Origin of the sequence: Actinoplanes sandaracinus (assembly GCF_030009775.1) — a bacterium.
Classification (GTDB): Bacteria; Actinomycetota; Actinomycetes; order Mycobacteriales; family Micromonosporaceae; genus Actinoplanes; species Actinoplanes sandaracinus.
Genome location: NZ_JASCTH010000002.1, coordinates 285,471 through 339,548, shown reverse-complemented (window position 1 = coordinate 339,548; position 54,078 = coordinate 285,471). Strand labels below are relative to the sequence as shown.

44 protein-coding genes and 1 pseudogene (1 of these 45 cut by a window edge) are annotated in these 54,078 nt (G+C 71.9%); 23 read left to right on the top strand and 22 right to left on the bottom strand.

Annotated features, from left to right (window positions below; translation table 11 throughout):
- The first annotated feature begins 254 nt into the window (after window positions 1-254).
- From QLQ12_RS04150 to QLQ12_RS04135, 4 genes are all read left to right on the top strand, one after another.
- Window positions 255-1,310: an LCP family protein gene (locus tag QLQ12_RS04150; RefSeq protein ID WP_282757349.1), complete on the top strand. Its 1,056-nt coding sequence runs from the start codon at window positions 255-257 to the stop codon at window positions 1,308-1,310.
- Window positions 1,311-1,389: 79 nt separating this feature from the next.
- Window positions 1,390-1,671 carry a F0F1 ATP synthase subunit epsilon gene (locus tag QLQ12_RS04145; RefSeq protein WP_282757171.1) on the top strand — a complete coding sequence of 94 codons (282 nt, stop codon included), beginning with the start codon at window positions 1,390-1,392 and terminating at the stop codon, window positions 1,669-1,671.
- Between the two features lie 8 nt (window positions 1,672-1,679).
- Window positions 1,680-2,147, top strand: a complete 468-nt coding sequence (locus QLQ12_RS04140) for a DUF2550 domain-containing protein (protein ID WP_282757170.1) — start codon at window positions 1,680-1,682, stop codon at window positions 2,145-2,147.
- Window positions 2,148-2,252: 105 nt separating this feature from the next.
- Complete coding sequence (locus tag QLQ12_RS04135; protein ID WP_282757169.1) at window positions 2,253-3,068, top strand: PhzF family phenazine biosynthesis protein; 816 nt, start codon at window positions 2,253-2,255, stop codon at window positions 3,066-3,068.
- Between the two features lie 38 nt (window positions 3,069-3,106).
- On the opposite strand, the gene QLQ12_RS04130 is transcribed toward QLQ12_RS04135, so the two are convergent.
- Together QLQ12_RS04130 and QLQ12_RS04125 are read right to left on the bottom strand one after the other, a co-directional pair.
- On the bottom strand, window positions 3,107-3,511 hold the full coding sequence (locus QLQ12_RS04130; RefSeq protein WP_282757168.1) for a VOC family protein: 405 nt from the start codon (window positions 3,509-3,511) through the stop codon (window positions 3,107-3,109).
- On the bottom strand, window positions 3,508-4,086 hold the full coding sequence (locus tag QLQ12_RS04125) for a cob(I)yrinic acid a,c-diamide adenosyltransferase (protein WP_282757167.1): 579 nt from the start codon (window positions 4,084-4,086) through the stop codon (window positions 3,508-3,510). The genes QLQ12_RS04130 and QLQ12_RS04125 overlap by 4 nt, the downstream gene beginning before the upstream one ends.
- A 41-nt stretch (window positions 4,087-4,127) precedes the next feature.
- Between QLQ12_RS04125 and murA the strand changes: the two genes are divergently transcribed.
- Window positions 4,128-5,417 (top strand): UDP-N-acetylglucosamine 1-carboxyvinyltransferase, encoded by a 1,290-nt coding sequence (murA, locus tag QLQ12_RS04120; protein ID WP_282757166.1) that lies wholly within the window; start codon window positions 4,128-4,130, stop codon window positions 5,415-5,417.
- 15 nt (window positions 5,418-5,432) lie between these two features.
- On the opposite strand, the gene QLQ12_RS04115 is transcribed toward murA, so the two are convergent.
- Entirely contained in the window at window positions 5,433-5,768 is a 336-nt protein-coding gene (locus QLQ12_RS04115; protein ID WP_282757165.1) for a hypothetical protein, read from the bottom strand.
- Between the two features lie 120 nt (window positions 5,769-5,888).
- Here QLQ12_RS04115 and QLQ12_RS04110 point away from each other — a divergent pair, with 120 nt between their 5' ends.
- Window positions 5,889-6,737: a 3-hydroxyacyl-CoA dehydrogenase family protein gene (locus QLQ12_RS04110; RefSeq protein WP_282757164.1), complete on the top strand. Its 849-nt coding sequence runs from the start codon at window positions 5,889-5,891 to the stop codon at window positions 6,735-6,737.
- Window positions 6,738-7,940: 1,203 nt separating this feature from the next.
- On the opposite strand, the gene QLQ12_RS04105 is transcribed toward QLQ12_RS04110, so the two are convergent.
- Genes QLQ12_RS04105 through QLQ12_RS04090 form a run of 4 tightly spaced genes read right to left on the bottom strand, consistent with a single transcriptional unit; the run spans window position 7,941 to window position 13,152 of the window.
- Window positions 7,941-8,696 (bottom strand): hypothetical protein, encoded by a 756-nt coding sequence (locus QLQ12_RS04105; RefSeq protein ID WP_282757163.1) that lies wholly within the window; start codon window positions 8,694-8,696, stop codon window positions 7,941-7,943.
- The gene (locus QLQ12_RS04100) at window positions 8,683-11,139 is read right to left on the bottom strand and encodes an FtsK/SpoIIIE domain-containing protein (RefSeq protein WP_282757162.1); all 2,457 of its coding nucleotides are present in this window, start codon (window positions 11,137-11,139) and stop codon (window positions 8,683-8,685) included. The genes QLQ12_RS04105 and QLQ12_RS04100 overlap by 14 nt, the downstream gene beginning before the upstream one ends.
- Before the next feature lie 49 nt (window positions 11,140-11,188).
- Entirely contained in the window at window positions 11,189-12,535 is a 1,347-nt protein-coding gene (locus QLQ12_RS04095) for a hypothetical protein (RefSeq protein ID WP_282757161.1), read from the bottom strand.
- Window positions 12,532-13,152 (bottom strand): DUF4126 domain-containing protein, encoded by a 621-nt coding sequence (locus QLQ12_RS04090; RefSeq protein WP_282757160.1) that lies wholly within the window; start codon window positions 13,150-13,152, stop codon window positions 12,532-12,534. Before QLQ12_RS04090 ends, QLQ12_RS04095 begins: the two co-directional genes overlap by 4 nt.
- A 71-nt stretch (window positions 13,153-13,223) precedes the next feature.
- Here QLQ12_RS04090 and nucS point away from each other — a divergent pair, with 71 nt between their 5' ends.
- Window positions 13,224-13,883, top strand: a complete 660-nt coding sequence (gene nucS, locus QLQ12_RS04085; protein ID WP_282757159.1) for an endonuclease NucS — start codon at window positions 13,224-13,226, stop codon at window positions 13,881-13,883.
- 150 nt (window positions 13,884-14,033) lie between these two features.
- On the opposite strand, the gene QLQ12_RS04080 is transcribed toward nucS, so the two are convergent.
- Genes QLQ12_RS04080 through QLQ12_RS04070 form a run of 3 tightly spaced genes read right to left on the bottom strand, consistent with a single transcriptional unit; the run spans window position 14,034 to window position 17,718 of the window.
- On the bottom strand, window positions 14,034-15,521 hold the full coding sequence (locus QLQ12_RS04080; protein WP_282757158.1) for a DUF6297 family protein: 1,488 nt from the start codon (window positions 15,519-15,521) through the stop codon (window positions 14,034-14,036).
- On the bottom strand, window positions 15,518-16,207 hold the full coding sequence (locus QLQ12_RS04075) for an ABC transporter ATP-binding protein (protein WP_282757157.1): 690 nt from the start codon (window positions 16,205-16,207) through the stop codon (window positions 15,518-15,520). Before QLQ12_RS04075 ends, QLQ12_RS04080 begins: the two co-directional genes overlap by 4 nt.
- Window positions 16,208-16,224: 17 nt before the next feature.
- The gene (locus tag QLQ12_RS04070; protein ID WP_282757156.1) at window positions 16,225-17,718 is read right to left on the bottom strand and encodes an aldehyde dehydrogenase family protein; all 1,494 of its coding nucleotides are present in this window, start codon (window positions 17,716-17,718) and stop codon (window positions 16,225-16,227) included.
- A gap of 53 nt (window positions 17,719-17,771) precedes the next feature.
- Here QLQ12_RS04070 and QLQ12_RS04065 point away from each other — a divergent pair, with 53 nt between their 5' ends.
- The gene (locus QLQ12_RS04065) at window positions 17,772-18,098 is read left to right on the top strand and encodes a hypothetical protein (RefSeq protein WP_282757155.1); all 327 of its coding nucleotides are present in this window, start codon (window positions 17,772-17,774) and stop codon (window positions 18,096-18,098) included.
- Window positions 18,099-18,152: 54 nt separating this feature from the next.
- The gene (locus QLQ12_RS04060) at window positions 18,153-18,929 is read left to right on the top strand and encodes an alpha/beta hydrolase (RefSeq protein ID WP_282757154.1); all 777 of its coding nucleotides are present in this window, start codon (window positions 18,153-18,155) and stop codon (window positions 18,927-18,929) included.
- Here the strand turns inward: QLQ12_RS04060 and QLQ12_RS04055 are convergent.
- The 4 genes from QLQ12_RS04055 to mce all read right to left on the bottom strand — a co-directional run bounded on the left by QLQ12_RS04055 (window position 18,926) and on the right by mce (window position 23,908).
- Window positions 18,926-20,089: an AI-2E family transporter gene (locus QLQ12_RS04055; protein ID WP_282757153.1), complete on the bottom strand. Its 1,164-nt coding sequence runs from the start codon at window positions 20,087-20,089 to the stop codon at window positions 18,926-18,928. The two genes, QLQ12_RS04060 and QLQ12_RS04055, sit on opposite strands and share 4 nt — an antisense overlap.
- 41 nt (window positions 20,090-20,130) lie before the next feature.
- Complete coding sequence (locus tag QLQ12_RS04050; protein WP_282757152.1) at window positions 20,131-21,567, bottom strand: Laminin subunit beta-1; 1,437 nt, start codon at window positions 21,565-21,567, stop codon at window positions 20,131-20,133.
- A 239-nt stretch (window positions 21,568-21,806) separates the two neighbouring features.
- Entirely contained in the window at window positions 21,807-23,159 is a 1,353-nt protein-coding gene (locus QLQ12_RS04045; RefSeq protein WP_282757151.1) for a coiled-coil domain-containing protein, read from the bottom strand.
- 260 nt (window positions 23,160-23,419) lie between these two features.
- On the bottom strand, window positions 23,420-23,908 hold the full coding sequence (mce, locus tag QLQ12_RS04040) for a methylmalonyl-CoA epimerase (protein ID WP_282757150.1): 489 nt from the start codon (window positions 23,906-23,908) through the stop codon (window positions 23,420-23,422).
- Window positions 23,909-23,989: 81 nt separating this feature from the next.
- On the opposite strand from mce, the gene QLQ12_RS04035 reads away from it, so the two are divergent.
- Window positions 23,990-25,174, top strand: a complete 1,185-nt coding sequence (locus tag QLQ12_RS04035) for an acetyl-CoA C-acetyltransferase (RefSeq protein ID WP_282757149.1) — start codon at window positions 23,990-23,992, stop codon at window positions 25,172-25,174.
- Window positions 25,175-25,211: 37 nt separating this feature from the next.
- A complete protein-coding gene (gene meaB / locus QLQ12_RS04030) occupies window positions 25,212-26,180 on the top strand; it encodes a methylmalonyl Co-A mutase-associated GTPase MeaB (protein WP_282757148.1) in 969 nt (322 codons plus the stop codon).
- Here meaB and QLQ12_RS04025 read toward each other — a convergent pair.
- Entirely contained in the window at window positions 26,177-26,761 is a 585-nt protein-coding gene (locus QLQ12_RS04025) for a PadR family transcriptional regulator (RefSeq protein WP_282757147.1), read from the bottom strand. The two genes, meaB and QLQ12_RS04025, sit on opposite strands and share 4 nt — an antisense overlap.
- A gap of 53 nt (window positions 26,762-26,814) precedes the next feature.
- Between QLQ12_RS04025 and QLQ12_RS04020 the strand changes: the two genes are divergently transcribed.
- The 4 genes and pseudogenes from QLQ12_RS04020 to QLQ12_RS04005 form a co-directional block, all read left to right on the top strand.
- Window positions 26,815-28,026 carry an FAD-dependent oxidoreductase gene (locus QLQ12_RS04020; protein ID WP_282757146.1) on the top strand — a complete coding sequence of 404 codons (1,212 nt, stop codon included), beginning with the start codon at window positions 26,815-26,817 and terminating at the stop codon, window positions 28,024-28,026.
- 185 nt (window positions 28,027-28,211) lie between these two features.
- Complete coding sequence (locus tag QLQ12_RS04015) at window positions 28,212-29,885, top strand: acyl-CoA mutase large subunit family protein (protein ID WP_282757145.1); 1,674 nt, start codon at window positions 28,212-28,214, stop codon at window positions 29,883-29,885.
- Window positions 29,886-30,041: 156 nt separating this feature from the next.
- Window positions 30,042-30,995, top strand: a complete 954-nt coding sequence (locus QLQ12_RS04010) for a tetratricopeptide repeat protein (protein ID WP_282757144.1) — start codon at window positions 30,042-30,044, stop codon at window positions 30,993-30,995.
- Window positions 30,996-31,028: 33 nt separating this feature from the next.
- A pseudogene (locus QLQ12_RS04005) lies at window positions 31,029-31,965 on the top strand (arginase family protein); the annotation flags it as partial.
- 2,021 nt (window positions 31,966-33,986) lie between these two features.
- Here the strand turns inward: QLQ12_RS04005 and QLQ12_RS04000 are convergent.
- Window positions 33,987-35,903 (bottom strand): penicillin-binding transpeptidase domain-containing protein, encoded by a 1,917-nt coding sequence (locus QLQ12_RS04000; RefSeq protein WP_282757143.1) that lies wholly within the window; start codon window positions 35,901-35,903, stop codon window positions 33,987-33,989.
- A gap of 211 nt (window positions 35,904-36,114) precedes the next feature.
- Here QLQ12_RS04000 and QLQ12_RS03995 point away from each other — a divergent pair, with 211 nt between their 5' ends.
- On the top strand, window positions 36,115-41,058 hold the full coding sequence (locus QLQ12_RS03995) for an NAD-glutamate dehydrogenase (protein ID WP_282757142.1): 4,944 nt from the start codon (window positions 36,115-36,117) through the stop codon (window positions 41,056-41,058).
- A 313-nt stretch (window positions 41,059-41,371) separates the two neighbouring features.
- Here the strand turns inward: QLQ12_RS03995 and QLQ12_RS03990 are convergent, their stop codons facing one another.
- Window positions 41,372-42,832, bottom strand: coding sequence for a glycoside hydrolase family 3 N-terminal domain-containing protein (locus QLQ12_RS03990; RefSeq protein WP_282757141.1), 1,461 nt, complete (start codon window positions 42,830-42,832; stop codon window positions 41,372-41,374).
- A 171-nt stretch (window positions 42,833-43,003) separates the two neighbouring features.
- Between QLQ12_RS03990 and QLQ12_RS03985 the strand changes: the two genes are divergently transcribed.
- The 3 genes from QLQ12_RS03985 (at window position 43,004) to QLQ12_RS03975 (ending at window position 45,976) form a co-directional block, all read left to right on the top strand.
- Window positions 43,004-44,182, top strand: a complete 1,179-nt coding sequence (locus QLQ12_RS03985; protein ID WP_282757140.1) for an ROK family transcriptional regulator — start codon at window positions 43,004-43,006, stop codon at window positions 44,180-44,182.
- Window positions 44,183-44,264: 82 nt separating this feature from the next.
- Complete coding sequence (locus QLQ12_RS03980; RefSeq protein ID WP_282757139.1) at window positions 44,265-45,080, top strand: ABC transporter ATP-binding protein; 816 nt, start codon at window positions 44,265-44,267, stop codon at window positions 45,078-45,080.
- On the top strand, window positions 45,080-45,976 hold the full coding sequence (locus QLQ12_RS03975) for a ribokinase (protein ID WP_407651402.1): 897 nt from the start codon (window positions 45,080-45,082) through the stop codon (window positions 45,974-45,976). The genes QLQ12_RS03980 and QLQ12_RS03975 overlap by 1 nt, the downstream gene beginning before the upstream one ends.
- Before the next feature lie 102 nt (window positions 45,977-46,078).
- On the opposite strand, the gene QLQ12_RS03970 is transcribed toward QLQ12_RS03975, so the two are convergent.
- Window positions 46,079-46,432 carry a DoxX family protein gene (locus QLQ12_RS03970; protein ID WP_282757138.1) on the bottom strand — a complete coding sequence of 118 codons (354 nt, stop codon included), beginning with the start codon at window positions 46,430-46,432 and terminating at the stop codon, window positions 46,079-46,081.
- Window positions 46,429-46,890 carry a DUF6232 family protein gene (locus QLQ12_RS03965; protein ID WP_282757137.1) on the bottom strand — a complete coding sequence of 154 codons (462 nt, stop codon included), beginning with the start codon at window positions 46,888-46,890 and terminating at the stop codon, window positions 46,429-46,431. Before QLQ12_RS03965 ends, QLQ12_RS03970 begins: the two co-directional genes overlap by 4 nt.
- A gap of 293 nt (window positions 46,891-47,183) precedes the next feature.
- Here QLQ12_RS03965 and QLQ12_RS03955 point away from each other — a divergent pair, with 293 nt between their 5' ends.
- Both QLQ12_RS03955 and QLQ12_RS03950 read left to right on the top strand, forming a co-directional pair.
- Window positions 47,184-49,418 carry an Hsp70 family protein gene (locus QLQ12_RS03955; RefSeq protein WP_282757136.1) on the top strand — a complete coding sequence of 745 codons (2,235 nt, stop codon included), beginning with the start codon at window positions 47,184-47,186 and terminating at the stop codon, window positions 49,416-49,418.
- 15 nt (window positions 49,419-49,433) lie between these two features.
- Entirely contained in the window at window positions 49,434-51,056 is a 1,623-nt protein-coding gene (locus tag QLQ12_RS03950) for an acetolactate synthase (protein ID WP_282757135.1), read from the top strand.
- On the opposite strand, the gene QLQ12_RS03945 is transcribed toward QLQ12_RS03950, so the two are convergent.
- Genes QLQ12_RS03945 through QLQ12_RS03935 form a run of 3 tightly spaced genes read right to left on the bottom strand, consistent with a single transcriptional unit; the run spans window position 51,053 to window position 52,204 of the window.
- Window positions 51,053-51,409, bottom strand: coding sequence for a PLD nuclease N-terminal domain-containing protein (locus QLQ12_RS03945; protein ID WP_282757134.1), 357 nt, complete (start codon window positions 51,407-51,409; stop codon window positions 51,053-51,055). The genes QLQ12_RS03950 and QLQ12_RS03945 overlap by 4 nt on opposite strands.
- 38 nt (window positions 51,410-51,447) lie before the next feature.
- Window positions 51,448-51,816 (bottom strand): DUF202 domain-containing protein, encoded by a 369-nt coding sequence (locus QLQ12_RS03940; protein ID WP_328518255.1) that lies wholly within the window; start codon window positions 51,814-51,816, stop codon window positions 51,448-51,450.
- A gap of 13 nt (window positions 51,817-51,829) precedes the next feature.
- On the bottom strand, window positions 51,830-52,204 hold the full coding sequence (locus tag QLQ12_RS03935; RefSeq protein ID WP_282757133.1) for a YidH family protein: 375 nt from the start codon (window positions 52,202-52,204) through the stop codon (window positions 51,830-51,832).
- A 409-nt stretch (window positions 52,205-52,613) separates the two neighbouring features.
- On the opposite strand from QLQ12_RS03935, the gene QLQ12_RS03930 reads away from it, so the two are divergent.
- Together QLQ12_RS03930 and QLQ12_RS03925 are read left to right on the top strand one after the other, a co-directional pair.
- On the top strand, window positions 52,614-53,393 hold the full coding sequence (locus tag QLQ12_RS03930; protein WP_282757132.1) for an electron transfer flavoprotein subunit beta/FixA family protein: 780 nt from the start codon (window positions 52,614-52,616) through the stop codon (window positions 53,391-53,393).
- 14 nt (window positions 53,394-53,407) lie between these two features.
- Window positions 53,408-54,078: the 5' portion of an electron transfer flavoprotein subunit alpha/FixB family protein gene (locus QLQ12_RS03925; protein ID WP_282757131.1), read on the top strand. It continues 280 nt past the right edge of the window; the window shows 671 of its 951 coding nt (coding positions 1-671); it begins with the start codon at window positions 53,408-53,410; its stop codon lies off the right edge, out of view.

The window sequence follows — 54,078 nt, the reverse complement described above, 5'->3', positions numbered from 1 at the left end:
TTCCGTGTTAAACTTGTCCCGGCTGAAACGCCCTCCCCGCCCGGGCACCCCCCGGCCGCGGCTCTCGCTTTTCATTATGCGGGTTGATACCGGACATTCCGGGTATGCTGGGCGGCGCATTCGCCTGACCCTGTGACCGCCCCGGGGTCCGGGAACGATCCGGCATAGTGGGGATTCGAGTGGTCAAGTCGTCGAGACGCCGTCGGCACGCGCCGTTGTGGGCCAGGCTCAGTGCCACGGTCGGCTGCGTGCTCATGGTGGCGAGCGGTGGCGTCCTGGTCACCGGCCAGACCCTGATCGCCAGGTACGCCGGTGCGGTGGAGGCCGACAGTGGCAGTCTCATCGGCGACCCGGCGTCCGGCTCCTCCAGAGCCGACGAGATCAAAGGCCCGCTCAACATCCTGCTGGCCGGCATCGACCCGCGCAGCAGCGAACAGGCGCCACTCTCCGACTCGATCATCGTGGCGCACGTGCCCGCCGGCATGGACCAGGCGTTCCTCTTCTCGATCCCGCGCGACCTCTACGTGGAGATCCCACCCTTCCCGCAGACCGGCTTCGCCGGCGGAACATCCAAGATCAATTCCGCGATGTCGTACGGCAGCGCGGCCGGCGACGGCACGCACGACGTCGAACAAGGCTTCCAGCTGCTCACCAGGACGGTCTCCCGGCTGACCGGCATCGAGGAGTTCGACGCCGGCGCGCTGATCGATTTCGGCGGCTTCAAGAAGATCGTCGAGGCCATGGACGGCGTCACCATGACGATCGACCAGAACGTCAGATCCGAACACCTCCAGCCGAACGGCAAGCCCCGTCCCCAACGTCCCGAGTGCGTCGGCGAGGGCTGCGACCACCCGTACACCGGACCGCAGAAGACCTACGAGAAGGGCACCTACCGCCTGGAAGCGTGGGAGGCGCTCGACTACGTCCGTCAGCGGTACGGCCTGCCCGGCGGCGACTACGACCGGCAGCGGCACCAGCAGCAGTTCGTCAAGGCCATGGCCGAGCAGGCGCTGAGCAAGGACGTGGTGACCGACTCGGCCAAGCTGCTCGGCGTCCTCGACGCGGCCGGTGACTCTCTCACCTTCGACGGCGGTGGCGGCAGCATCATCGACTGGGGCGTGGCGCTCAAGGGCATCGACACCGATGACATGACCCTGATCAAGCTGCCGGGGACCGGCCGCTTCGAGAACGGCAGGTACCTCGGGGAGCAGCTCGACCCGTCAGGTGAGGAGTTCTTCCAGGCCCTCCGGGAGGACAGGATCGCCGCGTTTCTCCTGGACCATCCGGAATTCGTCAGCGCTGACGGCTGACCTGCCACCCCGTACCACGTCGGCGTCCGCCGCCGATTAGACTTCACTCGTTCGGTTTGGAACAGCAGAGGGAGACAGCGTGGCCAACCAGCTGCACGTCGAGGTCGTCGCCGTCGAGGAGAAGGTCTGGGTGGGAGAGGCCGAGATGCTCGTCGCGCGCACCACCGAGGGTGAGATCGGTGTGCTGCCCGGCCACTCGCCGCTGCTCGGTCTGCTGAAGGAGCCGTCCCAGGTCCGGGTCAAGCTCGCCGGTGGCGAGCAGATGACCTATGACGTGGCCGGTGGCTTCCTCTCGATCGACGCCAACGGCGTCACGGTGCTCGCCGAGAGCGCCACGCCCGCCAGCCCCGAGTCTCACTGACCCCGACGATGCGGATTCTGGAAATCGCCGGAATCTGCGTCGTCGCGCTGCTCGCGCTCCTCTTCGCGATCTTCTTCCGCCGCCGGCTGCTCAGGCTCGGCGGCGGAACCATTCGCCTCCAGGTTCGCATCAACACGATCGTGCCGGGCCGCGGGTGGTCAACCGGGGTCGGGCAGTTCGTCGGCGACGAGCTCCGGTTCCACCGCATGTTCAGCCTCGCCATCCGCCCCAAGCGCATCCTCGACCGGCGTTCGCTCCGGGTCGAGGAGCGTCGCCTGCCCGCCGGGCCGGAGCGCCTGACCATGCCGGGGCACTGGGTCGTCCTGCGCTGCCGCACCGCCGGCGTGGATGTCGAGATCGCCATGGCCGACACCACCGCGACCGGGTTCCTCTCCTGGCTGGAAGCGGGACCACCCCGCGATCCGGGCAGCCTACGCGGCAACCCGGTCTTCGGTCCCCGGCCGATCGAGGGCTGACACCCTTCCGGCCGGCGCCGTCAGCGGCTGCTCCCCGGGATCCGACGGCCGCCTCTTGCGGATTGGCCGTCGTGCCGACGGCCGCGAGTTCGTAACGTCAGTGGTATGCGGATCAGAATCGTCGACGCCTTCACCGACCGCCCCTTCGCCGGGAATCCCGCCGGTGTGCTGATCCTCGACGGCGACAGCTTCCCGTCCGACGAGTGGATGTCCAACGTCGCCGCCGAGGTCAACCACGCCGAGACGGCCTTCGCTCACCGCCTGCCGGAGGGATCGGGCGCTGACTGGGCGCTGCGCTGGTTCACCCCCACGGTCGAGGTGGCACTGTGCGGCCACGCCACGCTCGCCACCGCGCACGTGCTGCATGCTTCCGGGAAACTGGACGGCCGGGTCGGTTTCCAGACGCTGAGCGGCGTCCTGACCGCCACCGCCGGGCAGAGCGGGGCGATCACGCTCGACTTCCCGACAGCGCCACTCAGCGCGCTGCCGGCCGATCCGGGTCTGGCCGCGGCACTCGGGGTCGAGATCAGAACCGCCCTCCACACCGGCCCCAACACCGACGACGTGCTGGTCGAGGTGGCCGACGAGAAGACGGTCCGAGGCCTCACTCCCGACCTCCGCGCGGTGGCGGGCCTGACCGCCCGGGGCGTCATCGTCACCGCGGCCGCCGAAGACCCCACATCGGGGTACGACTTCGTGTCCCGCTTCTTCGGCCCCGCTGTCGGCGTCGACGAGGACCCGGTGACCGGTAGCGCCCACACTGCCCTGGCGCCGTTCTGGTCGTCCCGCCTGGGCCGGGACCAGCTCACCGGCTACCAGGCCTCCCGGCGTGGCGGCCTGGTCCGGGTCACCCTGCACGGCGACCGTACCCACCTGACCGGCCACGCCGTCACCACCATCGACGGCGCCCTCCTGAGCTGACCACACTGGAGGCGGCACGATCGTGATCGGGAGCGGGCTCAGGGAGACGCGACGAGCTCCACCTCGTAGCCCCAGGCGTCCTCCAGGTAAGCGGCGTAGGAGCCGGGCCCGCCCGCATGCGGGTAGCGGTCGGCGAACAGCGGCGCCCAGCCGTACGTGGGCGCCGCCGCCACGAGCCGGTCCACCTCGGCGGGCGTGCCCGCGGTGAAGGCCAGGTGGTTGAGGCCGGGCGCGAGCCGGTCGTGCGTGGTCCCGGACAACGCGGGGGACTGCTCCAGCACCAGATAGACGCTGCCGTGCCGCCAGGAGCGGCCGGCCGGCCACTCCTGGAACGGAGCCCACCCCAGCTCGCCGAGCAGCCATCCCCAGGACCGGATCGCGCCGGCCAGATCGCGCACCCAGACCTCGACGTGGTGCAACCCGCCGGTAGCGGGGCCGGTCACCGCTCGATACCGCCGCCGGGGACCCACTTCACGTCACCGGACGGGTTCGCCGCCCGGGAGAGGATGAAGAGCAGGTCGGAGAGACGGTTCAGATATTTCAGGGGCAGCACGCTCGTCCGGTCGGGCTCCTGCTCGTAGAGGGCCCAGGCGGTCCGCTCGGCGCGCCGGGCGACCGTGCGGGCGACGTGCAGGAGCGCCGCCCCGGGGGTGCCACCCGGGAGGATGAAGCTGTCCAGCGGGGCCAGACGGTCGTTGAACTCGTCGCACCAGCCTTCGAGCCGGGTCACATAGGCCTCGGTGATACGCAGGGGCGGGTACGGCGGGTCGTCGGTCACCGGGTTTCCCAGGTCCGCGCCCAGGTCGAACAGGTCGTTCTGGATCGCGGCGAGCACCGGGCGGACGTCGTCGGGCAGGTCACCCAGCGCCAGGGCCACCCCCAGCGCCGCGTTGCACTCGTCGGCGTCCGCGTAGGCGGCGATCCGTGGCGCGGTCTTCGCCGCGACCTCGTTGTTGACCAGCCTGGTCTGGCCGGCGTCGCCGGCACGGGTGTAGATACGGGTCAGATGCACAGCCATGCGTCCACCCTATGAGGCGCGGGTGGGTCCTGGCCCATACGATGGCCCGCGTGGATGTGATCAGGGTGAAGGGCGGGGCCCGCCTCGCCGGCGACGTCACGGTGGGCGGCGCGAAGAACTCGGCCCTCAAGCTGATGGCGGTCGCGCTGCTCGCCGAGGGCCGCAGCGTGGTGGCGAACGTTCCCCGGATCACCGACATAGCGATCATGGCCGAGGTGCTGCGGCGGCTCGGCTGCGACGTCACGCTGGACGGCACCGAGGCGGTCATCGACGTGCCCTCCGAGCCGGGCAGCGAGGCCGACTACGACCTGGTCCGGCGGCTGCGTGCCTCGATCTGCGTGCTCGGGCCGCTGCTGGCCCGCCGCGGTTATGTGCGGGTCGCGCTGCCGGGTGGCGACATGATCGGCTCGCGGGGTCTGGATATGCACGTCGCCGGCCTGGCCCGGATGGGTGCGGAGATCTCCGGCGAGCACGGTTTCGTGATCGCCTCGGCGCCCGGTGGGCTGCACGGCGCGAAGATCTGGCTGGACTTCCCGAGCGTCGGCGCGACCGAGAACATCCTGATGGCCGCGGTGCTGGCCAAGGGCGTCACCGAGATCGACAACGCGGCCCGTGAGCCGGAGATCGTCGACATCTGCGAGATGCTCAACGCGATGGGCGCGAAGATCGAGGGCGCCGGCTCGTCCACCCTGGTCATCGAGGGCGTCGACGGCCCGTTGAAGCCGGTGCGCCACACCACGGTCGGCGACCGGATCGTCGGCGGCACATGGGCGTTCGCCTCGGTGATGACCCGTGGTGACGTGACCGTGCACGGGGTGCGGCCGGAGTTCCTGGACATCGCCCTGGACAAGCTGGTCAACGCGGGCGCGACCGTCGAGCCGGGCGACAACAAGTTCCGGGTGCGGATGGACGCGCGACCGCGCGGCGTCGACATCGTGACGCTGCCCTATCCGGGGTTCGCCACCGACCTGCTGCCGATGGCGCTGGGCCTGGCCGCGGTCGCCGAGGGGTCGTCGCTGATCACCGAGAACATCTTCGACGGACGGTTCATGTTCGTGAACGAGATGGTGCGGCTGGGGGCGGACATCCGTACCGACGGGCACCACGCCGTGGTGAACGGCCGCGACCGGCTCTCCGGGGCTCCGGTGCGGGCCACCGACATCCGGGCCGGCGCGGGCCTGGTCATCGCCGGGCTCTGCGCCGACGGCGTGACGGAGGTCGGAGAGGTCCACCACATCGACCGCGGCTATCCGGACTTCGTCTCCGACCTGGCCCGCCTCGGCGTCGAGGTGGAGCGCACCGACGTGCCGGAGCCGACGTTCGACTTCTGACCGGACCGATTCAGATCAGAAGGACGCGACCAGTCGTCGCGCTTCCTCCACCTCTTCGGAGAAGACCAGCACGATCACCCGGCCGTCGCGCCGGATCGCTGTGGTCGCGCGGATGCCCGCGTCGGAGAGGAACCGCCGGATCTCTTCGGCCACCTCGGTGTCGTCGGTGACGGCGGCCGGCCGGAGCAGCCCGTAGTCCTCCCGCTCGCCGAAGATCGCCAGTCCGTCGGGAGACGTCTCGCGGGAGACGGTGGGTTGCAGGCCCATGCGCCAGAAGACGGCGCCGAGGAAGCCGACCAGACCGACGGCGATCAATGGTCCGATCAGGTACCAGCCGTCGCTTGTGGCCATGGGCACAGTCTGGCACCGCCGTCGGCACTTTTCCGGCGATTTGACCCGATCGGGAGGCGTGCTGAACCGCCGTTAAGGAACGCCGCTAAACTGACGTCGCCTCTAACGAAGGAGTGGAGCATGGCAGGTCGTCTCGCGGTAATCGGTTCCGGGCTGATGGGCTCCGGCATCGCCCAGGTCTCAGCACAGGCCGGCTGGCAGGTCACCATGCGGGACGTCGACGACGCCTCGCTCAACCGCGGCATGGCCGCCATCAGGGACTCGCTGAGCCGGTTCGCGGCCAAGGGCCGGATCGCCGAGGCCGACGTGGAGGCCACCCTCTCCCGGATCACCCCCACCACCGACCTGGACGCGGCCGCCGACGCCGACGTGGTGGTCGAGGCCATCTACGAGAAGGTCGAGGCCAAGCACGAGGTCTTCAAGGCCCTCGACAAGATCTGCAAGGCCGGTGCGGTCCTCGGCACCAACACCTCGGCCATCCCGATCACCCAGATCGCCACGGTCACCTCGCGCCCCGAGTCCGTCGTCGGCATCCACTTCTTCTCGCCGGTGCCGATGATGAAGCTGGTCGAGCTGGTCCGCGGCTACCAGACGTCCGACGAGACCCTCGCGGCCGCCCGCAACTACGCCGAAGAGGTCGGCAAGACCTGCGTCGAGGTCAAGCGCGACGTCGCCGGCTTCGTCTCCAACCGGCTCTTCTCCGCGATCCTCGTCGAGGCGATCAAGCTGGTGGAGTCCGGAGTCGTCTCGGCCGCCGACCTCGACACGGTCATGAAGCTCGGCTTCGGCCACGCGATGGGCCCGCTCGCCACCGTCGACCTCACCGGCCTCGACGTCATGCTGAACGCGGCGAGCAACATCTACCGCGACACCGCCGACGAGAAGTTCTTCCCGCCGGAGTTGCTGCAGCGCATGGTCCAGGCCGGCGACCTGGGCCGCAAGACCGGCAAGGGCTTCTACTCCTACTGACCAGTCAGCCCGGCCTGCCCAGCCCGGTTGGCCTGGCCCAGCCCGGCTTGGTCTGCTCGGTCTAGCCCGTTCGACCCGGTGCTACCAGCCTGGCCGACTACTCATATCGGCCGGCCAGCCTCAAGATCGGCGGCGTTCGTGCCGGGTGCTGCTCCGCGGCGCCCGGCACGCTCCGCTTCCGGCAACATTCCCACGGTGGTACGGCCGCACCTCCCAACCGCACGACTCCACACCACACCACCCCGCTCCGGCCGTCGGCGGCTACCGGCACCGCCCCCAGCCGTCGTTCCGGCCTCTCACGGATTGCCGGTAGCGCGCGTAACCTACGGCTCGCCGTCGCTGCTGCCCGCTGCCCGCGACCCGTGTGCCCGCGCCGTCCGTGCTTGCGTGGCCGGGTGCTCCTGCCGTTCCGCGCTCGCGCCGTCCGCTGCGTCTGCCTGTGCTGCTGGCCGCAGCGGATCTCCCGGGGTGTGTGCGTCGACGGGCGCACAGTGACCCTGTCGAGCTTGGCTGGCTGGTTGTGGGTGCGGTTCCGAGCGGATGTAGGCGGCACCCATGTTTAGGCGGCGCTCATGGCGGCCGGTAGCACCGCCCAAGATTGATCTCAGTCCGGGGCTGCCCGGGATCGTGGCTGCTCCCACCAATTTGTTGACCTGCTGGCCGTGCGGATTCGTGGTCAAAGCGGCCGTGTGACAGCGCTTTCGCACAGCCGGCAGATCAACTTACCCGGCAAGCCAGCGAGCCTGGGCATGTTGCCGCCTCCACACCGTTGCCGGGGCAGCCCGGCCTCCCGCCCCGGCCGTCGGCGCGGCGTCCTCGTGATGTGGCCGGCGTGCGTGGGGGCGTGCACGGGGTGGCTGTTCGGCCGTCGTTGGAGCGTCCTTTGGCATGCCGGTGACATGCGTGGGCGACGGCTCGCCGGGCTCGGCCCTCGGCGGGTTGGGTCATGCGCGGCCATTCCGCGTCACGGCTACGGCTGGGGTTGGGCGGTGACGGAACGCATGACCGGTGGCGGGGGTCGGTCGTGAGGGGACGCCTGCCCGGCCCGCCGCGAGTCATGTGACTGTCCGTGGCCCGTACAAGAGAGATGTTTGACCGGAAAAGCCCACCGGAAGTGGCCGGAAGTGGATCGCCAGCGGCGGGCAGCGGAGTCAGCGGCGGTAGCGGGGGTTGGCGGCGGGCGGCGGGGTGGCGAGGGGTGGGTCAGCGGGTGGTGGCGAAGGAGAGGGAGAGCAGGGTCGCGGCGACCATGCCGCCGAGCAGGGTGAGCCCGATGCCACCGATGTCCATGCGGGCGCGCAGCCGACTGTGCGTGATGAGGGCGGCGACCGGGACCCCGGCGGACGGCGCCACGAGGAAGGTCATCCAGCCCACCCCGCGGATGATCACGCCGCCCCACTCCGCGTCGTCACCGAAGGTGACGAGCCCGGCGGCGACGAGCCCGGCGAGAGCGGCGGTGACGGCGCCGATCAGCGGCAGCAGCGGCAGCGCCCAGCGGGGGAGGGCGCCGTTGCCGGCCGGGCGGACGGTGACGTCGATGCGGTCGGCGGCGCGGGAGAGCAGGACGCGCGGTGACTGGCGGCCGGGGGGAACGATGTCCTCGCCGGGTTCGGGGCGGCGCTGGAGGGCGACTCGGGGCATGGCTTCGACGGAGGCCGGTTCGGGGAGCTCGCCGAGAGCGCGGACGCGCATGCCGCGGGCGCGGCGGAGTTGGTCCCAGAGGCGGGCGGCTTCCCGGTCGACGTCGAGGACCTGGGCGGCGGCGGCGCCGGCCCACCGGTCGGCGGCGAGGGCCTCGCCTTCGGCGCGGGCGAGTTCGCCGGCGGCGCGGGCGGCGTTGTCCTGGTACGCCCGTTCGGCGTCGTCGAACGCGGTGTCGCGGCGGCGGGTCACGTCCGCGAGGGCGCTCACCATCAGCTGGTAGTCGCGGCCGAGTGGCTGGCGGTCACGTGTGGTCACTGTTCACCTCGTACGGAATGATCACTTCAGGCGTGCGGTGGACGGACCGGTCGAAGAACAGGGCCCGGCGCGGGCGTGGCTGCCAGAGCGGCCCGCCCGGCAGGGGATAGAGCGGCGCGAGTTCGGAGCCGTGCACGTCGAGGGCGACCCACGCGCCGACCGGGTCGAAGCGGCCGGCCAGGTCTTCGCGGAGCCGGGCGACGGTGCGCCACCAGCCGAGCACGTGGGTGCGCCGTTCGGGCCCGTTGTCGAGCAGGGCGCGCAGCGCGGGGCGGTGTGGTGGCCCGGCCGCGTCGAGCGCGTACCCGATGACGTAGCGGGGGATGTCCGAGGCGGGCGGGTCGAAGTGGACGTCGGAGGAGTCGTACCAGTCGGCTGCCGGGAGTTCGGCGACGAGCCGGGCCGCGGCCCGTTCCACGCCCGGTTCCAGGCAGACGATGCTGAAGTGGGCGGGGCCCTGCGCGGCGAGTGACAGCGCGGCCGCGGCGAGCACGTCGCAGGCCTCGCCGGCGCGTGTGCCGAGGACGGCGAGGTTCCGTCCGGGCATCCGCCCGAGCCGCAGCCGGGCGGGCCGCGCCGACACGTCGATCCGTTCGCCCAGCACCGCTCCCGGTGACGACCCGACCGGGGCGTCGGCGGCCGGCACCCGCCCGGACGGCCGGTACGCCGACGGCAGGCGCGGCACCGCGGTCCCGTCGAACAGCCGGGGCTCCTCGCAGCCGGGTGGCCGGGAACGCCACAGCCGGCGCTGGGTGGCCCGCCACGTGGTGAGGTCACCGGCGTCGGGCAGCCGGACGATCCGGTTGGATCCGGCCAGCCCGGACGCGGTGTTGACGACGGCGTGGTGGTGCGGGATGACCGACGCGGCCAGGTTGTCGTCGGCCAGCACGCGCCGGGCCTTGGGCAGGGCGATCCGCAGGGTGAACGGGGCGATCAGGGCGGGCCGGCCCCACAGCGCCTGGATGCCGGCCACCGACCCGGTGGCGAGGATCAGGTGGATCTCTTGCGAGGGGCCGCGCCGGGCCAGGTCCTCCAGCAGGCCGGTGGCCTCGTCGGCGATGCCGTCGCGGCCGTCGAGCAGCACCGGGAACTCGTCGAGGACGGCGACGATCCGGGGGCGGGGGACGTATCTGGCGGCCCGGGCGCGCAACTCCTCGCCGAGGTGGCGGAGCACGGCCAGGCCGAACTCGCGGTCCTTCGCCACGTTGATGCCGGCGAGGCGGGCCTGGGGGAGCCAGCTGGGGTCGCGCAGGCTGGGGGTGTACCGGGCGAAGGACGCGCTGTCGGAGAAGTCGAGCAGGTAGAGGGCGAGTTCGCCGGGACCGTACCGGGCGGTGAGCGAACCCAGCCAGGTGTGGATCAGGTTGGTCTTGCCGGAGCCGGGCGGGCCGCCGATCAGCGCGTGTGGTGGCTCGTCGCTGAGCGCGACGTCGACGAGCGTGCCGTCGGTGCTGTCGCCGACCGGGGCGGCCAGGCCGTGCCGGGCGGTCTCGGCCCAGAGGACGGCCGGTTCCAGGTCGGCGAGCCGGGCCGGGGGCGGACCCGGGGTCTGCCGGGTCGCGACCTCTCTGCAGAGAGCGGCGGGTGGCGGTGGGTCGAGGTGCACGTCGAGCCGGCCGAGCGAGGCGCACGAGGCGACCCGTTCGCGGACGGTGATGCGCTCGACCGCCGGATGGTCGGGGAGTTCCAGGCCGCGGACGACCAGGTGCACCCCACGGCCGATGCCGGCACGGGTGATCCGGTCGAGCAGTGCCCGCTGCCCCCGGGACATCTCGTCGGCGGTGGCCCGGTCGGCGAGCAGCACGACCAGCCGCCATCCGTGCTGGTCCTCGGGCCGGCCGAGTTCCTCGAGCAGGGTCCCGAACTCGCCGGGCCCGACGAACCGTGGCCCGAGCGGGGCGAAGGCGCCCCGCTGTTCCGGGTCGTAGACGATCAGTTCGACGTCGCCGGGGCGGGTGCTGCCGAGGGCCCGCAGCAGCAGGCCGGTGATCACTTCGTCGAGCGTGGCGGTGGGCCCGCTCAGGTGCAGGTGGGCATGGTCGAGCAGGGGTATCAGCGCGGGCAGGGCGGCGGTCTCGTCAAAGCTGATGGTGCCGATCCGCAGCAGGCCCGGCGGTCTGCCCGGCTCGGGTTCGCTGGGCGCCCAGAGCCGCCACGGCGCCCCGGCCGCGCCGGCCGCGCTCATCGTGGCGAGGCCCCGCAGGTGACCGGCGAGCCGGTTGGCCTCGCCGTGGTAGCGCTGCTGGATGTCCTGGCGGCTGGTTTCGCGTGCGGCGGCGAGCTGGCTCAGGCAGGTGGCGTACGCCTCGCGTACCAGCCGCCGCCGTTGCTGTGCCTCGCCCCGGGCGGATTCGGCGGCGGCGAGGACCGCGCGGGCCGTGCCGCGGGCTTCGGCGAGTTCCTGCCGGATCGCGGCGACCAGCGCGTTGCGGTGGCTAACCACGCGTTACCCCGGCGTCCATGGTCGGGGATATTAGCCACAAAATTCCCTTTTATGGCGTTTTGCTGCTGCGTGTCGTGATCTCGGCGGAGGGCAGCGCCCGGTGGCGGCTCGACACGTCCGTCCACAGCCGTTCAGCGACCAGCATCGCCGCCTCCCGCTGCCACTGCTTCGTCACGTCCGCCGGCACGTACCGCTTGAACCACTCCACGGCCAGCCGCGCCTCCCGGCTCATCCCGTCCACCCGGGGCCGCCGCGCGTACGGGTTCAACCCCAGCACGCAACAGAACTGGAGCACGTTGTAGTACCGCCACTCCTCGGTCGTCCCGAACGGACCCGGCGGGCGCATCGCCGACACGGACTCCCGCAGCACCGCCCGCAATTCCCGGGCCCGCGCCCGCGGCTGGTCCTCCCGCCCGGCCAGCCGCCGCTCCACCGCCGGCAGATCGGTCAGCGGGCTGCGGGCCAGCCGGTTCAGGTCTCCGAAGTCGGTCAGCGCCCGCCGGGTCAACCGCAGGAACTCCGGCTCGCCGAGACTGTTCAGACGCCGGTGTTCACGCCGCCGCAGCAGCGCGTCCGCGTTCAGGAACAACGCCGACCGGTCCGACCGCAGCGTCTGGTCGTCGGCGAGGGCCACCCGGTCCAGCAGGCGCCGCACCTGCGCGGCCAGCCCGGCCAGCGCGGACCCGGCGGCCAGCACCACGAACTGGAGCACGGCCACCGTGTCGTCGCCCGGCGCCAGGAACATGGTGGCCGCCGCCGGCGCCCCGGCCAGCACCAGCACCGCCAGCCCCGCCGCCAGCGAGCGCCGCAGGTCGGGCCGCAGGCGTTCGCCGTTCTCGGCCGCGTGGGCGACCGCCATCAGATAACCGATCACCAGCAGGTCCAGCCCGAGCGCGGGAATCGCGGCGACCGCGCCGGACTCGGTGAACAGCAGCAGCACCATGGCCGCCGTGCAGAGGACCGCCATCACCGTGAGCGCCGGCGGCAGCATCGTCGGGGTGACCTGCTCGCGCAGCCGCCAGAGCAGGATCAGCCCGCCGACCAGCGGAGCCAGCGCCACCAGGCGCCCGGCCTGCGGCAGGAAGACGAGCATCAGCAGGAACGCCGCGCCGAGGAACAGAGCGCCCCGGTCCACCGGCCGCCGCTCGGCCGGGGTCAGCGGCAGCAGCGCCACCACCGCTCCGGCCACGCACAGCGCCGGGATGCAGAGCAGCACCTCGGCGGCGGGGGAGCCGGGGGCGATGGCCCAGGCGGCGACCCCGAGGGCGTACGACACCAGCGCCGTCGCCGCCCACCGGAGGGTGACCCTCCCGGGATCACGGCCGATCAGATAGCAGGCGAGCCACCAGCTGAGGGCGAAGGCGGGTACGGCGATCGCGGGCACCCGTGCAGTCAACCAAACAGGTGACGGGTTTCGACACTTGCGGCCCGGTTTCTCTTGCGCCGCCGGCGACCGCGGACCACCCACACCGTCGCCCAGACCAGCACGCCCAGACCGATCAGGACGAGCACCGGAAGCACGATGGCCAGCACGGACATCACCACGCTGCCGATGTCCTCGGCGGTGCTGGCGACCGGGGCGCCGAAACCGGCCGTGGTGGCGTTCACCACCGGGCGGGAGGCCGACTTCACCCCGTGCACGATCAGCGCGATCACCACACCCGCGGCGATCGGCACCCACTGGTTCGAGGTGAAGAACGCGCCCGGATCGGCGACCGTCACCGTCTCGGAGGCCGATCCGGTGCCGAACGCCAGTCCACCGGCGGTCGGCCGGACGAACGTCTGCACCATGTCGTTGACGTGGTCGACCACCGGGATCTTGTCAGCCACCACCTCGACGGCCAGCAGCACGGCGAGAATGGTGAGGGTCCAGCCGTTGGACAGCCACGCCGAGCCGGACGGCAGGTCGATGGCGTCGGTGTACCGGGCGAGAAGTCCCATGGTCAGCAGGGGGATGTAGGCGTTCAGCCCGGCGGAGGCGGCCAGACCGGTACCCGTCAATACTTCGAACACGATCTCAGCATGGCACCGCCATGCTCGTGCCGCCCGGTGAGCACGAGGGAGGCGTCGGATACTGTCGTGCGGTGCGTCTGGTCATCGCGAAGTGCTCCGTGGACTATGTCGGCCGCCTCTCCGCCCACCTGCCTCTGGCAGTGCGGCTGTTGATGGTCAAGGCCGACGGTTCGGTGTCGATCCATGCCGACGACCGTGCCTACAAGCCACTCAACTGGATGAGCCCGCCCTGCAAGCTGCAGGAGGCGCCGGGCGTCTGGAAAGTGGTGAACAAGGCCGGCGAGGAGCTGCGGATCACTCTGGAGGAGGTCTTCCAGGACTACTCCTACGAGCTGGGCGTCGACCCCGGCCTGGTCAAGGACGGTGTCGAGGCGCACCTGCAGGAACTGCTCGCCAAGCACCCGGAGACCTTCGGTGAGGGCTGCACCCTGGTCCGCCGGGAGTACATGACCGCGATCGGCCCGGTCGATCTGCTCCTCAAGGACGCCACCGGCGGTTCGATCGCCGTCGAGGTCAAACGCCGCGGCGAGATCGACGGCGTCGAGCAGCTCACCCGTTACCTCGAACTGATGAACCGAGACCCGCTCATCGCCCCGGTCCAGGGCGTCTTCGCCGCCCAGGAGATCAAACCCCAGGCCCGGGTGCTGGCCACCGACCGCGGAATCCGCTGCGTCGTCGTCGATTACGACAAGCTGCGCGGCATGAAGCGCGACGAGCTCACCCTTTTCTAAACCCTCATCTCGTACGGCCGGCAAAGGCACCGTGGCATCCGCGCGACGCGGGCGGGCGCCCCGGCCGCTGCGCGCCGCACGGGCAAGGCTTCCGGTCACCGGCCCTCCGGCCGGCACCCACCGCTGGATCAGCCGGCCGGGTCCGGGGCTTCAGCGCGGGGACAGCTCGACCCGGCCGGGGTCGCTGGTCCAAGTCAGATATGCCTGCACGCCGATGACCGCGACCGCCACCTGGAGGACGATCGAGCTCGCGGTCGCCGGGTCACCCTGCACCAGGCGCAACACCGTGGGCAGGGCGAGGAGCAACAGGTCCAGGCCGGCGAAGGCGTAGAGGACCGGGCCGGTCGGGACCGAGCCCATCGGCGTGTCGATCGGGATCAAGTCGTTGCGGACGAAACCGGTACGGGCCGCCCGCACCGCGGCGGCCGCGCCGATCGGGCCGAGCGCCACTCCCAGCGGCCACCAGTGACCTGGCGGGAGCGCACCGGCCAGTTGCAGCAGGGCCAGTGCCACCGTGGCCCACACGACGCCGAGCGCGGACGGCACCCAGAACCGCTGCAGCAGCACCTGGCGGGAGTTCAGGCCCAGGGTCCGCAGCAGGACCGGGTTGCCGGCGTCGGTCTTCACCGTGGCGGTGGTGGTGCGGGCGGCGATCACCGTGCCGGCCAGCAGGGCGATCACCAGAACCCAGCGGGGCGCGGAGATCAGCAGCAGCGGCAGGGCGGTGGTGGCGGCGATCCACATCAGACGGGCCGGGCGGCGTTTCGCGAGCAGCAGATCCTGACCGGTCAGCGGCGGCAGGCGGCGGGGCAGGCGGGCCGAGCGGAGACGGCGGCGTGCCCAATAGCGGCGTTCCAGCATCTCGGACAGGAACGACGGCTCCATGCCGTAGACCGAGTCGGCCAGGGTGCCCGTCGTCCGGGCCGACTCCATGACCTCGGCGCTCGGGGTGCGCGCGAGGTCGCGTACGCCCAGAAGGAAACCGGCCGTGACGAGGACCGTGAGGGCGCCGGTGAGCGGGACCAGGACGGACGCCGTGGGCCATCCGGCGAAGGCGGGTGGGGTCCAGCCGGTCGTCTCGGCGACCAGGGCGGCGAGGCCGCCGGCGATCGCGACGCGGGCGACGGTGTCGGTGAGCGAGGCGAGGCGCGGCCGTGCCTGGGCGGCCGAGGCGAGGAGCGTGAGGAGCACGCCGGAGAGCGCCCCCACCGCGAGCAGCAGCGCCGACCCGTCCGCCACGGCGTTGCCGAGGATGCCGAAAGCGGCGGCGCCACCGGCCAGGGCCGCACCGAACGCGGCCGCGCGCAGCGACGGACCCAGCAGCTTCCGGCGGCTGACCGGAGCGGTGAGCAGGAAGTACGTGGCCGGGCGGCTGACCGTGACCGGGCCGAGGCGGCGCAGCGCCAGAAAGAGCAGGCCGGCGCAGGCAGCGGCGGAGGCGAGGGCGCCGGCGCCGCTGAGATCGGGGACCAGCGGGCTGAAGACGGCCGTGAGAGCGTCCTTCGCCATCACCGCCAGCACGGCGATCGAGAACAAGGCTGTGTAGACGGTGCCCAGCATGTCGCCGCGATCGCGGTGGGAGGCCTGGGCGCGCCGGATCCAGCGACGGACCGGCCGCAGCGCGACGACCTCGGTCACTGGTCCCCGTCCGCGGCCGTCGGGAACGCCGCGGGCTCCGTCGCCGGGCGTGCCGCCAGCTGCTCCATCGACGTGATCTCGGCGCCGGACGCCACCGCGAACTTGTCGTCGTGGCTGGCCAGCAGCAGCGAACCGCCGGTGGACAGGTAGTCGGCGAGCATCGCGGCGACCATCGCCCGGCCATCCGGGTCGAGGCGCTGCTCCGGCTCGTCCAGGATCAGCAGGGAGCTCGGCCGCAGCAGCACGAGGGCGAGCGTGAGGCGCTGTTTCTGGCCGGAGGACAGCGACGGCGGGATGGCGTCGGCGTGCCCGGCCAGCCCGAACCGCTCCAGGGCCTCGTCGATGCCCGCGGCGGAGGGATCCTGGCCGTGCGCGCGGCACACCAACTCGGCGTGCTCACGGGTGGTCAGGCCCAGGTACCAGGTCGGCGGCTCGACCGTGGTGGCCACCGCTCGCCAGAACGCGGGGCTGTCGCCGGGCTCGTCGCCGAAGACCCGGATCGTGCCCGAGTCCGGCCGCTGCAGGCTGCTCACGCAGCGCAGCAGAGTGGACTTGCCGATGCCGTTCTCGCCGGTCACGCAGACGCCGGCGCCGGCAGGGACGGTCAGTCCCACATCCACCAGCACCGGCGTCGAGCCGTAACTCACATGTAGACCGCTGACCTCGACCGCAGGATGATCGACCACCCGATCAGCGTAGGACCCTAGGGCTTGCGGCCGTAGAGCAGGCGTAGCGCCTTGAGGATCTGCTTGACCTGTGCGGGCGTGCGCTCGAACGTCATCGCCGGCAGCAGCGACGGGCCGCGCCGCACGGTGATCGCCTTGGCCCGGGCGAACTCGCGCAGCCCGTCCTCGCCGTGGATGCGCCCGAAACCGGACTCGCCGACGCCGCCGAACGGCAGGTTTCCCATGCCGACGAAGGTGAGCGTGCCGTTCACGGCGACCATGCCGGAACGCAGCCGGCGGGCGATGCGGATCGCGTTCTTCTTGCCGAAGACCGAGCCGCCCAGGCCGTACGGCGTGTCGTTGGCCTTCTGGATCGCCTCGTCCGCGTCGCGGACCCTGGTGATCGTCAGCGTCGGCCCGAACGTCTCCTCGCGGATCTCCGAGGAGTCGTCCGGAACGTCGACCAGCACGGTCGGCGACACGTAGGGCGCCTGCACCGCCTCAGCGCCGCCGAGCACGGCCCGGCCGCCCTTGGCCAGCGCGTCCTCGATGTGGTCGCGGATGATGTCGAGCTGCCGCGGCATGGTGATCGGCCCGATCTCCTCGCCGGTGCGCAGCTTGCCGGCTTTCTCCACGACGGCCTGCACGAACCGGTCGTAGACCGGCTCGACCGCGTAGACCCGCTCGATGCCGATGCAGGTCTGCCCGGCGTTGGTCATCGCGCCCCAGACCGCGGCCTCGGCGGCCGCGTTCACGTCGGCGTCGCCGTCGACGATCAGCGCGTCCTTGCCGCCCGCCTCCAGCACCACCGGCACCAGGTTCTCGGCGCAGGCGGCCATCACCTTCTTGGCGGTGGCGGTGGAACCGGTGAAAGCGATCTTGCCCACTCCGGCCCGGCACAGCGCCCCGCCGACGTCACCCAGGCCGTGCACCACCTGCAGCACCGGATGTTCCGGCACCACCTCGGCGAACGTGTCGGCCAGCCACTGGCCGACCACCGGGGTGTACTCGCTCGGCTTGAGGACGACCGCGTTGCCGGCCGCGAGCGCCCCGCTGATCGGGCCGACCGGCGTGACGATCGGATAGTTCCACGGGCCGATCACGCCGACCACGCCGAACGGCTGGTACTCGAGGTGGCCGGAGTGCTCGGCGACCAGCAGCCTGGTCCGGACCCGGCGCGGGCCGAGCACCCGCCGGGCGTTGCGGGCCGCCCAGTCGAGATGCTCGACGGCGGCGGTCGCCTCGATCAGGCCGTCGGTGATCGGCTTGCCGGTCTCGCGGTGGGTCAGCGCGGCCAGTTCCTCGATCCGCTGCACGATCAGGGAGCGCCAGCGCAGCATCCGGGTCTTCCGGCCGTCGAAGCCGAGCCCCAGCCACCACACGGACGCTTCCCGGGCGCGCTCGACGGCCGCGATCACGGCCTTCTCGTCGGCGACCGGCACACGGCCGGCCTCCTCGCCGGTGGCCGGGTTCGTGGAGATCAGCTGGCCGGCCTCGATCACGGGCAGGCCGGGAACGTGAGTCGCCGTCATGACGCGAGTCTAGGGCGATTGTTACCAGCGAGTCACTACGTACGCTTGAGCTTGTGAGTCCCCGCCGCAACCGCCCCCGCCGCCCCTCCTCGGAGGAACCGAACCCGAACCGCCCCGGGATCACCGAGGATCGTGTCCAGCAGTGGCGGGACGGTGAGTACATGGTGCGCAACGTCTTCGGCGGGGCGGCCGTGAAGACGTACCGTTGCCCGGGTTGTGTGCAGGAGATCCGTCCCGGTGTCGCGCATGTGGTGGCGTGGCCGGCTGACGGTTACGGCGACGAGAGCGATCGGCGCCACTGGCACACCGGCTGCTGGCGAGGACGTGACCGGCGTGGCCCGGGTGTGGAGCGGTCGCGCAACGCCCCGCGCTACGGGTGATGCCATCCGACCGCCCGCCCACCACCCGTAAGACGGAATGAAAGCATCTCTTTCATGAGCAACCAGATCCGTGCCAACTCGATTCTCCCGGCCCACCGGGAGGACATCGAGCTGCACACCGCGGACGGTGTCACCCTCGTGGGCGAGCTGGCCCGCCCGCTCGACCGCGAGCCGGTGGCCACCCTCGTCTGCCTGCACCCGCTGCCCACGCACGGCGGGATGATGGACAGCCACGTCTACCGCAAGGCCGCCTGGCGCCTGCCCGCGTTGGCCGGGATCGCGGTGCTGCGCTTCAACACCCGCGGCACCGCCAGCGTCCGGGGCGTCAGCGGCGGAGCGTTCTCCCACGCGGTCGACGAGCGTTACGACGTGGCCGCCGCCATCGAGTTCGCCGAGTTCGCCGATCTGCCGAACATCTGGCTGGTCGGCTGGTCCTTCGGCACCGACCTGACGCTGATGTACGGCCTCGATCCGGCGGTCTCCGGCGCGATCCTGCTCTCCCCGCCGCTGCGCTTCTCCCAGCCGTCGCACCTCGACGCGTGGGCGGCCGACGGCAAACCGGTCACCGCCCTGGTCCCCGAGTTCGACGACTACCTGCGCCCGGCCGAGGCCGTGGAGCGATTCGCCGCGATCCCGCAGGCCGAGGTGGTCGGGATCGACGGCGCCAAACACCTGTGGGTCGGAGACGCCGAGAAGGTCCTGAACGAGATCGTCCGCCGGGCCGCCCCGTCGGTGACGACCCCGCTGCCGACGACCTGGGACGGCCCGCTGGAGACCGGCGACGCCAGTGCCTACGCGGACCGCACCGTCGCGTCCTTCGAGAGCAGCTAGCGTTTCTGCATGCTGGGCAGCAGCACCTCCCGGGAGATGAGCTGGATGGCGGCCACCATGGGGATGGCGACCAGGGCGCCGACGACGCCGAAGAGGCCGACCCCGAGCAGGGCCGCCACCAGCGCCGCGACATCGCTGACCCGGACCGAGCGGCGCATCACCCGCGGATAGATCAGATAGTTCTCGACCTGCTGGTAGACGACGAAGAAGACGATGCAGACCACCCCGTCGGTGATCGACGAGGCGAGTCCGACCAGGCTGATCACCACAGCCCCGATGGTGGCGCCGATCTGCGGGATCAGGTCGCAGACGGCGACCACCACGGCCAGCGCGAACGGATAGGCGAGACCCAGGATCAGCGCGAGCACGAAGGTGCTCGCCCCGGCCAGGACGGCGATCGCCAGCGCCCCCACCATGTAGGCGCCCACCTTGGTGAGGATCTCGTCGGTGAGCAGTTGGATCCGCTCCCGGCGGGACGCCGGTACGAGCCGGTAGCCGGCCGCCTTCATCCGCTCGAACGCGGCCATGAAGTAGATCGTCAGGACCAGCACGGTCAGGATGTTGAAGATGGTCCCGAAGAGCAGCCGGGCGCCACCGACCACCCCGCCCAGGGCGTTCGTGACCGTCCCGGCGTTGACCGCGCCCTGCACCCGGCTCGCCAGGTCGTAACGCTGCACCAGATCGTTGACCGTGCGGCTGCGGCGCAGGCTCTCCAGCACCTCGGGCGCGTTGTTGACCAGCTCGGTGGTCTGTGTGACCAGCGGCGGGATCAGCGCCACCAGACCGCCGGCCAGCAGCAGCACCACGCTGAGCGCGACGGTCGCCACCGCCGCGCCACGAGGCAGGCCCAACTGCCGCAGCCGGGTCACCGCCGGGTTCAGCCCGATGGCCAGGAACAGCGCGATGAAGATCAGGACGAGGATCGAGGCGGCGTTGCGCACGCCGAGGAACAGTGCGTACGCCACGATCACGCCGAGTCCGAACAGGAATCCGAACAGGAACGGATTGCGCCTGTTCAGCGGCGGCCCGGGAGCACCGAACTGATTCTCGTCCGCGGCCGGAACCGCGGCCGGAACCGCGGCCGGAACCACGGCCGGCACGACGACCGGCGCAGCGGCCGGAGTCTCAGCCGAAGGATCAGCGGGTGGCTCGGCGGACATCGAAAGAGGTTATCGCCGCCGGGCCACCCTTGCCACCCGGGTTACTCCGCGTCGGCGGACACCCGGCTCGCCTGCGGAACCGCCACCTTCGCCGAGGCGGTGACCTTGGCGGGCTGGGCGACCGGCGGAACGGGCTGGGCGACCGGCGGAGCAGGCTGCACGGGCTGGGCCGCCGGCGGAGCGGGCTGCCTCTCGGCCGCCGGCGGTTCCGGCTCGGTGGGCAGGGACGGATCCTCCGGGTCGGCGGCGGCCGCCATGACCGCCGCGGCGGCCAGCTCGGCCACCCGCTTCGCCTCTTTCTGCACCTGCCGGCGCACGTCCGCGGCGTGCCGCTCGGCGGCGTCCCCGGAGCGCTTCGCCTCGGCGAGCCGCTTCAGCTCGGCCTCCAGTTGCTGCTGCACCTCGGCGAGCCGCTGCCGGACCCGCTCGGCCTCCTTCTCGGCGGCCTGTGCCTGCTCCTGCGAGGAGATGCGGCGCTGCTCGGCCTCCGCCACCTTGGCGGTGGCGGCTTCCAGCTCACGGCCGGCCTGGGCGATTTTCTCCTGCTGGGCGGCGATCTCCTTGCGCACGGCCGTCGCCTGGTCGTCCGAGCGGCGGAGGACCTCTTCGGCGTACTTGTCGGCCTCGCTGCGCAGATCTGCGCACTGCTTCTCGACGCCGGCCCGCATCTGGCCCAGTTCCTCGATCACCGAGTGCCGTCGCAGCGCCAGCTCGTGCTCGACGGACGCCTTGAGATCGGCCAGTTCCCGCTCGGTCTCGGCCCGTTTCGCCGCGATCTCCTGGCTGACCTTCTCCCGCAGCGCCTTCAGCTCCTGCTCGGCCTGCATCCGGGTGGACTGCACGTAGCCGTCCACTTCGGCGCGGGCGCGCTGAGCGTCCTGTGTGGCCTTCTCGATGATGTGCTGGCCCTCGTTGCGGGCCCGGGCCAGGACCGCCTCGGCCTCCTTGCGCATCTGCTCGGCGGACTGCCGGGCGGCCGCGAGGGCCTTGTCGGAGGCGGCCCGCTTGGCCGCGTCGGCCTTCTCCTCCTCGGAGCGGCGCGCCGCCAGGGCGATCTCGAAGTCACGGATGGCGTTGTGGGCGTGTGCCTCGGCCTCGGCCCGGATCCGCTCCGCCTCGGCGAGACGCGAGGCGATGTCGTCGGTCGCGGAGGCCTTGATCGCCTCGCCCTGCTCCTCGGCGAGCGCCAGGATCTGCTCGACCCGGGGGCCGAGATGCCGGAACGACACCTCACCGCTCATCCCGGAGTCACGGCGGGCCTGAGCGAGCTCCGCCTGCAGGCCCTTGATCTGCGCGGTCATCGCCTGCATCTGCGAGTACGCCTGCTCGCGGTCGGCGAGCAGAGCGGAGATCTCGTTCTCCGCCCGTGTTACGTACCGCTCGACCTGCTTCCTCTCATAACCCCGCAGGGCGGTCTCGAAGCTGGGTTCGGTGGCCGAATCTCCGCCGAGACCGAGAATTTCACCGCCGTGCGACATGCTTTCCATCCTCACATACGCATCGTCCCGTGGCGTGTCGATACACACCGGCTTGATGGAGACGATCCGGGTAGTTGTGATTTGTCAGACCTCGGCTCGATAAACCTTGGCAAGCCCGAAACGATTCAGGCCGTACCGGAGAAACTCCGGTACGGCCTCATTTCGTCATCGACCGCCCGGCCGCTGTCAACCGTCGCGCACTCGCGGCGGCTCCGCAACCGGAGAGACGATGCCTCAGGTCAGGGATTAGTCTTGGTCGCCACCGGCTCGTCGCCCGGCTCCGCGGGCTCCTCCTGCTGCGGCTGGTCAGCCTGTTCGGCCTGCGTAGGGGCCTGTCCGGGAGCCCGCTGGGCGGGCGCCTCGGCCGGTTTCGTGGCCGCCGCGGCGGCGGCGACCGCGGCCGGAGCGCCGGCGCCGACACCGGGAACCAGGCCGGAGAGGCCGGAGAGCATCTGGCCCAGCTGGCTGGTGACCGCGTCCTTCTGACGGGTCAGGTCCTCGACCTCGCGGCGGGCCGCCTGGGTGGTCAGCTCGGCCTCCTGCCGGGCCTCGCTGAGAAGGCGGTTCGCCTCGGCACGGGCCTCGGTGACGGTCTTCTCGGCCAGCGCCCGGGCCTTCTCCACCGTCTCCGAGGAGTGCCGCTCGGACTCGACCCGGCGGGTCTCGGCGCGCTGCGAGATCTCCTTGGAGCGGTCCTCGGCGGCGCGGGCCCGCTCCTCGGCCTCGGCCACCATCTTCTGGGTGGCGGCGACCTGGGCGGCGTGCCGCTGGGACTCCTCGGCCTCGGCCTTCTCCCGGCGCTCGGCGATCTCCAGGGCCAGCGCCTGCAGGTCCTTGTCGCGCTTGTCACGGGCGTCGGTGAGCAGCTTGGTCGCCTCGGCGCGCTTCTCCTCGGCCTCACGGGACGCCTTCGCCCGGGCCTGGGTGATCTCCCTCTCGGCGGTGGCACGGTGCGATGCGACCTCACGCTCCACCGTCGACTTCAGCTCGGCGACCTCGTGCGCGGTCACCGTCCGCAACTGCTTGGTCTCGCGGTCGGCGTCCGAGCGCAGCGTGTCTGCCTCGCGCCGGGCCTGCACCCGGGCCTCGGCGGCCTCGCGCTCGGCGTGCGTGCGGACCTGGCCGGCCTCACGCTCGGCGGTCGCCTTCATCGCGGCGGCCTCGGCCCGCGCCTTGTCGGTGATCTCGCGCGCTTCGAGGCGGGCCGCGGAGAGAATGCCCTCGGACTCCCGCTTCGCCTCGTTGCGGTGGTCGTTCGCCTGTTCCTCGGCGAGACGCAGGATCTGCTCCACCCGGGTGCCCAGCCCGGAGAGCGTCGGACGGTTGTTCTCCTCCAGCAGTTTGTTGCTGTCGGCCAGTTTCTGCTCGAGCGCGTTCAGTCGCTGCTCGGCCTGGCGCAGGCGACGCTGGGCGTCGTTCATCCTCTGCTCGGCCTCGCCGCGGGCCTGCTCGGACTGGTTCAGCGCGGCGAGCAGCCGGCCGATGTGTCCGTCGACCTGGTGACGGTCGTAACCGCGCAGAACGACCGTGAAATCGTGCTGCGAGTTAGCGGTCTCGAAGAAGGCCAGGTTCTGATCCTGCTGCTGGGGCATTGCGCCATCCTGGCGAAGAGGGGGTCGGACATGCAAGAGCCGAGCGGCATCCGAACCGCATCGTAGATCAGCTTTGACCTGGAGCGCAGTCCGCCCCCGGGCCGTTCGGAGAGGGCCGCTGACCCACCGGCCGGTCCGGTGTCGTCCCGCTGCCACCTGCCCACTCGGGGCTTCGGGGGATTCCGGGCCCGTCACGGACGTCGTCAGCCCTGCTCAATGGGCCCGATCCTGCCAGGCGGCCGGGCCCGCGTCAGGTCGATTCACCCGACCGGTGTACCCCCGGAGGCGGGCTCCACCAGCTCCACCAGCACACCTCCGGCGTCCTTCGGGTGCACGAAGTTGATCCGTGACCCGCCGGTCCCGCGCTTCGGCGCGTCATAGAGAAGGCGTAGGCCCCGGGCCCGCAGCGCCGCGGCGGCGGCCTCCACGTCGGTCACCGTGTAGGCGAGTTGTTGCAGGCCCGGTCCGTTGCGGTCGAGGAACTTGGCGATCGCCGAGTCGGGCCGGAGCGGGGCGAGCAGTTGCAGGCGGGGGCCGTCGCCGTCGCCGACCGCGAGCATCGCCTCCCGGACGCCCTGCTCCTCGTTCGTCTCTTGGTGCACACAGTGCAAACCGAAGGAGTCCGCATAGAAGCGGAGCGCTTCGTCCAGATCAGCGACGGCGATCCCGACATGGTCGATCCGTAGCAGCCCGACATCGGGGAATGTGACATTCTCGGCCCGTTTGCCACTCGGTGTGTCGTCGGTCATGAGGTTAGTCTCTGTCCTGAAGCATCGTTAAGGCCACCCCGGGTGTCCCCAGCGCCCGGTCGCGTAGATCGGATCGTGACCGTGACCACCTCCGTCATCGTCAGCGGCGCCCGGACCCCCATGGGACGTCTGCTCGGCAACCTCAAGCACCTGCCCGCCACCGCCCTCGGCGGCCACGCGATCGCCGCGGCCCTGAGCCGGGCCGGCGTCGAACCCGAGCGTGTGCAGTACGTGATCATGGGTCAGGTGCTGCAGGCCGGCTGCGGCCAGATTCCCGCCCGGCAGGCCGCCGTCGCGGCCGGCATCCCGATGACCACGCCCGCGCTCACCGTCAACAAGGTGTGCCTGTCCGGCCTCGACGCGATCGCGCTCGCCGACCAGCTGATCCGGGCCGGTGAGTTCGACATCGTGGTGGCCGGCGGCATGGAGTCGATGACCAATGCGCCACATCTGCTGACCGACCAGCGCGCGGGCCGTAAGTTCGGTGACGTGCTGGTGCGTGACCACTCGGCGATCGACGGCCTGACGGACCCGTGGGCCGGCATCTCGATGGGCGAGTCCACCGAGGCGAGCGGCACCCGGCTCGGGATCACCCGCGAGGAGCAGGACGCCTTCGCCGCTCAGAGCCACCAGCGGGCCGCCGCGGCCCAGCGCGAGGGCCGGTTCGCCGAGGAGATCGCCCCGGTCCCGGCCGGTGGCCGGGACGCCACGGCGGCGGTCGACGGCGACGAGGGCGTCCGCCCCGGCGCCACCGCCGAGTCGCTGGCCGGTCTGCGGCCGGCCTTCACCCCGGACGGCACGATCACCGCGGCCACCGCCTCGCCGATCTCCGACGGCGCGGCCGCGGTCGTGGTGATGAGCAGGGCCAAGGCCGAGGAACTCGGGCTGACCTGGCTCGCCGAGATCGTGTCGCACGGCAATGTCGCCGGTCCGGACAGCTCGCTGCAGTCGCAGCCGGCCAACGCCATCCGGCACGCGCTGGACAAGGCCCGGCTCGCCGTCGAAGACCTCGACCTGGTCGAGATCAACGAGGCGTTCGCCCAGGTGGTCATCCAGTCCGCCCGCGAGCTGAAGGTCGACGAGGCGATCGTCAACGTGAACGGTGGCGCGATCGCGCTCGGCCACCCGATCGGCATGTCCGGCGCCCGGCTGGTGCTCACGCTGGCGCTGGAACTGAAGCGGCGCGGCGGCGGTCTCGGCGCGGCCGGGCTCTGCGGCGGTGGCGGCCAGGGCGACGCGCTGATCATCAAGGTGCCATCGGCGTGATCGCACGGTTCCTCCGAGGACGAAAGGGCGCGCGGCCGTGACGGCCCGGCGTACCGGCGACGTCCCCTCCCTGGTGTCCAAGGCCAGGGAGGGTGACGCGCGGTCGGTGGCCCGGCTGATCAGCCTGGTGGAGAACGGCGACCCCGCGCTGCCCGAGGTGGCCGCCGCGATGGCTCCCTACGCCGGCCGTGCCCAGGTCGTCGGTCTCACCGGCGCGCCCGGTGTGGGCAAGTCGACCACGACGAACGAGCTGGTCCGGGCGCTGCGCGAGACGGGCGCCCGGGTCGGTGTGCTCGCCGTCGACCCGTCCAGCCCGTTCACCGGCGGCGCCATCCTCGGCGACCGGATCCGCATGCAGGACCACACCGCGGACCCGGGCGTGTATATCCGCTCGATGTCCAACCGCGGCCAGCTCGGCGGGCTGTCCGCGGCCACCCCGCAGGCGGTCCGGGTGCTGGAGGGCGCCGGCTGCGACGTGATCCTGGTCGAGACGGTCGGTGTGGGCCAGGCCGAGGTGGAGATCGCCTCCCTGGCCGACACCACGCTGGTGCTGCTCGCCCCCGGGATGGGCGACGCGATCCAGGCCGTCAAGGCGGGCGTCCTGGAGATCGCCGACGTCTTCGTGATCAACAAGGCGGACCGGCCCGGCGCCGACGCCACCTACCGCGACATCCAGGGCATGCTCGCTCTCGGCGAGCGGGCCTCCGGCGACTGGCGCCCCCAGGTGGTGCGCGCGATCGCGGCGAAGAACGAGGGCATCGACGACGTGGTGGCCGCCGTCGGCAAGCACCGCGACTGGCTGGAGAGCACCGGCAACCTGCGCAAGCGCCGGGAGCATCGGGCCGCGGCCGAGATCTCCGCGCTGGCTCTGGGCGCGCTGCGGGCCCGGATGGGCGACCTGCGCGACGGTACGGCCCTGCCGGAACTCGCCGCCCGTGTCGCGGCCGGCGCCATCGACCCGTACGCCGCCGCCGGTGAACTGCTCGCCGGGCTCGGCGCCGACTAACCGCTGAACCGGGCCAGCGTCTCCTCGATGAGCGCGAGGTCCCAGGTCAGGCTGCCGTCGCCGAGGTCGGCCACCACCCGGTCCAGCCAGTCGATCTCGGCGCGCAGCACGGCCGCGCGGTACTCGTCCTCCAGCAGGAAGAGGCGTGGCAGCCCGGGCGGCGCCTGCGCCTCGATGGCCGCGAGCCGGCCGGTCAGGGCCTCGATGCGCCGCTGGAACATCTCCCGCGTCTCGGTGGGACTGAGCGTCGGCAGGAAGGCGAGCGCCACCGGGAACTCCGGGAACTCGCGGGCCGGCTCCGGCAGCATCTCCAGCAGCCAGCGGCGCAGGGTGGCCGCGCCCTCCTCGGTCACCTCGTAGACGGTGCGCTCCGGCCGCCCGGCCTCCCGGCTGGTGCCGCCCGGGCGGACCAGCCGCTCCCGGACCAGGCGCTCCAGGGTCTGGTAGACGCTGTTGCGCTGCGCGACGTTGACCAACTGGTCCTGGCCGCGCTCTTTGATCACCTGCTGCATCCGGTACGGGTGCATCGGCGCCTCCACGAGCAGTGCCAGCAGAACCGTCGCCAGGGGAGACCGCTTCATGCGGGTCAGCTTAGGCCTTGACGAATCATAGTCATGACATCAATAGTCATTCTATGACTACTGAAGCTTCGGCACACGTGCCGAGACGAGCCGTGGTGGCCGGCGGCGGCATCGCCGGGACCGCCGCCGCCATCGCCCTGCGCTGCGCGGGGTGGACCCCGGTGATCTACGAGGCCATGGAGCCCGGCGCCACCGAGCGAGGTGTCTTCGTGACCCTCGCGGTGAACGGGGTGAACGCGTTACGGGCCCTCGGCCTGGACCCGGCCGTGGTGCTGGCCCGCGGCTTCGCCACCCCCTTGCTCGCCCTGCGCGGCGCCTCCGGGCGGCTGCTCGCCGAGGTCCCGCTGGGCGGGCCGCTGCCGGACGGGACGGTCACCACCACGATCCGCCGCGCGGACCTCTACGCCGCGCTGCGGGCCGAGGCCGGGGCCCGGGGCGTCGCGATCGTCCACGGCCACCGCCTGCGCTCGGCCACCCCGCGCCCGGGCGGTGTCGCCGTGCGGTTCGAGAACGGCCACGAGACCTCCGCGGACCTGCTCGTGGGGGCGGACGGGCTGCACTCACGTACCCGGAAGGCTCTTGATCCGGCGGCGCCCGCGCCGCACCACCTCGGGCTGCTCGACGCGGGCGGTTTCACCGACGGCCCGGTCGATCCGCGTCTGACACCGCCGCCCGGCGTCATGCAGATGTCCTTCGGCCGCAAGGCCTTCTTCGGCTGGGCCGCGGCGCCCGACGGCTCGGTGTGGTGGTTCGCCAACCCGCCGCGCCGGCGCCCGGTCGAGTCCGGCGAGTTCACCCCCGCGTCCTGGCGGCGGTACCTGCTCGACCTGTTCGAGACGGAGCCGGCGGCCGACCTGATCCGGGCCACCGGCGACATCCTCGGGCCGTGGAGCACCCGCGACCTGCGGCGGGTGCCGGTCTGGCGCGGCGACCGGATCGTGCTGGCCGGCGACGCCGCGCACGCCGTGTCGCCGTCGTCCGGGCAGGGCGCGTCGATGGCGCTGGAGGACGCCGTGGTCCTCGGGCACAGTTTGCGGGAGCACGCGGAGGTGCCGGAGGCGCTCGCCGCCTACGTGGCGGCCCGCCGCCCCAGAGTCGAGAAGGTCGTCGAGCACGGGCGCCGGACCAGCGGCGCGAAGGTGCTGGGGCCGGTCGGCGCGGCGGTGCGGGACGCGGTCATGCCCGCGCTTCTGCGGCGCGCGCACCGGCGCGGCGACCCGCAAGCGTGGATCTTCGACCATCGCCTGCCCGGCCTGGTCCCCTGACGCCGGTGGGTGCCCCGGCAGCGTTGGCGGGCGCTACCGGGGCGTTGGGGAAGGGCTGCGTTGTTGGTTCCCACTCTCGTCAACGCGCGGCTCCGGCGACAGTGGGGAAAACCCTTGCTGTTCGTTCACCGACCGACACCATCGAAGCCTTAGTGATCGTTCAGTTCTGATCTACCATGGCGGGTATGGATGCTGCCGATATCCGCGCCGGCCGGGAGCGCTGGCAACGACGCTACGACGCGGCCCGCAAGCGGGACGCCGACTTCACCACGCTCTCCGGCGCGACGGTGGAACCGGTCTACGGGCCACCCGACGACCTCGACTACCCCGGCTTCGAGCGGATCGGCTGGCCGGGCGAGTTCCCGTACACCCGAGGTCTGCACCCCACCGGGTACCGCGGCCGGACCTGGACCATCCGCCAGTTCGCGGGGTTCGGCAACGCCCGGCAGACCAACCGGCGCTACAAGATGATCCTCGCCGCCGGCGGTGGCGGCCTGAGCGTCGCCTTCGACATGCCGACCCTGATGGGCCGCGACTCCGACGAGCCGGAGTCGCTCGGCGAGGTCGGCCACTGCGGTGTCGCGATCGACTCGGCCGCCGACATGGACGTGCTCTTCGAGGGCATCCCGCTGCAGGACGTCACCACCAGCATGACCATCTCCGGGCCGGCCGTGCCGATCTTCTGCATGTACCTGGTGGCCGCCGAGCGGCAGGGCGCGGATCTTTCGCGTTTGGACGGAACGCTCCAGACCGACATCTTCAAGGAGTACATCGCGCAGAAGGAGTGGCTCTTCGAGCCCGAACCGCACCTGCGGCTCATCGGCGACCTGATGGAGTACTGCGCGGCCGAGATCCCGAAGTACAAACCACTGTCGGTCAGTGGCTATCACATCCGCGAGGCCGGCTCGACCGCCGCGCAGGAACTGGCCTACACCCTCGCCGACGGGTTCGGATACGTGGAACTCGGCCTGTCCCGCGGGCTCGACGTGAACACCTTCGCGCCCGGGCTGAGCTTCTTCTTCGACGCGCACACCGACTTCTTCGAGGAGATCGCCAAGTTCCGGGCCGCCCGCCGGATCTGGGCCCGGCACCTGCGCGACGAGTACGGCGCCACCAGCGAGAAAGCGCTGTGGCTGAAGTTCCACACCCAGACCGCCGGGGTCTCGCTCACCGCACAGCAGCCGGTCAACAACGTCGTCCGGACCGCGGTCGAGGCGCTGGCCGCGGTGCTCGGCGGCACCAACTCGCTGCACACCAACGCCCTCGACGAGACCCTCGCGCTGCCCACCGACGAGTCCGCCGAGATCGCCCTGCGCACCCAGCAGGTGATCATGGAGGAGACCGGGGTGGTCAACGTGGCCGACCCGCTCGGCGGCTCGTGGTACGTGGAGGCGCTCACCGACCGCATCGAGGCCGAGGCCGAGGAGATCTTCACCCGGATCCGCGAGCTCGGCCACGACGGCAGCATCACCGCCGGCCTGCTGCGCGGCATCGAGGACGGCTGGTTCACCGCCCACATCGCCGAGGCCGCCTTCGCCTACCAGCAGTCCGTGGAGAAAGGCGCCAAACGAGTGGTCGGGGTCAACGCCCACACCGGCACCGTCGCCAAGGACCTGGAGATCCTGCGCGTCTCCCACGAGGTCGAGCAGGAACAGCGGCGCGAGCTGACGGCCCGCAAGAACGACCGCGACGGGGTACGGGTGAAGGCCGCCCTGGAACACCTGATCGCCGTCGCGCGCAGCGGCGAGAACATGATCCCCGCGATGCTCGACGCGGCCCGTGCCGAGGCCACCCTCGGGGAGATCTGCGGCGTGCTCCGCACCGAGTGGGGCATCTACCGCGAACCGCCACGCTTCTGACGTACCCCACCGGCCGGTTTCCCGTGCCGCCCCGGCGTTGCCGACGGCGGTCCGGGCAGCCGGCCGGCCCGGTCCGGCGGGCCAGGTTGTGACGTCCGATATCGGGCGGCTGGTGGCGACGCTAACAGGCGTGACAGCGTGCGAGACTAGGTAACCATGAGCGACCCACGGACCACTCCGTCGATCTTCACCCGCGGCGCGGTCGATCTCAGCGCGCTGCGTCCCTCGGCAGCGGCCAAACCGGCCGCGCCGAGCCGTCCCGCCGCCCCGGCCGGCGAGGCCCCCGGTGCCGTTCCCGGCGGAGCCCCCGGTGCTGTGCCCGGCACCATCCCCGGCGTCACCCCGGAGACGGTCATCGACGTCACCGAGGCTGATTTTCAATCCGTCATGGAGTTGTCGGTCACCACTCCGGTCCTGCTGGACTTCTGGGCCGACTGGTGCGACCCCTGCAAGAAGCTCTCGCCCGTGCTGGAGAAGCTGGCGGCGGAGTACGGCGGCACGTGGATACTCGGCAAGGTCAATGTGGACCTGAACCCGCGCCTGGCGCAGGTCTTCCGGGTGCAGGGCATCCCGCAGGTGACCGCGCTGATCGGCGGGCAGCCGGTCGAGGGCTTCAGCGGCGTGCTCGCCGAGTCCCAGGTCCGGCAGTACATCGACGCCGTCCTCAAGGCGGCCGGAGTCAGCGTGGCCGCCCCCGAGGACCCCCGGCTCGACGCCGCCGACGACGCCCTGATGACCGGCGACCTCGACGCGGCCGAGGCGGCGTACCGGAAGATCCTCGCCGAGTCGCCCGCCGACGCCGCCGCCGAGTCCGGCCTGGCCCAGGTCGAGCTCTACCGCCGGATCAGCGGCGTCGACCCGGAGACCGCCCTGGCCAAGGCCGACGCCGACCCCGAAGACCTGCAGGCCCAGCGGATCGCCGCCGACATCGAGGTGCTCAGCGGCCAGGCCGACCGGGCCTATTCGCGACTGGTCGCACTGGTCAAGCGCACCGCCGGCGACGAGCGTGACGTCGTGCGCAAACACCTGCTGTCGCTCTTCGCCGTGGCCGGCCCCGACGACCCCGCGGTCGCCGATGCGCGACGGGCGCTTGCCCGCGCGCTCTTCTAGCCCGCGTCTTCCACTTCGAAGAAGGAGGGCGTCGTGCGCCGCATCGCCGTTCTGGACGCTCCGTCCAATCTAGGCCTGCGCCCGCCGACGGCGACGTCGGTGCCGGGCTGCGCCAAGGCACCCGGCGCCCTCCGCGATCACGGTCTGCTCACCCGGCTCGGCGCCCGCGACGCCGGCTGTCTCACCCCGCCGCGGTACGACCCGGGCGACTGGCGGCCCGGCGACGGCGTCGCCCACGCCGCCGAGATCAACGCCTACTCGCGTGCGCTCGCCGACCGGATCGGGGCGATCATCGACGGCGGCGAGTTCCCCGTGGTGCTCGGCGGTGACTGCTCGATACTGATCGGCGCCGGTGTCGCCATGCACCGCCTCGGCGACGCCGTCGGCGGCCGCATCGGCCTGGTCTTCGTGGATGGCCACTCCGACTTCCGGCACCCCGGCAACGCCTCCTACGTGGGCGCGGCCGCCGGCGAGGACCTGGCCCTGGTCACCGGCCGTGGTCAAGCCGACCTGGCGGCCATCGAGTCCCGCCGGCCCTACTTCCGCGACATCGACGTGGTCGTCCTCGGCATCCGCGCCCAGGACGAGCACCGGCTCGACCTCCAGGCCGCCGGCATTGTGACCCGCCCCGTCCCCGCCCTGCGTGCCGAGGGTGCCGCCCGCAGCGCCCAGTGGGCCCGCGACCAGCTCGTCGACTGCGCCGGCTACTGGGTGCACGTCGACGTGGACGTGCTCGACCCGGCGGTGATGCCGGCGGTCGACGCACCCGATCCGGGCGGGATCGCCTTTCCCGAGTTGGAACTCCTGCTGTCCGGCCTGGTGGAGTCCCCGCACTGCCTCGGCGTGGAGATCACGGTCTTCGACCCCGACTACGACCCCGACGGCCGCTACGCGGCGGAGATCACGTCGGCGGTGGTCAGCGGCCTCTCCCCGGTGCGTACTACGAGCCCCCGCCCTGACCTGATCGCCGCCCGCCGCGACCTGGCCACGACATCGGACCCGGCCGCCCGCCTCGCCGCCCGGCCCGCCACCGACCCAGCCGTCGAAGCCCCCGATCCCACCGTTGCGGCCGCCGATCCGGCCGACCGGGCGGCTGGGCGGCTTGCCGCCCGGTTCGTCGGGGAGTCACCCGCCGGGGAAGCGGCGGCGGCCGCACCGGCTGATGCCGCGAACTCCTCGGCCGACGCGGCCGGCCCCTTGCCTGCCACCGCGAACCCTTCACTCGCCGCCTCAGCCGGCGGCGCGCCGGCCACTGACCGTGCCTCGGTCAATGGCGGCTCCGCGGCTGCGGACCGTCCCTCGGTCGCTGGCGGCTCTGGGAGCGCGGACCGTGCCTCGGTCACCGACCGTGCTCCTGTCACCGACGGTTCCGCGGCCGCTGACCGTCTCCCGGTCGCTAGCGGTGCCGCAGCCATTGACTCTGCTTCGGTTGCGGACGGTTCGCTGGACGTTGGCGGTGCGTCGGTCATCGACCGTTCGGTGACCGACGGCCGTGAGTCGACCAGCTCCGCAACGCCGGGTGTCTCCACAACACCCTCGGCCGGCGGCGCGACGTCTTCGGCCGGTGAAGCGTCGGCCGTCGATGGTGCCTCGGATACCGCCGCCACGCCGTCGCCGGTCGCCGCGCCGGCTGACGCTCCTGCTGCGGAGGAGCCTGCCGCCGGGCCGCCGACCACTACTGAGCTGGAATTTGTGTTCTTCCCCGGGAGGGGCGGGCGTCTCGGGCCGGCCGTCGGCACGCCGTTCTCCGCTGTGACCGATGCGGAGGCCGCGTCGCCCACCGATGCGGACTTCGTCCTGGCCGCTGCGCTCGGCCGCCCAAGCGCACCCAACGGCCTTCGCTCGATCGCCGATCCAGCCGCGACCGTCGACCGGCAGGATTCGTCCGACTCCAGCGACCACGGTTCGTCGGGTGGTCTGGGTGACCGTGACCCGTCGGGTGGCTTCGGTGGCCGTGGTTCCTCGGGTGACTCCGTGGACCAGGATCCGCCTGCAGACGATTCCTACCACCGCGAAGGGTCGGATGACGTCTCAGACAGGGCGGCGCCGACCGGCCCCTCCGACTGGAACGAGTCGGCCGACACCCGTGACCAGGATGGGGAAGGCTCCCTCGATCGCCATGAGCCGACTGATCCTGCCGACCGAGGTGAGTCCGGCGCGCAGGAAAGCGACGAGGCGCAGCCGGCTGCCGGCGCGGACGACGTGGGAAGTGCAGGCGGACTAGACAAGGCGGACGGCCCGGATATTGCGGACAGCCCGGGAAGTCCGGACAGCGCGGACGGTCCAGACAGTGCGGACAGTTCGGATGGCCCGGACAGCGCGGACAGTGCGGATGGTCCGGACAGTGCGGGCGGCCCAGGCGGTGCGGACGGATCGGTCGGTGCAGGTGGCCCGGACAGCACGGGTGGCCTGGACGGTGTGGACGGTCTGGACGATGTGGATGGAGAGCGGGACTCGGGCGATGCGCATCGGGCCGACTCCGATGTGGATCCGCAGCCGGCCGCCACGACGGACAGCGCGGCGGAGATCGAGACCCTCCCGGAGCAGCGGGAAGTAGCTCCCGAGCCGGAACGCCCGGACATCCGTCTGCTGACCCGGCCGCTCGGGTCCGCGCCGCTGCTCGACTCGGAGCCGCTGCCGGCGACCCGGCCCGGCATGCTTCGCCCACGCCCGCCCGCCGACCCGCCGGCCGACGGTCTCGGATCACCCGCCGCCGAAACGGGCCGGCTCAGCGGCTTTCCCCCCGGCGTCGCCTGACCAGGCCAAGCCTGTCTTCGCGCTGCTCGCGTGCCCTCATGTTGGTCGGGTCCCCTCCAGGAGAGTTGCCGACTTCAGCAGAGCTGATGGCCTGGACGGTGGTCGAGTAGGTGGGTGAGGGGCCATCCGACAGTGTGGTTCGGCGCCGTGGCTCGCACGGTGTGGAACGCTCGACCGTCGGGGGAGCGTGCCCCGGGCGCGCCGCTCTGACGGCGCGCCCGAAAGCGTCGATCCCTAGCTGTTCAGGTTGGTCAGGAAGCGCTGCACGACCGGCACGGCGGCCTCCGAGCCGGCGCCGCCTTTCTGGACCATGACGGCGAAGGCGACGTCACCCTGGTAGCCGATGAACCACGAGTGGGTGTCGGCCGATCCGGTCTGGAATTCGGCGGTGCCGGTCTTCCCGTACACCGGCTGTCCGGGGGTGTTCCGTAGCGCCGTGCCGGTTCCCTCGGTGACCACTTCGCGCATCATCGCGCGCAGCGCGGTCACGGCTTCCTGGTCGAGTTGGGGTCCGGGGGTGCCGGGTGTGGCCGGCGCCGGGTCGAGCACCAGTTTCGGCGGCTGGAACTGGCCTTTCGCGATGGCCGCGGTGGCGACGGCCATGGCGAGGGGGCTGACGATCGTGCTGCCTTGGCCGAAGACCGCCGCGGCGAGTTCGGTGGCGGTGCCGCCGTCGGAGACCTGCCCGGTGTACGCGTCGACGCCGAGGTCCCATTTTCCGCCGAGGCCGAGTGCCGCGGCGGCTTGCTGGAGACCGTCCGAGCCGAGTTTGGGTGCGAGCGCGGCGAAGGCGGTGTTGCAGGACTTGGCGAAGTCGACATGGAATTCGACGCCGCCGAGCGCCTGGTCGTGTGAGTTCTTGAACTCACGGCCGTCCACATTGATCGTTTTCGGACAGTCGACGACCGTGGTGGCGGTGACCGCGTCGCGAGCGAGGAGCCCGTACGCGGAAATCGCCTTGAACGTCGAGCCGGGGGGAACCTGGCCGGTGAAGGCGGTGTTGAGCCCGCCCGGCTCGGGCCCGTTGGCGGAGGCCAGCACGGCGCCGTCGCTGACCCGGACGGCGACCAGGGAGGTGGGCTGCTTGTTCCCGGCGAAGGCGGCGAGGGCGGTGTCGGCGGCGTTCTGAACCCGGGTGTCGATGGTGATCTTGACGGGTTTGCCGGCGACGGGCTGTGAGGTGAAGAGTTTGGCGTCGGTGGTGGCGCCGTTGGTGCCTTCGCGGGCGATCACGACGGACAGGCCGGGCGCGCCGCGGAGAGTGTCGTCGTACTTCTGCTGGAGGCCGCCGTGCCCGGCCTGGTCGCCGGTGATGAGCAGGCCGGGGCGGGCGGCGAGGTCCTCCTCGGTGGCGGGGTCGACGGTGCCGAGCAGGGCGCGGGCGAAGGCCCTGGTGGGTGCTAGCTGCCGGGTCTCGTCGCGGAAGACGGTGCCGGGCAGTGGCCGGACCTCGTCCCGGATCTTGTCGTAGTCGGGCCGCCGCAGGGAGACGAGGTCGAGGAAGGCGCCGGGATCGGCTTTGTCGACCCGGTCCTTGAGGCCGCTCAGGTCGAGTTCCACGTCGATCTTGCGGAACGCCGTGATCAGGTCCTTCTGGAGCGCGGCGAGGTCGGTGATCTTCTCGGGGCTGACTCCGACGACCACCACCTTCTGCGCGCCGACGAGGGCCTTGCCGCCGGCGTCGACGATAGCGGCGCGTTCGGCCGCGACCCGGCGCAGCCGTAGTTTCTCGCCGGCGGCCAGCTCGGGCTGGACCACCGCGGGTTCCCAGACGACGCTCCAGCCGTCGCTGCTCGCCTTGGTGCTGCGGACCGTGCTGGGGTAGCTCCACTCGGCGCCGCCGGGCAGGGTCCATTTCACGGTGATCGGCGTGGTGGCGTCGTCGCCGTTCTCGGCGGTCTCACCGGCCGTGGTCACCGTGATCGGCTGGCTGGCGAGGTCGCCGTAGAGCCCGCGGATCTGGGTCAGCACCTCGGTCGAGGCGATCTTGCCGCCGGCCGCGGTGACGAAGCCGACGTTGTTGAGGTCGCCTTTGGTCCAGCCGCTCAGGAATGCCTCGACGGTGTCCTCGGCGGGGTCCGCGGCGCAGCCGGCAAGTCCGCCCGTGGCGAGCAGGAGCAGAGCGGCAAGGCCGGCGGTGGAGCGGCGCATGGGGATCCTTTCCGTGGGTAGCTGAACGAACCGTAATGGGTGTGCGCCCGTCGCGGCTGTCCCGCATCGGGCGATACGGTCTGAAACCGCACGCTGGGGCCCAGGTGAGGCCCTGGCACACCGGGGGTGTGCGGGGTTTGCCGGTGGTGGTTCTAGGCTGTGCTCGACACGTTCGAGCCCACAGTGCCGTGGGTGAGGGGAGCGCCGGACCATGGCTGTCGCCGATGAGGCCACGACCGATTCTGATCAGACTGTGCCCGACCAGGTTTTAACGAAACCGGGACTCGCCCTCACCGGGCGGATCGGTGCGTCCGTCGATGAGGGAGACATCGACGACACGGTGCCGAACGCCGAGCGGCTGATCGCGCAGGCGGTCGACCGGGCGGGCGAGGACCACAACACCGCATCGCTGGTGGGCCGCTTCTGGCGGTTCGCACCCGATGAGGAACTGGTCGGATACACGCCCGACGAGATGTACTCGGCCGCGGTCGAGCACCGCGAACTGGCCCGCAACCGGCTGCCGGGCGAGCTGAAACTCGCCATCACCGAACCGAGCGGCCCACAGGCCCACAGCGTGCTGCGGATCGTCACCGACGACATGCCGTTCCTGGTCGACTCGGTGATCGCGCTGCTCACCGCGCACAATCTGCAGGTCTACCTGATGGTGCACCCGCTGATCGTGGTGCGCCGGGAGCCCCTCGGCGCGCTCGCCGAGCTCGAAGCCGAGGTGGAGCCGGACGACGCCATCGAGGGCGACCTGGTGGAGAGCTGGATCCGGATCGAGATCGACCCGGTGCGCCGCCCGGAGGCCCGGGAACAGCTGCTCAACGAGGTGCGCCGGGTGCTCACCGACGTCCGCGACGCGGTCGAGGACTGGCCGCGGATGCGCCAGCGGGCCCTGGTCGTCGCCGACGAGCTGGCCACCGCGCGCGGCTCCAAGCGCGGGCTGCCGGTCCCCGACAAGGACGTGACCGACTCCGTCGAGCTGCTCAAATGGCTCGCCCACGACCATTTCACCTTCCTCGGCTACCGGGAGTACCGGCTGGACGACGGGCTCCTGTCGGCGGTTCCGGGCACCGGCCTGGGCATTCTGCGCGGCGCGAGCAAGCCACGCCGGCTCGCCGCCGAGATGGCTCCCGAGGTGTACGAGCGGGCCATGGAGCGGCGGCTCCTCGTGATCACCAAGGCCAACTCGCGGGCCACCGTGCACCGGTCCGCCTACCTCGACTACATCGGCGTAAAGGTTTTCGACGACGCCGGCAACGTGGTGGGCGAGAAGCGCTTCCTCGGGCTGTTCTCCTCCTCGGCATACCGGACGAGCGTGCGTCAGCTGCCGGTGGTCCGCCGCAAGGTGCAGGAGGTGATGGACCGCTCGGGCCTGTCGCCGCGCGGCCACTCCGGCAAGGATCTGCTGCAGATCCTGGAGACCTACCCCCGCGACGAGCTGTTCCAGATCAAGACCGACGACCTGTACGAGGCGGTCATCGGCGTGCTGCGGATGGCCGGCCGGCGGCAGTTGCGGCTGTTCCTGCGGCGCGACGGGTACGGCCGGTTCATCTCGTGCCTGATCTATCTGCCGCGGGACAGGTTCACCACCGGCAACCGGCTGCGCATGCAGGAGATCCTGCTGCGCGAGCTCAACGGCGTCGGTGTGGACTACACGACCCGGGTCACCGAGCGGATGCTGGCGCGGGTGCACTTCATCGTGCGTACCGATCCGGCGGCGCCGCCCGGCCATCCCGACCCGAACACGCTGGCCGAGCTGCTCGCCGACGCGACCCGGATGTGGGACGACGACTTCTCCCTGGTGCTGGAGCGCAAGCTCGGTGACGAGCAGGCGCGGCGGCTCTTCCTGCGCTACTCGTCGGCCTATCCGGAGAGCTACAAGAACACCCACACTCCTTACGAGGGCATGCAGGACCTGGCCAAGCTGGAGCTGCTGGAGGAGCCCGGTCAGCTCGCCATGCACCTGTTCCGGCGGCGCCGGCTCGGGCAGGACGGCACCCCCGAGCCGGACGAGCGTGACGTCCGTTTCAAGGTCTACCGGTACGGCGAGCCGATGATGCTCTCCGCGGTCCTCCCGGTGCTGCACTCGCTGGGTGTCCGGGTCATCGACGAGCGGCCGTACGAGATCCGCCGTGACGACGGTGTCATCTATCTCTACGACTTCGGTCTGCTGCCCCCGGCCGGCCACCGTGAGCTGGCCGAGGTCCGCCCGCAGGTGGAGAACGCGTTCGCGGCCGCCTGGCGGGGCGAGGCCGAGGTGGACGGCTTCAACGAGCTGGTGCTGCGGGCCGGCATGACGTGGCGTCAGGTGGTGGTGCTCCGCGCCTACGCCAAGTACCTGCGCCAGACCGGCAACGTCTTCTCGCAGCGCTACCTGGAGTCGACGTTCATCGCCTACCCGGAGATCGCCGGGCTGCTGGTGAAGCTCTTCGAGACCCGGTTCTCGCCGACGCTCCCGGTGGGCGAGGCCGAGCGGGCACGCCAGGCCGGTGAGGTCCGCGACCGGATCACCGAGCTGCTCGATCAGGTGGAGAGCCTGGACCAGGACCGGATCCTGCGTTCCTACCTCACCCTGATCGAGGCCACCCTGCGCACCAGCTTCTTCCAGCGAGGGCGCGAGGGCCGGCCGAAGTCCTATGTGGCCTTCAAGCTGGACCCGCAGGCCATCCCGGACCTGCCGCAGCCCCGGCCCAAGTTCGAGATCTTCGTCTATTCGCCCCGGTTCGAGGGCGTGCACCTGCGGTTCGGCGCGGTCGCCCGGGGCGGCCTGCGCTGGTCGGACCGGCGCGAGGACTTCCGTACCGAGGTCCTCGGCCTGGTCAAGGCGCAGATGGTGAAGAACTCGGTGATCGTGCCGGTCGGCGCCAAGGGCGGCTTCGTGCTGAAGCAGAAACCGGGCGACCGGGACGAGGCGGTGGAGTGCTACAAGCGCTTCATCACCGCGCTGCTGGACGTCACCGACAACATCCTCAGCGGCAAGATCGTGCCGCCGCCGGAGGTGGTCCGGCACGACGGCGACGACCCCTACCTGGTGGTGGCGGCCGACAAGGGGACGGCCACGTTCAGCGACATCGCCAACGAGATCTCGGTCGGCAAGGACTTCTGGATGGGCGACGCGTTCGCCAGCGGAGGCTCGGCCGGCTACGACCACAAGAAGATGGGCATCACCGCCCGCGGCGCCTGGGAGTCGGTCAAGAAGCACTTCCGCGACCTGGGCGTCGACACCCAGAGCCAGGACTTCACGGTGGTCGGCGTCGGCGACATGTCCGGCGACGTCTTCGGCAACGGCATGCTGCTGTCGCGGCACATCCGGCTGGTGGCGGCGTTCGACCACCGCCACATCTTCCTCGACCCCGACCCTCAGGCCTCGACGTCGTACGCCGAGCGCCAGCGCCTGTTCGACCTGCCCCGCTCGTCCTGGGACGACTACGACAGGTCGCTGATCAGTGCGGGTGGCGGCGTCTATCCGCGCGGCGCCAAGTCGATCCCGGTCAGCCCGCAGATCCGTGCGGTCCTCGGGCTCGGCGAGGCCCCGGCCGTGAGCCCGGCCGAGCTGATGCGGGCGATCCTGCGGGCTCCGGTCGACCTGCTCTTCAACGGCGGCATCGGCACCTATGTGAAGGCGGCCTCCGAGTCGCACGCCGACGTCGGTGACAAGGGCAACGACGCGATCCGGATCAACGGCGCCGATCTGCGGGTGAAGGTGGTCGGTGAGGGCGGCAACCTGGGGCTCACCCAGCGCGGCCGGATCGAGTTCGCCCGTGCCGGTGGACGGGTGTTCACCGACTTCATCGACAACTCGGCCGGGGTGGACTGCTCCGACCACGAGGTCAACATCAAGATCCTGCTCGGCGGGGCGGTCGTCGACGGTGAGATGACCATCCCGGAGCGGGACGAGCTGCTCGCCGCGATGACCGACGAGGTCGGCGAGCTGGTGCTGCGGGACAACTACGAGCAGGCGATGGCTCTCGGCAACGCCCGGGAGCAGGCGCACTCGCTGCTGCCGGTGCACCGGCGCATGCTCACCGCGCTCGAACAGCGGGGCGCGCTGAACCGGGAACTGGAGGCTCTGCCGTCGGACAAGGAACTCGCCGTCCGGCACGAGAACGGCGAGGGGCTCACCCCGCCGGAGTTCGCGGTGCTGCTGGCGTACGTCAAGATCAGTCTGGAGCGTGAGGTGCTCGCGGACGTCCTGGTCGACGAGGCCTGGACGGCCGACGTGCTCACCCGCTATTTCCCCACGCCGTTGCGGGAGCGGTTCGCCGGCCGGATGGCCGGCCACCGGCTGCGCCGAGAGATCATCTCCACGTCGCTGGTCAACGAGGTCGTCAACCGCGGTGGCACGTCGTTCGTGCACCGGGCCATGGAGGAGAGCGGGGCGTCGGCCGCCGACGTGATCCGGGCCTACGTGGTGATCCGGGACGTCTACGGCCTGCCGGAGATCTGGGCCGCTGGTGAGGCTCTCGACAACCAGGTGCCGACCTCGGCGCAGACGCTGGTCTTCCTGGAGACCCGGCGCCTGCTCGACCGGGCCGTGCGCTGGCTGGTCAGCACTCGCCGTTCGCCGATCGACGTGGCCGGTGAGATCGCCAAGCTGCGGCCCGGCGTCGCCGACCTGCTGCCACGGCTTCCGCAGGTGATCGTCGGCTCGGAGCGCCGGGCCCTCGACAGCCGGGTCGCCGAGCTGGTCGGCAGGGGCGTCCCGGAGGACCTGGCCGGTGCGGTCAGCCGGGTGTTCTACGGCTTCGGCCTGCTGGACATCCTGGAGACGGCCAGCGCCGTCAACCGTGACCCGGGTGAGGTGGCGCAGGTCTACTTCGTGCTCTCCGAGCGGTTCGGGGTGGACGTGCTGCTGTCGCACATCTCCCGGCTGCCGCGCGGCGACCGCTGGCAGACCCTGGCCCGGATGGCGCTGCGCTACGACCTGTACGCCGCGCTGGCCGCCCTGACCGCGGAGGTGCTCCAGTCGACACCGTCCACGGCGGCGCCGGAGGACCGGGTCTCGGAGTGGGAACAGGTGAACGCGGCGTCGATCGCGCGGGCGTCCAACGCGATGGGCGAGGTGGACGATTCACCGGCCGACCTGGCGGCGCTGTCGGTGCTGCTGCGACAGATCCGCACGCTGGTCAAGACCTCGTCGGCGGCCTGACGTTTTTGTGAGCCGGGCTTCGAGGGCTGCTCCCGAAGCCCGCCGAAGCCCGGCTCACCATCTGCGTCGCGGTTCGTTGCTGGTCCCGAGCCGAGTTCCGCGACGTTCCCCAGATCCACCTTCTGCCCATCACGCTAGGTGAGCGGCAGAGGCGGGGGGAAGCGGAGCGTACGCGGATTGACCGTTCGGCCAGCCCGATTCATGCAGAGGTTCCGGCCATGGGCGGACATAGGCGACAAGCGGCACTCGATCCGTGACGCTGCGTGATGGCGCGAACAAGGTCGGTCCCACGGCGGGTGCTGACCCGTAGGCGTCAGCGGGACAGGCCGAGCGCCTCGGCGGCGGCCCGGCTGTTCGCGAGACTGGCGCCGTGGGTGACGACGAAGGCCCGCACCCCGGCCGGGCGCCACGACGACGGCCAGCCCATCTCGACGACGCCGACCGGCCGTTCCGCGGCCAGTCTCCCGATCAGGGTCCGGGCCGCCGGTGAGTTGTGGATGCGGCGGCCGACCAGCACGATTGGCCGGTCACCGGCACGCTCCGTGATCGACTCGACGGTGGTCTCGGCGGCCACCACCTCGATCTCCTCGACGTTCGCCAGGTGCGGCGCGAGGCCCCACGGCACCCTGCCCTCGGCGATCGAGTGGCCGGCCACGAACCGCACCACGAGGGGTTTCCGCAGCTCATCGTCCGAACCTTCGAAGCGGAGTCCCTGGCGGGCGGCCTCGATGCCCAGCTCGACGTCGGGGGTGGAGTCCTGGCGCGGGGGCGCCGCGGGCCGGCTCCAGGCGGCCAGGGCGGCGGTCCGCTCCGCCGCGTCCTCCAGCCGGCCGATCGCGAGCCGTCCGTCGACGGTCGCCGCCGCGATCTCCGCGACGATCGCCTCGACCAGGGCCAGGTCCACCACCGCCCCGATGCACAGCAGGTCGGCTCCGGCGGCCAGGGCCGCCACCGCCGCCCGCGGGATGCCGCCCGCCGACGCGGCCGCGCCCCGCATCTCCAACGCGTCGGTGACGATCGCGCCGCGGAAGCCGAGTTCGTCGCGGAGCAGCCCGGTCAGGGCCGCCCGGCTGAACGTCGCCGGCCCGTCGCCGGTCAGCTCCGGCACCCGGATGTGCGCGCTCATCACCGCCCGCACCCCGGCCTGGACCGCGGCCGCGAACGGCGGCAGGTCCCGCGACCGCAGCACCGACAGCGGCACGTCCACGGTCGGCAGTTCCAGGTGCGAGTCGGAGACCGTCGCCCCGTGCCCGGGGAAGTGCTTGGCGCACGCGGCCACCCCGCTCGACTGGAGCCCGGTGACGGCCGCGCCGGTGTGCCGGGCGACCAGCGACGGGTCGGCGCCGAACGAGCGCGTACCGATGATCGGGTTGTCGTGAGCGGTGTTGACGTCGACGGTCGGCGCGAGGTCCAGGTTGATACCGGTCGCAGCGAGGTCGGCGCCGATCGCGGCATATACGCGGCGTGTCAGTTCCGGATCACCGGCCGCGCCGAGCGCGGCGTTTCCGGGATACGGGCTCCCGGTCCGGTGACCGAGCCGGGTGACGTCGCCGCCCTCCTCGTCGATGGCGATCAGCACGTCGGCCCGCGCCGAGCGCAGCCCGCGGGTCAGCCGGGCGAGCTGCTCAGGTCCCGCGACGTTGGTGCCGAACAGGGTGTGTCCGGCCAGCCCGTCGACGAGCAGGTCAGCGGCCCATTCCGGGGCGGATTCGCCGGGGAACGCGGCGAGGAGGGTGCGCAGGGCCAGACGGCGGAGGCCGGGGTCGATCGCCATGGGGTCCTTCCGGTGACGCGGCTCTGGCCGGGGCGGCCGGGAGCTGCCATGATCGCTCGGAGTCGATAGCCACCCTCCGGTTCGGCGGCATTGCCTACCGTTACGCTGCGGCTGCGTGTCGTGCGTCGACACTGTAACAGGAAAGAATCTTTAGTATTAGGGGACAACGCTATGGCCGCCACCCGCCTTCCGGGAACCCCCCGGTTGCTGCGCGCCCTCAACGACCGTGCGGCGCTGGACCTGCTGCTCACGCGAGGTCCGCTGACCCGGGCGCAGCTGGGCGAGATGACCGGCCTCAGCAAGGTGACGGCCTCCCAGCTCGTGGAACGGCTCGAAGAACGCGGCCTGGTCCGGCGGGTCGGTGAGCAGGCCGGCGGCCGCGGCCCGAACGCCCAGCTCTACTCGGTCACCCCGGGCAGCGCTCACGTGATCGGGGTCGAGGTCAACCCGGACGGCGTCGTCGCCGCCTGCGCGGACATCACCGGCACTGTGATCAGCCGGGTCGAGCAGAGCACCAAGGACACCGACGACCCGGTCGGCGTGGTGCACAACGCCGTGGTCCAGGCCGCCGGTGAGGCCGGCGCCGAGATGTCCTCGGTGCGCCGCGTCGTGCTGGGCACCCCGGGCCTGGTGGACCCGCAGTCGGGCGAGATCTCGTTCGCCCACGACCTGCCCCGCTGGCACCGTGGCCTGCTCGCCGATCTGCGCCGTGACCTCAACATCCCGGTCTTCTTCGGCAACGACGTCAACCTGGCCGCCGTCGCCGAGTCGAGCACCGGCGCGGCCACGGGGATGACCGACTTCGCACTGGTCTGGATCGGTCGTGGCGTCGGTCTCGCCACGGTCATCGCCGGCCGCCTGCACCAGGGCGCCACCGGCGCGGCCGGCGAGATCGGCTACCTGCCGGTGGCCGGCGCCGAAGTGCCGCACAACGCGTCGCGGCGCGGCGTGAAGGGCGCCTTCCAGGCGATCGCCGGCGCCGACGCGGTCAAGGCGATCGGCAAGCAGTTCGGATTCCGCGGCGCCGAGGCGGCCGACGTGGTGCGCGCCGCGGTCGCGGCCGGGTCCGCCGGCGAGCCCGTCCTCGACGAGCTCGCCCGCCGCCTGGCCCTCGGTGTGGCCGCCACCTGCGCGGTGCTCGATCCGCCTCTGGTGGTCCTGGCTGGTGAGGTGAGCCGGGCCGGTGGCCCCGCCCTGGCCGACCGGGTGGAGCGTGAGGTGGCGGCGATCACCCTGGTCTCGCCCAAGGTCGTGGTGACCGCGGTGGCCTCCGAACCGGTCCTGCACGGCGCGCTGCGGATGGCTCTGGACGCGGTCCGCGACGAGGTCTTCGGCTCGACGACGGACTGACGCCGGAGCCCGGGTCACCCCGTGGGGGCGGGACACCGGCACGCCGTCGGGCCGCCGGGCGCGAACATGGTTGGATGGACGCGTGCTGGACGCTGCCGTATCCATTCCGCCCGGCGAGGACACCGTCATCGCCTTCGACCGCGTCAATGTGGTGCGCGGCGGGAACTTCCTGATCCGCGACCTGTCCTGGCAGGTCGAGCTGGACGAGCGATGGGTGGTGCTGGGGCCGAACGGCGCCGGCAAGACCACCCTGCTCAACCTGGCGTCCGCCCGGCTGCACCCCACCCGGGGCAGCGCCTATGTTCTGGGCGAGAAACTGGGCCGGACCGATGTGACCGAGCTGCGGACCCGAGTGGGTCTCACCACCGGCCGGTTCGCCGACCAGGTGCCGCCGACCGAGCGGGTGCTCGACGTGGTGGTGACCGCCGCGTGGTCGGTCGTCGGCCGCTGGCGGGAGAGCTACGACCCGCAGGACGAGGCCCGTGCCCGTGAGCTGCTGGAGCAGCTCGGCATCGCCGGGTTCGCCGACCGTGAGTTCGGCACCCTGTCCGAGGGTGAGCGCAAGCGCGCCCAGATCGCCCGGGCGCTGATGACCGACCCCGAGCTGATGCTGCTCGACGAACCGACCGCCGGCCTCGACCTGGGTGGCCGCGAGACCCTGATCGGCCACCTCACCGAGCTCGCACTCGACCCGGACGCCCCGGCGATGGTGCTGGTCACCCACCACGTCGAGGAGATCCCGCCGGGCTTCACCCACGCGCTGCTGCTGCGGGAGGGGACCGCGGTCGCGGCCGGCCTGCTCGGCGAGGTGATGACGGCGGAGAACCTGACGAAGACCTTCGGCCTGCCGCTGATCGTGGACAGGTTCGGCGACCGCTACACCGCACGGGCGGGCTGATGGCCACCCGGGTCGTCGTCGCAGGCAGTGCCAACATGGACCTGGTCGGGCTGGCGCCCAGCCTGCCGCTGCCGGGGGAGACGGTGCTCGGCGACGACTTCGTCATGACGCCCGGCGGCAAGGGCTCCAACCAGGCCATCGCCGCCGCGCTGGCCGGCGGGCAGACGACGTTCCTGGGAGCCATCGGATCGGACGCCTTCGGCGTCACCCTCCACGCACGGCTCGCCGCGGCCGGTGTCGGCGTCGATCTGGTACGAACGAGCTACGGCTCCTCAGGCGTCGCGGTGATCATGGTGGACCGGGCCGGGGAGAACTCGATCCTGGTGAGCCCGGGGGCGAACCGCACCTTCGTCGAGCTGACCGAGCAGGAGTCGGCCGCGATCGCCGCCGCCGACGTGCTGCTCTGCCAGCAGGAGATCCCGATGGCCACGGTGCTTGCCGCGCTGCGTGCCGGCCGGGCCGCCGGGACCCGGACGATCCTGAACGCGGCGCCCGCCCAGGCGCTGCCCGCGGGCCTGCTCGACGAGGTGGACCTGCTCGTGGTCAACGAGACCGAGGCGCGGGCCATCACCGGCGGCCCCGACCCGGACGTGCACGCGCTGCTGGCGCTCGTGCCGCGGGTGGTGCTCACGCTCAGCGGCAACGGCTCCCGATACGCCGACCGCGACGGCGCCGACGTGCACGTGCCCGCTTACCGGGTGAAGGTCACCGACACCACCGCGGCGGGCGACGCCTTCACCGGCGCGCTGGCCGTGGCCTGGGGCGAGGGCCGCGACCTGGTCGACGCGGTGCGCTGGGCCAACGCCGCCGGGGCCGCCTGCGTCCGTCGTGTCGGCGCCAGCAACGCCCTCCCGGCGCGCGCTGACATCGACGCCCTTTACCACCAGACCGGGTGAACCCAGACCGGGTGAACCCGGTGTGCGCGGCGCACACCAGGCCGGCCACACCGGGGGTAGGCCGGGAGTCAGCACATCACCCGCGGCCGGGTAGGCCCGAAGTCAGCGGGCCACCCGCAGCGCCCACGCGATCAGCGGCGCCTGCAACGGCAGCCGTCCCCAGGCGATCGCCCGCCGGGCCGGTGGGGCGTGCCGCCAGTCCACCGCCATCTTGACGTTCGCCGGGAAGACCGCGACGAACAGCGCGGCCGCGGCCAGCCCTCCGGCGCGGCGGGTCCGCGGGTGTGCGACGGCGGCGGCCACCGCCAGTTCGGCGACGCCGCTGAGGTACGTCCAGGTGCGCGGCGACCCGGGCAGGCCGCGGGGCACGATGCCGTCGAACGGTTTCGGCGCCACGAAGTGCAGCACCCCGGTGGTGGCCAGCAGTGTGGCGAGGCCCGCGGCGTCCCGTTTCACCGGCGCGCCGCCGGCTCGAGGGCCCGCGTCAGAGCGCGGTAGACGCGGCCGAACCGCTGCGCGTCGTCAGTGCGCATCAGCAGCACCTCGCCGTCGCGGATCCGGCCCCAGATCTCCAGGTTGCGGCTGCCCCGGTCGTACGACCGGTCGACGCGCTCCAGCAGCAGGTCGGCGACCGGCATGACAGCCAGGCCGAGCAGGATGCCTCCGATGACCATGGCCAGGGTGGTGCCGATCGCGGCGTCCATCGTCAGGGCCACCAGCACGGCGAACCCGCCGGCCAGCAGCGGCAGGAGAATGGCCAGGCCGAGGGCGCCGCGCCGGGCGATGACGCCCCAGGAGCGGGTGCCTTTCGTGTACCAGACCTGTAGCAGCTCGGGCAGCCGGAACTCGCGGCCGTTCATCCTGACGCCAGCCGAAGTGATCAGCACTTCCGGATCCCGGTAATAGGTGGTCATCTGCTTCCTTCCCAGGGCACCCAATCTATCCGGTACCCGTCGCCGGCTGACTGCCAAACGGAATGAGAGGGAAGCCCGGCCCGGCTCTGCGGGCCGCCGGGTCGGCCGTCGATGAAGGCGTGTCCGGTGATCCGGCAACCGGCCTGGCGCTGGAGTCTCACCTGTTCGCGGGCCTTTTCGCGACCGACGATCGGCTCGAAGGGACTACCGCGTTCGTCGAGAAGCGGACGCCGAAGTGCACGGGCGGGTAGTGGATCGACCGGATGCAGGCCGTCATTGCCTAGACTGCGGGCATGCCCATCGACCAGGGTGGTCCGAAGCGGTACGCCCTCGGCGTCGACTTCGGCACCTCCAACACCGTCGCCGTCGCGCGATGGCCTGACGGTCGTGCCCGGCCGATCCTGGTCGACGGCTCCCCGCTGCTGCCGTCGGCCGTCTTCGCCGACTCCTCGGGCAACCTGCTCGTCGGCCGCGACGCCGTGCACAGCGCCCGCATCGACCCGGCCCGTTTCGAGCCCAATCCGAAACGGCGTGTCGACGACGACCTGGTGCTGCTCGGTGAGCGCGAGTTCGAGACCGTCGAGCTGATCGCGGCCGTCCTGGCCCGGGTCGCCGAGGAGTGGCACCGGGCCGTCGGGCCGTACCGGCCCGAGGTCACGCTCACCTGCCCGGCCACCTGGGGCGCCGCCCGCCGGACCCTGCTGGCCGAGGCCGCCGCACGGGCCGGTCTGGAAGGCGCCCGCCTGGTCGCCGAGCCGGTCGCCGCGGCCACCTACTTCGCCGAGGTGCTCGGCCGTGACGTGCCGATCGGTTCCGTCGTCATGGTGCACGACTTCGGCGCCGGCACCTTCGACACCAGTGTCGTCGCGCGCCACGCGACCGGTTTCGAGGTGCTGGCCGTCGACGGCCGCGACGACCTCGGCGGCCTCGACGTGGACGCCGCGATCGTCGAGCACCTGCACACCGACGACTGGGCCCGGCTGATGGAACCGGCCACCGTCGAGGAGCGCCGCGCCCGACGCCAGCTGTGGGACGACGTGCGGATCGCGAAGGAGCGGCTGTCCCGCGCCCAGTCGGCCGACTTCGTGGTGCCGCTGCTCGACGTGGAGGCGCACCTCACCCGCGAGGAACTGGAGACGGTGGCCCGGCCGGTGCTGGAGCAGACCGTTCAGATCACGCAAAATCTCCTGCGCTGGGCTGATCTGCCCGAGGGCCGGCTCGCCGGCGTCTTCCTGGTCGGCGGCGCCAGCCGGATCCCTCTGGTGGCGACGCTGCTGCACCGCGCACTGGGCGACCCGCCGGTGGTGATCGAGCAGCCCGAGCTGGTCGTCGCCGAGGGCAGCATCATGGCCGGCGCGGCCCTGCTGAGCAGCGAGCCGGCCGCGCCCGGCCCGACCGAGGAACTGCGCCTGCCGTCGAAGTACCTGCCGGCCAGCGTCATCGAGGACGACCGGCCGACGGTGCTCGCGGCGAAGCCGCGTGTGGAGGACGACCGGCCGACGGTGCTCGCGGCGAAGCCGCGTGTGGAGGACGACCGGCCGACGGTGCTCGCGGCGAAGCCGCGTGTGGAGGACGACCGGCCGACGGTGCTCGCGGCCAAGCCGCTGGTCGAGGACGACCGGCCCACCGTGCTCGCCGCCAAGCCCCGGGTGGAGGACGACCGGCCCACCGTCGTCGCTCCCCGGCCGCGGCTGGACGACGGGGCGACCGTCGTGGCCGCGCCCGCCGCGCCGGACGGGGCCACCGCTGTGGTGGACCGCCCGGCGCCGCTGCCCGCGACCACCCCGGTGCCGGCGATCCCGTCGGCGCAGGGCCCGGAAGCGGACCGCCCGCCCACCGGCGACACCGCCGTCGCCGGGGACTCCGCGGACACGCCGGTGGCCGCGGCCACCGGCGGCCCTGAGCCCGAGGCGGCGCAGGCAGCCCCCGCGGCCGCCGGCCCACTGCCGAAACGGCCGTCCCGCCCCGACAACGTGCCGCCGCGGCCGGACGGCCCGCCGCGCCAGAACCAGCATCAGGGAAGGGGCCCCGGCCCGAGCCGGCCGCAGCCACCGGCCACCGACGCCCCGCCGCACCTGCGCCCGCCGGTCGACCCGTGGCCGCACGCGGCCTCGGTCACCTGGCGACCCGACCCGGACGCGACGGTCGCGACCAGTCCGCCCGAATACCCGAACCGGACGCCCGTACCCCCTCGTCAGCCGGGACCCGCGGCGCGCCCGAAGCGGAGCCAGCAGCCGGTGGTGGTGCATGCCCGGCCGATATCGCCCGCGGTGGGCTCCGCCCGCCCGGTGTCCCCGCCGCGCGTGATGGCGACCGTGCCGCAGCAGCAGCCCACGCCGGAACCGGCCCGGGTCCGCCGGCCCCGCCGCCGGCTGCGCCGCCTGCTCCAGGTCCTGGTCAGCCTGATGGTGATGGTGACCGTGCCGGTCGTGGCGCTGATCCTCGCGTACGGCTACGGCAGCGAATCGTCGTTCGAGCAGGATGCGATCGACGTCCTCAGAGACCTGCGGGATCTGCTGGGGCTCTGACGACAGGAGGCGGCGGTGACGGGTTCGATCGAGGGGCACGGCGGCGAGCTGGCGCTGGCGGCCCTGCGGGCGTTCGGGGTCACCGAGATGTTCACCCTCTCCGGTGGGCACGTCTTCCCGCTCTACACGGCCGCGCACGAGTCCGGGTTCGGCCTGTACGACGTACGCCATGAACAGTCCGCCGTCTTCGCCGCCGAGGCCGTCGCCAAGCTGCGGCGGCGCCCCGGCCTGGCCGTCCTCACCGCCGGCCCGGGTGTGACCAACGGCATCTCCGGCCTGACCAGCGCGCACTTCAACGCCTCCCCGGTCCTGGTCCTGGGCGGCCGGGCCCCGAGCTTCCGCTGGGGTTCCGGCAGCCTCCAGGAGTTCGATCACGTGCCGCTGGTCGCCCCGATCACGAAGTACGCGGCCACGGTCACCGCTACCGCCTCGATCCCGGGGGAGATCGGCGCCGCCCTGACCGCCGCGCTCACTCCGCACCGCGGCCCGGTCTTCCTGGACCTGCCGCTGGAGGTGCTGTTCGGCACGGCCGGGGCCGCGGTTCCCGAGGCGCCCGCCGGCACGGTCGAGGAGGCCGACCCGGACGAGGTGGCCAAGGCCGCCGGCCTGCTCGCCGCAGCGGCCCGCCCGGTCGTCGTGGCCGGCTCGGACGTCTGGGCCGCGGACGCGGTCGCGGAACTCCGGGCCGCCGCCGAGGAGCTGCGGTTGCCGGTCTTCACCAACGGGATGGGCCGGGGCGCGCTGCCGCCGGGTCACCCGCTGGCGTTCTCCCGCACCCGGCGGCACGCGTTCGCCGGCGCCGACGTGATCGCCGTGATCGGCACGCCACTCGACTTCCGCCTCGGGTTCGGCGACTTCGGCGAGGCCACCGTGGTGCACGTGGTGGACGCCGTGTCGCAGCGGGCCACGCACGTCAGCCCGGCCGTCTCACCGGCCGGCGACCTGCGGCGGACCCTCACCGCGATCGCCGGCTGGGCCGGCCCGCGAGCCGCTCACGAGGACTGGATCGCGTCGCTGCGGGCGGCCGAGGAGGCCGCGAGAGCCCGCGACGTCTCCGCGATGGCGGCGGAGACCGATCCGATCAGACCCGCTCGCGTCTACGGCGAACTGCGACGCGTGCTCGACGCGGACGCGGTGACGATCGGTGACGGCGGCGACTTCGTCTCCTACGCCGGCCGGTTCCTGGAGCCCGCCCGGCCCGGCACCTGGCTCGACCCGGGCCCGTACGGATGTCTCGGCACCGGCCTCGGTTACGCCATGGGCGCCCGGGTCACCCACCCCGGCCGGCAGGTCTGTGTGCTGCTGGGCGACGGCGCCGCCGGGTTCTCGCTGATGGACGCCGAGTCACTGGTCCGGCAGGGCCTGCCCGTGGTGATCGTGGTCGGCAACAACGGCATCTGGGGGCTGGAGAAACATCCGATGCGGGCGATGTACGGCTACGACGTCGCCGCCGACCTGCAGCCGGGCCTGCGTTACGACGAGGTGGTCCGGGCGCTCGGCGGCGCCGGTGAGACCGTGGAGAAGCCGGGCGAGATCGGCCCGGCGCTGCGGCGCGCTTTCGACGCGGGCGTGCCCTACCTCGTGAACGTGCTGACCGACCCGGCCGACGCCTATCCCCGCAGCACCAGCCTGGCTTAGGGCTTCTCGTCGTCCTGGTGGAGTTCGCGTTCCAGGTCGGCGAGCAGTTCCCGGTCACGGCGGGCCTGGTCACGGTCCGTCGAGCCGGCCGTCGGGTTTTTCATCGAGCTGTCCACCGACCGGAGGAACTCGGGGTCGTCGTCGGGCGAGGATGGCCGCCGGGGCGGGCGGCGGCTGACCGGTCGGCCCCAGAGGAGATAGGCGATCGGTCCGGCGATCGGGAGCAGCACGATGAGCAGGATCCACACCGCGCGGGGCGCGTTGCGGAGCCGCTCCGCCGACAAACCGCTGATGAGAGCCAGGATCAGCAGCACGAGGGCTGCCGCTGCCAGAAGGATGAACAACCGGACCATGTCGCAATGATGCTCCCCCCGCGCCCGGACGGCGACGATCAGAGCATGACAACCCATCCGCCAAGGACCGCCATGGCGACGATGACGAGCGCGTAGGCGCGTACCGAACGGGGCGCCGGCCGGGGGAAGCGCGACCTCAGGCCGCGCGCGCGATGCAGGGCGAGCGCGACGGCCAGCGCCCAGCCGGCCATCGCGGCGGCAGCGACGAGCCATGCGGCCGGCCCGGCGCCGGGCGCGAAGGCGGGCCGGACGGTGAGAAGCGCCACCACGGTCGCGGAGAGGCCGGTTCGCCGCCAGGCCAGGCGGGTGCGTACCGCGGAGGCGCCCGGGTCCCGGCCGACCTGGCCGCACGCGCCGGGGTCCCGGTGGTGTTCGGCGCAGGGCTCGGTCATCCGGAGGCCGGTCATCAGCGGACCCGCATCAGAAGACCTGGATCAGGACCGCGACCATGATCACCACGGCGCCGGCGGCCACCGCGACGGCCAGGACCGCCGGGAACCGCGATCGCGGCAGGTCGGCGCCGAGCCGCATGGCCCGCTCGGTCCGTACCCAGTGGTCCACCGCCCGCAGCGCCACCAGCGCGCCCAGCACCAGCAGGAGGACGGCGATGATCTCCCGCAGGTGGTCGACCGGGAGCGGGGGCAGGAACTGCGCGCAGGCCAGGCCGCCGGCGATGAGCGCCAGACCGGTCCGGATCCAGGCGAGGAAGGTGCGTTCGTTGGCCAGCGAGAACCGGTAGTCCGGTGTCGTGCCGGCTTGCGACGGGTCGAACCACTGTCTCACGCTGCCGAACACGAGGCCGATTATCGACCTGACGGGTCGAAGAAGTCGTGCCAGAGATTGCGTACTTCGTCACTCACGCACGCCTCTCTCGGACGCCCGCAGCGGCACCACGGAGAGTCGGGACCCGTTTGTCCATGGGACTGCGGCTCCATGTGATCGGGGTGTGGGGGAGTATGGGTCGTGGCTGGGCTCATGCCCTCCACGAGCGAGACGATTTGACCGGACATGTCTGACACCTCCTCATTGCCCACTGTAGCGATCGTGATCGTCTAGCGGGTGAGGTGTGTCACTCTGGGTGGCCGGCAACAGTGAAGCTACTGGCGGGTAACCTGGCTGACATGTCCGCCGCCCGGCATCGTTCCGGCTGAGGGCAGGGCCGACCGCAACGGTGCGTTCAATACAGGAGGGTCGTAGGAACGCGATGAACATCGTCGTACTGGTGAAGCAGGTACCCGACTCCGGTGCCGAGCGCACCCTGAGCGCGAGCGACAACACGGTCGAGCGTGGCTCGGCGAGCAACGTCATCAACGAGATGGACGAATACGCCATCGAGGAAGCGCTGAAGATCAAAGAGGCGCACGGTGGCGAGGTGACCGTCCTGACCGTCGGCCCCGGCGGCGCGACCGACTCGATCCGCAAGGCCCTCTCGATGGGCCCCGACAAGGCCGTCCACGTGCAGGACGACGCCCTGCACGGCTCCTGCGCCGTCGCCACCTCCAAGGTGCTGGCCGCGGCGCTGCGCACGCTGAACGCCGACCTGATCCTCAGCGGCGCCGAGTCCACCGACGGCCGGGTCCAGGTCGTCCCGCACATGCTGGCCGAGCTCCTCGGCGTGGCCGCCCTCACCGGCGCCCGCAAGCTCACCGTGGACGGCTCGCAGCTGACCGTCGAGCGGCAGACCGACGAGGGCTACGAGGTCGTCACGGCCTCCACCCCCGCCATCGTCAGCGTCTGGGACACCATCAACGAGCCGCGGTACCCGTCCTTCAAGGGCATCATGGCCGCCAAGAAGAAGCCTGTGCAGGCCCTGTCCCTGGGCGACCTGGGCATCGCGAGCGACGAGGTCGGCTTCGCCGGCGCCACCAGCCAGGTGCTGGAATTCACCAAGCGCCCGGCCCGCACCGGTGGCGCCAAGGTCGTCGACGAGGGCAACGGCGGCGAGCAGCTCGTCGCGTACCTCGCCACCGAGAAGTTCGTCTGAGAGGGTTTGTCGTCATGGCTGAAGTACTGGTCGTCGTCGAGGCCTCGCAGGCCACCGGCGTCAAGAAGGTCACGCTCGAGATGCTGACCATCGCCCGTGGACTCGGTTCGCCGAGCGCGGTCGTCTTCGGTGACGCGTCGGCGCTCACCGACAAGCTCGCCGAGTTCGGCGCCGAGAAGATCTACGTCGCGTCCGGTGAGGACGTCGAGGGCTACCTGGTCGCCCCCAAGGCCACCGTGGTCGCTGAGCTGGTGAAGCAGGTGCAGCCGGCGGCTGTGCTGCTCGGCTCCACCCAGGAGGGCAAGGAGATCGCCGGCCGCCTGGCGATCAAGCTGGACAACGGCCTGCTCACCGACGCGGTCGAGGTTGCCGCCGACGGCACCGCCACTCAGGTGGTCTTCGCCGGCTCCACGATCGTCAAGTCGAAGGTCACCAAGGGCCTGCCCATCGTGACCATCCGCCCCAACTCGGTCACCCCGGCGCCCGCCGCCGCGACGCCGGCCGTCGAGCAGCTCACCGTCGCGGTCTCGGCCGCCGACAAGCTGACCAAGGTCGTCGAGCGGGTCGCCGAGCAGAAGGGCTCCCGCCCCGAGCTCACCGAGGCCGGCATCGTCGTCTCCGGTGGCCGTGGCGTCGGCAACGCCGACAACTTCAAGCTCGTCGAAGAGCTCGCCGACCTGCTCGG

Excerpts from the sequence above, each read along its gene's own strand:
- QLQ12_RS04125 (WP_282757167.1), bottom strand. The coding sequence starts at position 4,086 with ATGGCTGTGCATCTGACCCGTATCTACACCCGTGCCGGCGACGCCGGC.
- QLQ12_RS03930 (WP_282757132.1), top strand. The coding sequence starts at position 52,614 with ATGAACATCGTCGTACTGGTGAAGCAGGTACCCGACTCCGGTGCCGAG.
- mce (WP_282757150.1), bottom strand. The coding sequence starts at position 23,908 with ATGACCGACGACACACCGAGTGGCAAACGGGCCGAGAATGTCACATTC.
- QLQ12_RS04045 (WP_282757151.1), bottom strand. The coding sequence starts at position 23,159 with ATGCCCCAGCAGCAGGATCAGAACCTGGCCTTCTTCGAGACCGCTAAC.
- QLQ12_RS04010 (WP_282757144.1), top strand. The coding sequence starts at position 30,042 with ATGAGCGACCCACGGACCACTCCGTCGATCTTCACCCGCGGCGCGGTC.
- QLQ12_RS03955 (WP_282757136.1), top strand. The coding sequence starts at position 47,184 with ATGCCCATCGACCAGGGTGGTCCGAAGCGGTACGCCCTCGGCGTCGAC.
- QLQ12_RS04060 (WP_282757154.1), top strand. The coding sequence starts at position 18,153 with ATGAGCAACCAGATCCGTGCCAACTCGATTCTCCCGGCCCACCGGGAG.
- QLQ12_RS03975 (WP_407651402.1), top strand. The coding sequence starts at position 45,080 with ATGGCCACCCGGGTCGTCGTCGCAGGCAGTGCCAACATGGACCTGGTC.
- QLQ12_RS04000 (WP_282757143.1), bottom strand. The coding sequence starts at position 35,903 with ATGCGCCGCTCCACCGCCGGCCTTGCCGCTCTGCTCCTGCTCGCCACG.
- QLQ12_RS04025 (WP_282757147.1), bottom strand. The coding sequence starts at position 26,761 with ATGAAGCGGTCTCCCCTGGCGACGGTTCTGCTGGCACTGCTCGTGGAG.
- QLQ12_RS04015 (WP_282757145.1), top strand. The coding sequence starts at position 28,212 with ATGGATGCTGCCGATATCCGCGCCGGCCGGGAGCGCTGGCAACGACGC.
- QLQ12_RS04140 (WP_282757170.1), top strand. The coding sequence starts at position 1,680 with ATGCGGATTCTGGAAATCGCCGGAATCTGCGTCGTCGCGCTGCTCGCG.
- QLQ12_RS03945 (WP_282757134.1), bottom strand. The coding sequence starts at position 51,409 with ATGGTCCGGTTGTTCATCCTTCTGGCAGCGGCAGCCCTCGTGCTGCTG.
- QLQ12_RS04110 (WP_282757164.1), top strand. The coding sequence starts at position 5,889 with ATGGCAGGTCGTCTCGCGGTAATCGGTTCCGGGCTGATGGGCTCCGGC.
- QLQ12_RS04020 (WP_282757146.1), top strand. The coding sequence starts at position 26,815 with ATGACTACTGAAGCTTCGGCACACGTGCCGAGACGAGCCGTGGTGGCC.
- QLQ12_RS04115 (WP_282757165.1), bottom strand. The coding sequence starts at position 5,768 with ATGGCCACAAGCGACGGCTGGTACCTGATCGGACCATTGATCGCCGTC.
- QLQ12_RS04055 (WP_282757153.1), bottom strand. The coding sequence starts at position 20,089 with ATGTCCGCCGAGCCACCCGCTGATCCTTCGGCTGAGACTCCGGCCGCT.
- QLQ12_RS03995 (WP_282757142.1), top strand. The coding sequence starts at position 36,115 with ATGGCTGTCGCCGATGAGGCCACGACCGATTCTGATCAGACTGTGCCC.
- QLQ12_RS03965 (WP_282757137.1), bottom strand. The coding sequence starts at position 46,890 with ATGACCACCTATTACCGGGATCCGGAAGTGCTGATCACTTCGGCTGGC.
- murA (WP_282757166.1), top strand. The coding sequence starts at position 4,128 with ATGGCCCGCGTGGATGTGATCAGGGTGAAGGGCGGGGCCCGCCTCGCC.
- QLQ12_RS03985 (WP_282757140.1), top strand. The coding sequence starts at position 43,004 with ATGGCCGCCACCCGCCTTCCGGGAACCCCCCGGTTGCTGCGCGCCCTC.
- QLQ12_RS04050 (WP_282757152.1), bottom strand. The coding sequence starts at position 21,567 with ATGTCGCACGGCGGTGAAATTCTCGGTCTCGGCGGAGATTCGGCCACC.
- QLQ12_RS03990 (WP_282757141.1), bottom strand. The coding sequence starts at position 42,832 with ATGGCGATCGACCCCGGCCTCCGCCGTCTGGCCCTGCGCACCCTCCTC.
- QLQ12_RS04070 (WP_282757156.1), bottom strand. The coding sequence starts at position 17,718 with ATGACGGCGACTCACGTTCCCGGCCTGCCCGTGATCGAGGCCGGCCAG.
- QLQ12_RS04135 (WP_282757169.1), top strand. The coding sequence starts at position 2,253 with ATGCGGATCAGAATCGTCGACGCCTTCACCGACCGCCCCTTCGCCGGG.
- QLQ12_RS04150 (WP_282757349.1), top strand. The coding sequence starts at position 255 with ATGGTGGCGAGCGGTGGCGTCCTGGTCACCGGCCAGACCCTGATCGCC.
- QLQ12_RS03940 (WP_328518255.1), bottom strand. The coding sequence starts at position 51,816 with ATGACCGGCCTCCGGATGACCGAGCCCTGCGCCGAACACCACCGGGAC.